Raw genomic sequence first — 42,253 nt, forward strand, 5'->3', positions numbered from 1 at the left:
TGTATTGGGTTTGTTTTCTTGTAAAGGTCTTTTTCTTAGCGCCACACTTTGATTTATTCTGTTTATACTGATCAAAGTATTCTATAATTGAACCGCCTTCCTTTAGGAAGGAAACGACATTATAGACCGGTTGATTTGATCGACCGATTTTCCGAGCAATCTTATAAGGTTTTAATCCAGTATCAAAATAAGTTTCTATCCAGCTAAGTTCTTTCATGGTAAGATGTGTGTAGGCCATTTGTGGTCACTCCTCTAATTTTCGTGGTTGGAACTTAGTGAGAGTGTATCACAAATGGTTTTCTATTTTTCTAGCTTAATTTTACAATTCAAGTAAATAAAAGGAAAGCTACGCGGTTCAGGCCGCGTAGCTTTTTTGTATTCAACAATAAATTCAAAAAAATATTTTCTTTGTCAAATAGAGTGAGGCTTATCAACAAAGAAAAATGAAAAAAAGTTTTCTTTGTCGTATAGGGAGGTTCTCTTCAACAAAGAAACCAAACAATCAAGAATCTTTGTCCATTAGACACACGAAAAAGTGAAAATCTCCTCTTTTTGCGTAGTTAAATAGAGGAGGGATAGCGATGAAAAAATTAAACGAAGTCACCCCGTCACTCAACTTAAGGATCATGCGGGCGTTGAAAAAACGGATGGCGCTCCCGCAAGAAGCACAGCGGTACCACTTCAATTTGGAAAGCGGGCATGAAGGGGAGTGTAACTTTTCTTCTATGATCCGTGATTTATCCAGCGAACTCATAATTGCACATGACTTGTTATTAAAGGCAAACGGAGTGAAGTTCCAACTGGATGTCGTCATGATGACACCGGCAGGGATTCGCTTATATGAAGTGAAAAACTATGAGTGAGAATACGAATGCAGAGAAAATCTTGTTTACCGGATCCGTTCGGGGAATGAAATATTGAATCCGTTTCTACAGTTGGAGAAGCACCAAACTCGTTTCCGTCAATTGATGAGGGAGATGAACATCCAGATGAGTTTTCAAGCCTATGTGGCGTTCGTTCATCCGGAATTCACTCTGTATGGCGCGGCACCCCGACCGGATTTGCTTCTGCCGACCGTGCTGCCGAATCATTTGAGAGAATTGGACAAGATGCACGAGCGGCTGACCAACTATCAGGAAAAGGTGATGAAACGGTTGTTTGAAACAACGCTGCCGGAGACCCCACATGAAAACATCCCCAAATACACGTTTGAAAGTTTGGAAAAAGGAATCTTCTGTGCGCAGTGAGGGGCAATCGTGACAAAGAAAAACCAACAAACGTGCCGATGCACGCGGTGTGGGTGGGAAGAGGTCACCATCAAAGGAATCCAACGCCAGATTGAGGACTACGAAGTTCTCTTCCCAGAAGGTCTCAAAACCGTTTCAATCATCCGCGAATGGTGCGGACACGAACCATCTGATCGCCAACTTGCGTACGCATTGGAGAAAAATAATAGGAAGATTGGCACCAAACGTTGGACACGGTACGAAAAACGAGTTCTAATCGACAAAGAAGAAGAGAAAGAGAATTTCTTTGTGGAATAGAACCTCCCTCATTCACAAAGAACTCAAACGATCAGACACCTTTGTCGAATAGACGCTCGCTCATCGACAAAGAATCACAAATAAATAAATCTTTGTCAAAGAAACGCGAAAAAAGCGGCACCTCCAGGTCGAGGCGCCGCTTTCGTATTCAACTTATTCTGTTTCATATCCATTCGGGTTGTTCTTCTGCCAGTTCCAGGAATCCCGGCACATGTCTTCGATGCCGAGTTCCGCTTTCCAACCGAGTTCGCGTTCCGCTTTGGAGGCATCCGCGTAGCTTGTGCCGATGTCCCCTGCACGTCGGTCCGCAATTTCATACGGAACTGCCTGTCCGCTTGCTTTTTCGAACGCTTTGACCACGTCCAACACACTGTACCCGTGACCGGTTCCTAAGTTGTAGGCTTCGATGCCGGTGGAGTCCAACACTTTCTCCAACGCTTTGATGTGTCCTTTGGCTAAGTCAACCACATGAATGTAGTCGCGGACACCCGTTCCGTCCGGTGTATCGTAGTCGTCGCCGAACACACTCAATTTCTCGCGCTTGCCGACTGCAACCTGCGTGATATACGGCATCAAGTTGTTCGGAATGTCGTTCGGGTCTTCGCCGATACGTCCACTTGGATGCGCGCCGATTGGGTTGAAGTAACGCAAGAGTGCGGTGCTCCATTCCGGATCGGCCACTTGCTGGTCCTGCAAAATTTTCTCGATAAACAATTTGGTCGTTCCATACGGGTTGGTCGTGCTCAACGGCATGTCTTCGGTGAACGGCGCTTCGTTGTTCATGCCGTAAACCGTCGCCGAAGAACTGAAGACCATTTTCTTCACGTTGTATTCCTGCATCAATTCCATCAACATAAGTGTACCGGTGATGTTGTTGTGGTAGTACTTCAACGGTTGTTCCACCGATTCTCCGACCGCTTTGAATCCGGCAAAGTGAATCACCGCATCGATGTCAGAACCACGGAAGACGACTTCCAACGCTTCTTTGTCCAACAGGTTCACCTGATAAAACGCAAACTCTTTTCCTGTGATCGAACGGATGCGTTCCAATACTTCGGGTTTGCTGTTGGAGAAATCATCCACCACGATGACTTCATACCCTTCGTTCAACAATTCAATAACTGTGTGGCTGCCGATATATCCGGCACCACCTGTGACTAGAATCGCCATATGTTCATCCTCCATTTATATAAATATGCAGTGCTTACAATCACATTCATTTTAACCCAAAAGCAAGGAGATAAAAAGGGAATGTGCCTTATTCAAAAGTCTCTTGTAAACTAAACCGTTTTCGAAAAGTTGGTGAACGTTTTCAAAATTTGATTGAATAAAGTAATTGGATTTCGGAGAATGAAAAGGAATGTAAAAAAATGTAATATTAAGGTAAAGGGTGAGTGCGTGAAACGAGAACAACGAATCAAAGTAGCTTTGTTTCTGTCGAGCTTGTTAACCGGTTTCTACATCGTGGCCAAACTCGATTTCAGGAGCACGATGGCGATAGAAGATGCTGCGGTACAGTCTGAGGAGTACAAGGAAATTATTGGAGAAAGAAACGTTTGACTTGAAATTGAAAACTCATTCAACGTATGCGACCGATTATGAAGTCGCGCTGTTGGAAGAAGATATGACGCCTCAAAAGTTATCAGAAGGTAAGACGTTTCAGTTGCTTGTTTACAATGACGAGCAATACAAGGAATACCAAATCGGCTTCACAACCCTTCCGATAGTTAAGATTGAATTGGAGGATCCGCCAGGTGATGAGAACAACCCAATCGGCATAGAAGACGCTTGGGCCAAGTTCGAACTCTATGACAACCGGGAGGGAGTCGCTAAAAAGGAACGGCTTGTCAAAAGTTATACATACGTTCGGCTGAGAGGAGCATCCAGTCTGAGGTATCCACAGAAACAAATGCGGTTGAACTTACGTGATCTTTCCATCAGTGGAGAAGAAAGCAACCAACATTTGTCATTGTTAGGAATGCGTGAAGACGACGATTGGATACTGTATGCGCCGTACAGCGACCCGGAAAAAATCCGCGACACATTCTCCACCAATCTATGGTACGAAACTTCCGCACAAAACAATTCCCTGGACGTAGACAACGGAACAGAAGGAAAGTTTGTGGAAGTCTTTATCGGAGATCGCTATTGGGGGGCCTATACATTAATGTTCCCCATAGACGAGAAGCAGTTGGATTTGGATAAGGACAAAGGGAATTCGTTGGAAAGTGATTTTTATTACCGAATCTTTTCAAACGTAGCACCTCAAGAAGAGACGTTCAAACAATCCGGTAACAGCTTGATTGCAGGAAGCGTGGAACTGCGTTATCCAGATGAGCCATTGAATGACTACAGGCAATGGGAGCCCTTGATGCAACATCTAGACGCGATGGCAGCGGGAGAAGAACCGCTTCGTGACTACATGCAGACAAAGGCGGAATTACCCAATCAAATTGATTATTTCCTCTTCTACACCCTCACGCAAGCGCATGACAATGACACAAAGAACCGTAATTATATGGCGTATTGGGAAGAAGGTCAGCACTTGATGTTAGAATCTCCTTGGGATCTCGATTTGACTTGGGGAAATAGATGGACTCAAGAACATGCATTGAATGTACAAGTACGGGGACACGCAGGCGAAAACTTAGTGCTTCGTCCGTCGCTTATTACACGTGCACTAGAACTGGGAATGACAGATATCTCTGAAGAAGTTATCCAAAGGTATAAAGAACTCAGAGAAACGGTTTGGTCGGAAGAACATTTGTTACATCGACTCGAACAATACGAACATGACATCTATGGCTCCGGAGCGGCTGCCCGCAACCATGCGCGTTGGCCGGGAGCGGCGTATGCGGAAGATGCGTCCGCATTGAAACAATACGTTGAAAATCGATTGGTTCATATGGATCGCTTCATTTATGAAACAGTCCAAGGAGGGGCGCTGCATGACAGAAACAGATAAAAAATACCGGAACGAGATGAAATATTTCTGTACGGATTTTGATTTGGACATCGTTCAAAGTCGCCTTACTCCTTTGGTCCAGCTTGATCCATACACAGATGAAGAGTATGGCAATTACGTAGTAAGGAGTTTGTATTTTGACGATTATGATGACAACTGCTTGAACCACAATGAAATCAGTATCGGCCGGCGGAAGAAATACCGGATTCGGTATTACGGAAGTCAACCCGATTTCCTTTTGTTGGAAAAGAAAGAAAAAGAAAACAGTATGACCCACAAAACAAGCTGTACTATCAACCGAAATCAATACGACCAATTGTACTCGGGGGATGTGGCAGCTCTTTACTGGGAAGCGGAAGATCCGCTCTTGAAAGAATTTTGTTTGCAAATCATGATGAAGCGGTTCGCACCTAAGGTCATCATTCATTATGAACGTACAGCGTTCATTGATTTTCCAGGAAATGTCCGGGTTACGATGGATCGACAGATTTCTTGTTCGAAAGAGTTGAATCGATTTTTAGATGGAGACTACACGAGAATCCCCGTTTTGCACGCAGGGCAACACTTATTGGAAGTGAAATACGACGAGCTCTTACCTGATTACATCAAGCAGGTAGTTCAATTGGATTCGTTGGAACAGGCAACATTTTCTAAGTATTACATGGGAAGAGTTACTTCCCAAAAGCATGGAGGCATATAATGAATACATTATCAGGAATTTTAGATGGCATTAATAACGGGCTCAACAACACAGAAATCTCAACGACCCGAACAATCACGATGTTGACGGTAGTTGCAATTCTATCGTTTTATGAATTCTTCGTTTATCGTTACGTCTCAAAAAGAAGTTTTTACTCAAAGCATTTCAATATTTCATTGGCGCTCATTCCATTTTTTATCTCGACCATTATTATGGCGCTTCAAACGAGTTTGGTTGTCAGCTTAGGAACAATCGGAGCATTGGCCATTATCCGTTTCCGGACCGCGATCAAAGACCCGCTGGATATGGTTTACCTGTTTTGGTCCGTCCATACAGGAATCATAGCAGGAACAGGTCTTTATGAAGTAGCGATCTTATCTTCCATTTTCGTCACTGTCTTCTTGATTCTGTTGGATTTGATGCCTCTTGGAAAAGCGCCGTACTTATTGGTCTTGAATATCACAGAACCAAAGAAAGAAAAAGAAATCATAGCTGATATTAATCAGTTCGCTAAAAACGTGGAAATCAAATCCCGTAACTTTTCAAGAAACGGGTTGGACATGATTTTGGAAATTCGGACTAAGCAAGAAGCGGAATTGATGGAAGCCTTGACGAATCACAAAGAAATCAACGCCGCGTCCCTTGTGGCACACGATGGCGAAAAAGAATTTTAACCACCAGTCAACCAAGGCTTGTTAAGCCTTGGTTTTTGTTGTGTCTGTCTTATGAAGAGACGTCGAATTTTATGAGAAATTGCCGGCTTCAAGCCCAACCACTTTATCGCTGTGATATAATGGCTAAGATTAAGCGAAGAAGGGAATTATTGTATGGAAATTGTGTCCATTATCATGCCTGTTTACAATGTGGAAAGACACTTGCCGAGAGCCATTGAGAGTGCTCTGCAACAGACGTCGTCCGAATGGGAGCTCATTCTCGTCAATGACGGATCGACGGATGAATCTGGAAACATTTGTGAGGCATACAAAGAAAAAGATGAGCGGATTCATGTGATCCACCAAGAAAACCAAGGATCCGGTCCTGCCCGCAATGCGGGGCTCGTAAAAGCGCGCGGAGAATATATTTACTTTGCCGATCCAGATGATTACTTTGATGCGGATTTGATTGAAGACAATCTGGCCATCATGAAAAAAGACCAAGCGGACTTGGTGGTGTTTGGTTATGTGAATGAACTGATGGATCAGTCGGGAAAGGTTCACCAAGACCATTACTTGCCGAACATGCCAAGGTTGAAGACACAAGAAGAGTTCCGTGCACACTTTCAAAACTTTTATCTCTTTTCGCCCTACGCTTTATGGAACAAGGTGTACCGGAAAGCGTATCTTATTGAGCAGCAAATTCGTTTCACCAATCAACGGCTGGGGCAAGATGCGTTATTTAACTTGAGTGTTTATAAAGAGATGGGACGTGTCTTCTTTAACCGCAAAGTATACTACCATTACATGACCCATGAGGGTTCGGCAGTGAACCGGTACCGTGCGGATCGCATGGAAATGGAATATGAAATCGCAAAAACGTTTGAACACCTTTTGGTAAGTTGGAACAAAGCAGAGCAATTTAAGGATTTGATCACAGAGGAATATTTTCATGTGATCTATTTGGAAACAGCCAATCTTGCTCATCGAGATTGTCCGCTTACTCGATCAGAAAAAATAGAAAGACTTCAAAGCATATGGAATGAAGTCGGTATAACTAAAGGCGTGAGCAGCAAAAAAGAAGCTCATCCATTCCGATTTTTGTTGATGCAAGCCTTCAAGCGGAAAAAATTTAACGCAGCGCTGATGTTGATGAAAAGTCGCAATGGGATTGCTGACAATTATACTTTTCTGTTCAAAAAAATTCGTCAGTCAGTTCGAAAGAAATGAACCAACAGATTAATCAAGGAGCGGCTATGAAATGATAGAGCAATTTAAAAAGGGGATCTTCTACACGGCAATCGGAAAATATTCTATCGTGGCCGTGCAGCTTTTGGTGCAGGCGATCCTTTCGAGAATATTAACCCCCAGTGAATTTGGTATTGTGTCAGCAGTTAATATCTTTTTAGTATTCTTTCAATTATTAGCTGATTTTGGCATAGGACCTGCAATCATCCAAAACAAAGAACTGACCCAAAAAGAAGTGAATTCGATCTTTTCCTTCAGCATATATATCGCTTTAGGATTAAGTGTTTTGTTTGTCTTTTTGGGTTATCCGATGAGCTTATTCTATGGGAACACAGTTTTTATCCCTATAAGTATGATACTTGCCATAGCAGTGTTTTTTTATGGGATTCTTGTTGTCCCCCAATCTTTATTATTGAGAGAAAAAAATTTCCGGCTTGTCAACATGACAACCGTGATGGGAGCTGTGATATCGGGAATCGTCTCGATCACTCTCGGCTTTTTAGGATTCAGTTACTATTCAATTATTCTAGGGAACACAGTAAAAGCGGCCACGTTGTTTTTAGTGTTTTACTTAAAAACAGACACCAAGTTCCGTTTCCAATTTGAATGGGCACCGCTCAAAAAAATCTATACTTTTTCCCGCAACCAATTTTTGTTCAACTTCATCAATTATTTTTCTAGAAACTTGGACAGCTTGTTGATTGGCCGGTATTTTTCAGCAAGCTCTTTGGCTTATTACGATAAGGCATACCAAGTGTCTCTGTACCCCAACCAAGTCTTGACAAGCTTGGTGACGTCAGTGATTCACCCGATTCTATCGGATTATGAAGACGAAAAAGAACGAATCAAGCAAGTATACTTACGTATTTCCAATATGCTGGCCACGCTCGGCATGCCACTTTCAATATTTCTGTTTTTTACGGCTGAAGAAGTGATCATGTTTCTGTTCGGCGGACAGTGGGGGAGCAGTGTTCCTGTGTTTCAAATACTCGCGCTTTCTGTGTGGATCCAAATGATTTTGTCCAGTACTGGGGGAATCTTCCAATCCGGAAATCGGACAGATTTACTTTTATTATCAGGAATTCTTTCTACTGTCTTGAACGTGGCTGGAATTGTGACTGGGGTGCTGTTAGGAAGAATCGAAACGGTGGCTTGCTTTTTGGTCATCGCGTTCAGCATGAATTTTGTTCAAGCGAACATATTACTCATGAAAATCATGTTTAAAGACTCGCTGTTGACCTTTTTGAAAGTGTTGAAAAAACCTTTCTTGCTGACTTTGATGCAAGCGGGTGTGTTTCTTGTACTGCCTCAGCTGCCTTTCAGCATTTTCATCCGTTTGTTTATTAAAGGAATAGTCTTTGTTATCGTTTGGATTGCGGGGTTGCTTTTAACCGGAGAGGTGAAGCGCATCAAAATGGAAATACAACGAGTAAAAAGATAGAGAGTGCTGCAGGAAGGAGTATCCAATGGCAAACCCGTTAGTAAGTATTATTGTGCCGGCATATAATGTGGAAAACTATATAGAAGAATGTGTGGATTCGCTGCTTGCTCAAACATATTCTCCCATTGAAGTCATCGTTTTGGATGATGGATCGACGGACCAGACTGTCAAACTTCTTCGTTCTTACGAGGACACTATTTTATTGTTTGAAAATAAGGAGAACAAAGGACAAGGTGCACGACGAAACCAAGGGATGAAGATCGCAAAAGGGAAATACCTTTATTTCATGGATTCTGATGATTGGCTGGAAAAAGATGCAATAGAAAAACTGGTGAAGCAAATGTCAAAAACCGATGCAGACTTGGTTCGGTTCAATGGTACTGTTTTTTATGAAAACTCTTTTGAAACAATACAGCAAGAAGGACGTTATGACTTTTCGCATCAATTGGTCCACCAAAAAGTATACGCAGGCGATGAACTGCTGCATAAAAATCGCAAAAGTTTTTCTGCTTCTCCGTGTCTGTATTTGATTAAAAAAGAAGTGATCGATACACATGGTTTATTCTTCTTGGAAGGGGTCCTGCATGAAGACGAGTATTTCACTGCGCGGCTCTTTTCTGTTGTGGAGAAAATGACTTATCTGAATGAGGCTTTTTATCACAGAAGATACAGAGATGGTTCTACCATGACAAAGCAAAGTGAAGAACATCAAAAAAGATCTTTTGACTCCTATCTGGTGGTTTTCTGTACGCTGGAGAACGACATTCAGAATCTGAACTTAACGACAAAACAAAAGAGGTTCCTAAAAAGGCAGCTTCTGTCTATTTATAGCGGGTTGATCCGAAATGAATTGTCCCCGGAACAAGAAAAGAAAATAAGCGGCCTCAGTTCAATCTCTATGAAAGACAAACTTTTTTTAAGACTGGCATCCATGAAGCAGTCGATAGAGAGGGCAAACCGATGAAAATGAAATCCAAACGTTATTTTACAGGAGATCATGAAAAGGCTGTGTTCTCTATCGTTAACGGTTCTTTTTATGATAGAATGTTGCTTGAGGCAAAAACGAGTACGATAGAAAAAGTGAAATCATGTTCACATAAGAACGGAGAAGAAGCAAGATGAAAAAAAAGAAAGTCGCAGTTGTTTTTGGCACTCGGCCAGAAGCGATTAAAATGGCTCCAGTGGTTCGTGAGTTGAAGAAACAAGCAGACTTCTTTCAAACAATTGTCATCGTGACTGCTCAGCATCGAGAAATGCTGGACCAGGTGTTGGACGTTTTTAATATTAAGCCTGACTACGACTTAAATGTGATGAAGCAAAACCAAACGTTGGCTGACATCACAACGGATGTATTAAGAGGAATCGATAAGATTTACTTAGAAGAGCGGCCGGATATGGTCTTGGTTCATGGTGACACAACCACCAGTTTTGCAGCCGCCTTGGCTGCTTATTACCATAAAATTTCCATTGGGCACGTGGAAGCAGGACTGCGCACTTACGATCCATATTTCCCATTTCCGGAAGAAGCGAATAGGCAGCTGATTGATACGATCACGGATTTGTATTTCGCTCCGACTGAAGCAGCTAAACAAAATTTGCTGAATGAAGGAAAAAGCAGAAGCCGGATAATGGTAACCGGCAATACCGTCATCGATGCAATCCACTATACAAGTAACACTAAATCGAATCACAACATATTGGACCTGATGAAAGCGAAAGCTGATCAAAAATGGATCCTTTTAACGATGCATCGGAGAGAAAATCATGGGCAACCAATGAAAAATGTGTTTGAGGCTGTAATACATATAGCCGATGAACATCCTGAAATCGAAATTTTGATGCCAGTGCATTTGAATCCTAAAATCCAATTGTTGGCAAATGAGATGCTGGGACAACACGAAAGAATCCATTTGGTTGAACCGTTGGGAGTCGATGTGTTTCACCAAATAGTCGATCAATCTTGGGTAATACTGACCGATTCAGGAGGGCTGCAGGAAGAAGCACCTGCATTGGATGTGCCTGTGTTGGTTCTTCGTGACAAAACGGAGCGGCCGGAAGGGCTTGAAGCCGGGACATTGAAAGTGATCGGCACAGAAAAAAACAGTGTCATAAAAGAAGTGGAAGAGCTGCTGTACAATCTGAAAGCATATGAAAAAATGGCCAAAGCACTCAATCCTTATGGTGACGGAAAAGCCAGTCAGAAAATTATAAAAGAAATCCAAACGTATTTTGAAAGAAGCGAAAAACTAGATGAAATTGTATAGTACAAGGAGTAGTACAGTATGGGAACAACTCTGATGGCAAATTGGGATGCACAATTCACTAAAAAACAGCCTCTGCTGAATCATATTCTCCTTTTTTTAATCAGCTTTTCTTTCATGCTTAGTGATTGGGTCTATGGGGCGTTTACGTTTACAGAACTGGCACTTGGGATGATAATGGGAATCCTGTTGGTTTTTGGAAAGTACAAAATACCAATTGCTCAGTGGAAATGTGTGGCGGTTCCGATAGGGATGATCAGCGCACACTCCTTGTATCACTTTCTTGTCAATCAGGAGTTCGATTCAAGAACAGCGCTTATCGCGATTATAAAGTTGAGTTTTTATGTTTTGGTTGTTGCTGGCATCTATAATTTTATTAAAGTACAGCGCTTGGAAAGTACGTTTATTCGATGGAACAACGCAGCGGCATTAGTTGTTTGCGTATTGGGAGTGTACATTGCCTTTGCCGTTTACGCAGATATGCACTTGGGCTTAACCCTTCCTTATGAGCAGTTGTTACAGTTCACAAGATTGGATGGGCATTTGTATCGGAGAGACATCCCCATTGTCAGAATGAAGAGTATCTTCGAGGAACCGGCCCATCTAGGTTATTATCTGAACGCCGTATTGATGGTGAATGTACTGAATAAAACTCAGTACAAACCTAACTACGCCGTCGTGGCTGTTTTGATTGTTTCTATCTTATTCACTTTATCCTACAGTGCGGTATTTATTATGCTGGCTACTGTTCTGTTATGGGCAATTAAGTCTCTTAAGATCTCAAAAGAAAAGGTAAAGTGGAACAAAAAAACAATACTCATCATATTGGGTGTTTTATTAGTTCTTTTTCTGTCCTGGGATTTTATTTACATCACATTGATTCAACGAACACTTGAACTGATTTCTGGGACTGAGTCTTCTGGATATGAGCGGCTGGTAATCAGCTGGAGGTATATCAACAAAGAAAATTATTTAATGGGTTTGGGATTCATGCAGACACCGGGAATGCTTTGGAATATTTACGCCTATGTTTTTACGGAATTAGGTCTGATTTATTTTATATGTTATATACTGGGAATTGCTTATCTTATAGTGGTGAACCCTCCATTGGGAATTGTCTTTGGGCTGATGAATTTTGCTAAAGGCGGGTATTTGTCATCGGGCTTCTGGTTTTTGATTTTACTCGTATTGATTTATGCGGCAGACACATACAAAAATCCATTGGACTGTATAAGAAAGGAAAGACAATCGTGAAGACTAAAGAAGGTTTCGACAAAACGAAAAAAATACTGATTGGAATTGTTGAAATATTTATTTACCATATTTCAATTTTACTGTCCTTTTATATGAGATATGGACAAGAGATTCCGTCATTTAACTACGTGGCTTATGAGAACGCGTTTATCTATATCATCACAGCATTTGTTGTGCTGAATGTTCTATTTGGAGTATATGTTCTTTACAACAAGTCAATAATGGATATATTGATTTTGACCGTCATCATTCAAGTGGTGCTGTCAATCATGATTATGGCGATGACGTTTTTCGGAAGGTGGTTCACTTTTCCTAGATCCATTATTGCAATAAGTTTTGTGGTCAGTTCATTCGCTTTGTTCCTATGGCGGATTGCAGTGTTCAAACTGTATGAAAGAATCGCAGGAACAAAAAGAGTGATGGTTGTCGGTAAAGAAGAAAACTTGGCTGAGAGCATTTACAATTTTGAGAATGCGAAAAACAAAAGACATAAAGTGACTTGTGCGGTTACTGGAAATTACTACACACACATAAAAAATAACTTGTCTGACGTGGATATTGTGTACCTTACGAGCGACATGGATTATGCGGAGAGAATAAAGATTTACGAATTGATTGTTCGGAACAATAAGAAAATATTTGTTGACACTAGTTTCGAACATTTGTTGATGGTCAATCCCAATATTATGAACATTGAAGACGAGAGCGTAATCGAGTTGTCTAACTTCCGTATCTCTCCTGAGTTCGATGTCATTAAACGAAGCATCGACATTATCGTGTCGCTTGCAATGATTGTGCTGACTTCTCCTCTCATGTTGATCGCAGCAGTGTTGGTTAAAGCTACCTCTGCCGGACCGGTCATTTATAAGCAAGTGAGAGTGACAAAAGACCAAAAGGAATTCAACATTTATAAATTCCGTACAATGTCTGCGACAGCTGAAAAAGAGTCGGGACCTGTATTAGCTTCCGCAAACGATATGCGGGTGACATTCGTAGGAAAATATTTACGTTCACTAAGAATTGACGAACTTCCCCAATTGTTCAACGTATTGAATGGAACGATGTCATTAGTCGGCCCAAGACCTGAGCGTCCTTTCTTCGTTGAACAATTTAAAAAAGAGAATCCGTATTATGATTTGAGACACAATGTAAGAGCAGGGATTACAGGCTATGCTCAAGTATACGGGAAGTACACGACGAACTTTAACCGGAAATTGAATTTTGATTTGGTGTATATAAAGAAATACAGTTTGCTTTTGGATGTGAAGATTCTTTTGCAGACGATAAAAGTATTGTTTGACAAAGTATCTTCTCAAGGCGTTGAAGAAGAAGAGCTGCTGAATAAAAAAATGCCAGAACACATTAAAGTATATGATTAGGCAGGGGATATTGATATGAAAGATGAATTGACGATCAGAGATTTTTACTATTTTCTAAAGGATAATTTAAAAATTATTCTTGGCTCCATGATCTTATTGGCATTGGCAATTGGAGGGTATGTAATTTACGCTCACATGACTGCAGACACTTCAGAAGAACAAACTGCTTCTCCAATAGAGATGAGAAGTCCTGCGCTTAGTGAAGAACGTTTTGCAGAAATGGCAGAGTGGCCGCTGGAAGTTTATTCAGAACCTCAAATCAGAGCAATGCAAGAGTATCTATTGCCTCGAGCATACAAACTGACCATTTACGCAGAACATGAAAACTATGAGCCAATAGCAAACACCACCTTCATGAGAGAAGTATTCAGAAACGATACTGTCTTGGAATATGTCGAAGCAGAGCTTGGAGAAAAACTTACTCCAGCAATAGAATTTTCCATACACATTGAGAATTTGGCAGACTCAGGTGTGTATGAACTTCACTTCCAAAGAGGGACTAGGGAAGAAAGTTTGGAACTGGGACGCATCGTTATGAACGCAATTGAAGAAGACGTAATTCCGGTGTTGGAAAACAAAACAGTCTACTTTGTTGAAGACGAGCCGGAAGTTCTGATGCCTGATTACTCTGATCAATATTCTACTGATGCTGACTCTGGAACTGCTCCAGCAGGCGTCATTGTTCGAGATGTTGTGCTCTACGCAGCGATAGCGGCTGCAGTTGGCGGAATCGTAGGCATACTTTTGGCCTTGCTTATCAATGCACTCGACAAAAAGATCACTCCGTTATACGACTACATCCGTAAAGAGACGGATAAAGTGGTACGATTGAATCATCTAAGAGAGGTCGACAGAGAGAAGCAAATAGAAAAAGGCTTAAAAAATATCAACATGCCAAAAGAAGAACATAAAGTTGTTTTGTATGATGAAGTCACAGAAAACGAATGGAAAGATTTAATCAACAAATTCGACAAAAATGTGTCTATTTATACAGATTTTGCCCAAATTGACCCGAAAATGGTTAATATAAATGAAGTTATATTATTATCAAGGGTTAATAAAACAACAAAAAACTGGTATAATAATCAACGGATTCAATTAAATGGGTATGATGTTCCTGTTAAAATCATTCAGTTTTAATTGAATTCTAGTTTAAACATACAAAAGGTATAGCATATGCTATACCTTTTGTATGTAAATTTATAGATTTTTTAGGAGGAAAAGATGAAAAGAAAGAAGTTAGTCAGTGTATTGATGAGCAGTGCCCTTTTATTTACCACTGGAGCACCAACTGTACTTGCTGCGCCGCTTGATGAAAATGTTTTGTTGGCCTCGGAAGAAGAAACAAGTCTCTTTTTGGCTGAGTTAATCAGTAAAGCAGATGGAGACAACAACATAGACGGTATTGGTGACATCAAACTTACATTTCATGGCGAGACTGTTCACATATCCGGCACAGTTGACAATGCCTATACTGTTTCTCTGGAAATGTCATTTGAGGAAAGCTTAGTTTTTGAATCTGGAAGCCAGCTGGATGTCCAATTAAGCTTGGAAGACTTAACAAACGAAGGTACAGTCTTGAAAGTGACGCATACCGAAACTGAAGAAAATACCCTTGAGGCGGACCTTTCCGACCTTTTTGACTCATACATAGCAAGCATTGAAGAAGATGCTGAACCTAAAGAAGAAAGCGGCCAAGAAACTGAAGAAGTGACTGATGAACTGGACAGTACAGTTATCGACACTGAGGCTGAAGAAAAGCTGGATAATTCTGAAAAAGAAGCTGTCAGTGACAGTGCTGTCGAACAAGAAGACAATACTGTAAGCGATCAAGAAGAGTCCGAAGAAGAGACTATCGAAGAAGAACTTGCAGAAGAAATTGTTGAAGAAGAGATTGAGGAAGAAGCTACCGAAGAAGAGAATGTAGAAAAAGACACAGAGGCGGCAGAGGAAGAAGAGCTCGCAGAAGAGCCGATTGAAGAAGAGTATCATGAGATAAAAGAATACGAAAGCCCATCAAGTGAACACTCATTTCCAAGAGAATCCGGTGTGGACGAGATTTTACACGGCGACGAGCAGAGCGAAACAGAAGAAGCCCCAGCTCCCCGTATGAGAATGTTTTCTACATTCGGTGCTCGTAGACTTACAGCAGCCAGTGATGGTACATACACAGTTAAACGCGGCGACACCTTCAGTCTCATTGCGTCTTCATTTAACTTGAGTGTACGTCAGTTACAAGAATGGAATTCCCATGTTACAAATATCAACGTAGTCCCTGTAGGAACACGGTTGGCTGTAACGAGACGGGGAGTCGAAGAGATGCTGTCGCCGAGTGACAAAGCACGCCTCTATAAAGGTGGGGCTACATCTCAGTTCTCAACACCTCAAGAGTTTATTGATGAAATCGCTCCTCGAGCTATTCAGGTTGCTAATCAAGAAGGACGTGAAGGATTGTGGCCTTCACTTATGATTGCTCAGGCTGCTCACGAAAGTAATTACGGCCGCAGTTCCTTAGGAAGTGCTCCGTATCACAATTTGAGCGGAATCAAAGGATCGCACAACGGAAAATCTGTATTGATGTGGACGTGGGAAGTATACGGCGGACAACGAGTCAACGTATTGGCTAACTTCAGACACTATCCGTCTTATGATGCCTCGCTTCAAGACTACGCAAACTTGTTGCGGAATGGATTGTCTTGGAATAGACGCTACTATGCTGGTACGTGGAGAAGCAATACAAATTCCGTTTGGGATGTTTTAAATAACAACGGGTTAAAAGGCTATGCTACCGATCCTAATTACTACGCTGCCATCAGAAGAATCATCAACCAGTATGATTTGACTCAATATGACACCGGAAATCATTACTATGTTCGTACAGGAACATTTTTAGGGAAAGAGTTCACTACGATACAAATGAATCGATTGAAAGCTGAAAACGGTCAGTATTCTTATCGGATTGAACGAGATGAAAACAAAGCGCCTTATTCGTACAGAAGAATTCAGTCAACTAAAGACTTTTTAGGTGAAGCAGGGGCGCAGCGTGTCATTGACCAATTGCGCAGAGAAAAAGGATGGAGCGCTTCAATGGTTCCATCTGGTAACAGCACTCAACGTCATCGCGTACGGTCTGGGTTCTTTAACACATTGAGAGAAGCAGAAAGAGCTCTTAAACAATTCGAGAACTTGAGCGGATATTCTGCTACGATTGTACACGGTTCAGACGGCAAGTATAGAATTCGAACAGGATTCTTTAATGGAAGAAGCAGTGCACAGTCAGGCGTAGATTATATGAAAGAGTTGGGCTGGTCTGCTTTCATTCTCGAATCAACTGATTCGACTCCGCATTATTACGTCCGTACAGGAACGTTTAATACTCCTAACCATGTCAACAGAGCAACAGACTACTTCAACCAAAATGGCTGGGGAAGCAAGCCAGTACTTGATTCGAAAAATAACTATTACTACAGAATATATATAGAAGGTTTCCACAACCATAGCCGGGCATCTTCTTATGTATCACATCTGAAAAATAAATACAATTGGGGATCAACTGCCTTTCTTGTAGAAGACTAGTAAATGCCTTGAAGGCCCTCCACTCCAGACCCATCTGGAGTGGAGGGCCTTTTGTGTCTCTATTATGGTTCATCTGAACGTGAATTCTTAAAAGTTTGTTAATAGAACTGCATTGTTGGTTATTTTGCTATATAATTGAATAGATTTGGTTTGATAAAATAGATAGAATGTTCGGAGGAAGCAAGATGAAAAAAGTGCTTATTTTTTCTAATCATCCTGCCTATACTTTTAACTTAAGAAAAGAAGTTATAGATGGATTTGTAAGAGAGGGGTATCATATCACTCTTGTGGTGCCTTACGGAGAAGAAATAAAATATTTTGAAAAAATGGGTGTTAAATTAGTCGACATCACTCTTGTGGGAAGGACGACCAACCCATTGACAGATTTGAAATTACTGCGAGATAATATTCGTATAATAAAGAATGAAAAACCGGATGTCATCTTGACGTATACAACAAAACAAAACATTTATGGCGGATTGGCTGCCCGTATGACTTCTGTACCCTACATACCTATGATGACAGGTTTGGGCGGAGCGATGGAAAATCCTGGTATCTTGCAAAAAATAACCAGCACACTCTACCGAGCGGGAACCAAGAAAGCAACGACTGTCTTTGTCCAAAATACGGCTATACTCGAAAAAATGAAACAGTTCGATATGGTGAATTCTCCAATCAGAATGACCCCTGGTTCGGGAGTCAGCCTGGAAAGGCATGCTTTTGCAGACTATCCCGAAAAAGAAACTCCGCTTCAATTTGTCTTTATCGGAAGAATAATGAAAGATAAAGGCATATTCGATCTGATCGAAGCCATTAAGCGAGTCAAGAAAACATTCCCGGATGTAGTATTCAAAATAATCGGGGAAGGGCATTTAGAAGAAGACACTGAACGGGTAAGAGCAGCTGAAGCAGAAGGCCTGGTCGAGTACTTAGGTCCTCAAGCTGATGTCAGACCGTATATCAGGGAATCGCATGCGACAATCCTCCCGTCTTATTATGAAGGGATGGCGAATGTGCTGCTTGAATCTGCCTCGGCTGGAAGACCAGTATTAGCTTCAAACGTTCCGGGCTGCAGAGAAACCTTTGATGAAGGCATATCAGGAATTGGATTTGAGGCGAAGAATGTAGACTCATTGACCGAAGCGATAGAAAGATTCATACAGCTGCCCTATGAAAAAAAGAGAGAAATGGGATTGGCTGGAAGGAAAAAGATGGAAAGAGAATTCAGTCGTGAGTTGATATTACAGATGTATATAGAAGAAATTGAAAAGATAGGAAATAAAAACGACTGATCGCTTCCACTTCTAAACCGAGAAAAGTAAGGAGAAATTATGGTGGAGAACAAACCAATACGCATCTTACATGTGCTGGGATACTTTAATTACGGCGGCGCAGAAGCGTTAGTAATGAACCTTTTTCGTCATATCGATCGTTCTGAAATCATGTTTGATTTTGTGGTCCATTCAGAAGAAAAAGGAGCCTTCGAAAAAGAGGCAGAATCCATGGGTGCCCGTATCTTTCGAGTGCCTCAATATACTGGGAAGAACCACTTTAAATACCGTGATGCGTGGAAAACGTTATTTAAAGAGCACCCAGAGTATGCTATCATACATGGGCATGTGAGAAGCACCGCCAGTATCTACTTGAAAATAGCTAAAGAGTATGGTTTGCGGACCATATCACACAGTCACAGCATTTCTTCGGGAAGCGGACTGTCAGCAGCTGTCAAAAATCTGATGCAAAAACGAATCCGACATACAGCGGATTATTTTTTAGCCTGCTCGCATACAGCAGGGGAATGGTTGTTTGGCGATCAAGTTGTCACACAGCCGAATTTCCATATCATGAACAATGCCATTGATGCCAAACAATTCATTTTTGACCCCGAAAAGAGAGAGCATGTACGGCAGAGCTTGAATTTGACGGATGAATTTGTTGTTGGGCATGTAGGGCGTCTCCATGAATCAAAAAACCATTTCCGTCTGCTCGACATATTTAATCAATTGCAGCGAGAGCATCCTGACAGCCGATTGGTGCTGGTCGGTGATGGAGAATTGGAAGAATCTATCGAGCAAAGAGTTGCTGAATTGGGATTGACCAACAAAGTTATCATGCTGGGAGCACGAAGCGACACATATGATTTGCTCCAAGCAATGGATGTCTTTCTATTTCCTTCTTTATATGAAGGATTGGGAATTTCAGTAGTCGAAGCCCAAGCAAGCGGCCTGCCGTGTGTAGTCTCCACCACGGTTCCGGATGAAGCTGTCATTACTGATTTGGTGACGTCGGTGTCTTTAAATGAGGAAAATGCTGTTTGGGTTGAAGCCATACGCACAACCTCAAGAGACAATAGACAAGAAACTGTTTCTTTGAAGGATATTGAAGATTCAGGTTATGACATAAAAAAAGTCAGTCAATGGTATGCGGAATTCATTAACAGCATACTGAAAAAATGATTGAGAAAAGGACTAAGTGATAGAAAATGAATTATATAGTCATTGTGTTTTTGCGAATTATCTTAAAAATCTTCTATGTGTTTCCAATCAAAAGGAACAAAATTTTGTACATGGCCTATTCAGGCAGAGATTATACATGTAACCCCAAGTACATCCACAAATATCTCTTGAATCAGGATAACGGGTACCAACATGTTTGGGTATTGAAAAATCCGGACAATCCAAAGTTGAAAGCGACTGAAAATACGGAGACGATACCTAACAAAGGTCTCTCTTTTTTGTACCATTTTTTGACGTCCAAGGTCATCATTTCGAATGCCTCCATACCAACATATGTTCCTTTGAGAAAGAAACAGAAGTACATCGAAACCTGGCATGGGGGCGGTGCGTATAAACAAACCGGACTTTCTTACAACCAAAGCAAGGAACAAATCAAAAAATTGGAAATCATTTCTGAAGAAGTGGATCTTTTCATTTCCAGCAGCAATGCTTTTACAGAAACAAAGTCCAAAAACCACTTAGTTGACAAAGAGAAATTTTTCGAAATTGGGATGCCGAGAAACGATATTCTATTTGAAGGATCAGACGAAATTAAGCGGAAAGTAAAAGACTTTTATGGCTTGGACAATGAAACAAAAATTGTGTTGTATGCTCCAACCTATCGCACAAAAGAAGACGACTCTTCATACGAATGGCTGGACATGGACAATTTGGTCCAGTCGTTGGAAAAAAGATTCGGGGGACAATGGGTGGTATTCACTCGAATGCACTACTACTTGAACGAAAAAATACAATACGAAGGTGCCATCAATGTTTCTGCTTATGACGATATGCAAGAATTGATGCTGGCAGCTGATGTTTTGATCACTGACTACTCTTCGGTGATGTGGGACTTTTCTATCACCAAAAAGCCGGCCTTTGTATTTGCACCTGACTTGGAAGAGTATGACAAAGCTCGTTCTTTCTTTACGCCGCCTGAAAAATGGCCGTTCCAGATTGCCAGAACAAATCAAGATCTTGCTGAGAAAATCGCTCAGTTCGATCAAAAAGAGCACGAGACGAAAATCAAAAAGCATCACCAGCTCCAAGGAAGTTTCGAAAAAGGAACCGCACTTGAAAAAGTGTACGACAAAATAACGGCCTTCGTTCAAGAATAGGCCGTTATAAAATTCAGTTAAAGAGAAGGTTTTGTAAAATGACTAAAGTAAGTGTAGTTATGCCTGTCTATAATGGGGAAAAATTCTTAAAGCAAGCCGTCGATTCAATCAGAAACCAAACGATGGAAGACATTGAAATCATCTTGGTCAATGATCAGTCCACAGATGCCAGCGGTCGGATATGTGATGAACTGAAAGAGGAAGACAGTCGGATACACGTCATCCACTTGGAAGAAAACAAAGGAATTTGTGGTGCCCGCAACGCAGGGCTTCGAGCAGCAAAAGGCGAATACGTAGCTTTCTGTGACAACGATGATTTCTTTTTGCCGAACTTGATTGCTGACAACTATTCTTTGGCAAAAGAATACGATGCCGATATGGTAAAATTTGGAAGAAAATTGATTGATGTTGATTCAAACGGTAACGTCTTAAGAGAGAAGGAGACCCCTCTCAAAGAACTCGCTTTTTATGACACAGCTTCAAAGATGACCCATTACTTTTCCATCAAATCAAAAGGTTTGTTGATGAACGTTTGGAACGGCATGTACCGTCTTTCTTCCATTAAAGAGAAAGATATTTGGTTTAATGAATTCATGAGATTCGGCAGTGAAGATGCTGACTTTTCATACCGCTTTTTCCTTTCGGCAGAAAAGATAGTGGTGAATCCTTATTCTTATTACGTTCATTACCGCAGAAATGATTTCTCGACTTCAAGAAAGTTCAGCATGAACAAATTGGAATCGATGGTTTTGGCGTCTGAATCGGAAGCTCGTATTTTTGAATTGATGCCGGATACTGCCGAAATAAAAGCTCGAAAGATAATCGAAATCAATAAGCTGATCATGAATATGTATACTCAGCAAGTGTTCCATGAGGAAAACCCTATGACCTTAAAAGAGAGAATACAGTACCTGAGCAAAATAAAAAGCCACGAGCATTTAAATTACGAACTTGATTCAGAAATAAAAAAAGAACTGAAAAAAATCAAGAAAAAACACCTCCCTTTTTCCAAAGCTTATGCGAATGGGTGGAATCAAGCAGCATATGGTTTGTTGAAAATTCAGTATTTAATGAACAATGAAAAATGGTAAACTAAACACTGCTTGGCTTTTTAAATAGTTTTTTTGTAAATAAAGCAGAGAGGCTGGAGAAGTATGTCAAAAATAATTGGATACACAACAGGCGTATTTGATCTTTTTCATATTGGGCATTTGAACATATTGAGAAAGGCAAAACAAGAATGCGACTACCTCATTGTAGGTGTCACGACTGATGAAGAAGTGGAACGAGTCAAAAAGAAACGGCCAATCATCCCATTTGAAGAAAGAATTGAAATTGTGAAGGCCATTCGCTTTGTCGATGAAGCCGTTCCGGAAACAGATACAGATAAGCTGAAAGCAGCAGATACCATTCCTTTCAATCGCATCTTTAAAGGAGATGACTGGAAAGGAACTCCAAAATGGAATAAGTATGAGGAAGAATTCGCCAAAAAAGATATTGAAGTGATGTATTTTTCTTACACAAAAGGGACGTCTTCCACTCACTTAAGAAATGTTCTGGACGCCATACTCAATGCTTGATGATTAGTGTATGTAAAGGAGGGGTGTTATGACGTTAGTGTTGTATCTGGTGGTCCTGGTGAACAATTGGTACTTTGCATTAAAAAAAAGATCGAGTCAAATTTGGACAGTCATAACATTGGCTTTCTTGTTCTTTGTCATGTCCGGAGCAGGACCGTTCTACTCGTTCCATGCCGATTACGACAATTATTACAGGAACTACTATACGGTGTTGGATCGTGGCATACTCGACAACAATCAAGTCGGGTATTCTTTTATTATGATTATCGGGAATATTTTAGGGCTTCCATTTGAGGTTTTCCGCATATTGGTCATTGCAGGATGCTTATGGCTGCTGTACCGTTATGTGATTAAGAGATACCAAGTGAACGCCAATTATATACTGAGCCTATACATGATGTACGCTGTCATTATGGACTCTGAACAATTTCGTAATTGGGTTGCGTTAACCATATTGCTAAGCGGGATTCGTTTTTTGGAAACTCCCAAGTTAGCGGATCGATTGAAATTTGTCGCGGTGTGGATTGCGTCGATAACTTTCCATTATTCTTTTGTTCTGTATGCGCCGTTGCTTTTGGTTAACGGCAAGAAGGATAACAAGTGGATCAAACGCCTTGTCATTCTTTCCTTAACAATCAGCGTGATCATTATTCTGAATGGAAACCAAATTCCATTTCAAGACTATATCATAGCAGTCGCGGATACCCGGGTGGTCGAACAGTATTTGACAACTCAAACGAATTTTGGTTTTCTGATTCCGGCAATCACACATGGTTCAAGTGTGGTTTTAGCTTACTGGTCTCGAAAAATCATTTACGCAAAACACTTTGGGATGCCTGTCGATGTATTGCCGGGAGAACCGGGTTATCAAGAGGCAAAAATGAGGAAGAGAGAATTAACGATAGCCAATGTGATTTTCTGGATAAATGTCAGCATGCTGATGGTGTTCCCGTTGTATATTGTTAACGTTCAATTCTACAGACTCATGAGAAGTTTGTTGTTGATCACTTATGTCATTTGTGCAAAGGCGTCTACATACATCATTAGACGAACGCCCAATATCTTGTTTAACTTGATGGTTGCCGGGACAGCACTTGTCTGGTTATTCTTGGACTTGATCCATAGAATTGCGCCGGAACGGCTGCTCATACCATTCTTTTTAGAAAATATTTTATAGAGAAGAAGGATTTCGATGAATGTCAAAGCGTTAAGCTTTTTTAAAAATTTCTCGTATACATTTGTATCCAATTTGATTACGCTGGTAGTCTCTACACTGGTCACTCTTATTGTTCCAAAACTGATTGGGGTGGAAGATTACGGATATTGGCAGCTGTATATGTTTTATTCAACTTATGTAGGCTTTTTTCACTTTGGATGGAATGATGGTATTTATCTGAGATACGGTGGAGAAGAGTACGAATCGTTGGATAAACCAAAATTCTTCTCACAATTCATCCAGCTTTTGACTTTGCAAGTGTCTTTGGCAGCACTGTTCATGGTTGGAGCAAGCTTCATTGCTGACGGTCCAGACCGAACATTCATTTTTCAAATGATTGCAATCGATATGGTCATCTTGAATGTCCGGTACATGTTTTTGTTCATTCTGCAAGCGACGAACCGAATCAATAAATATGCTGTCATCATGGTACTCGACAGGGTTCTTTTTGTAGGCACGGTGTTGTTTTTGCTTTTGATTGGCAGTCGAGATTACCATCTTATGATTGCAGCTGATTTAATCTCTAAATTTGTGTCCTTGCTTTACGGTATGTATGCATGTAAAGAGTTTGTCTTCTTGAAGCTGTCTGAGTTCACACTCGACTTAAAAGAAACCTGGCACAACATCAATGTCGGCGTAAAGTTGATGATTGCAAACTTAGCGAGTAAAGCCATTATCGGAATTGTCCGCTTCGGGATTGAACGGCGGTGGGATGTCGAAACGTTTGGTAAGGTCTCTTTGACGCTGAGTATTTCCCACTTCATGATGGTCTTTATTACAGGTATCGGAGTGGTAGTCTATCCTATACTCAGAAGAACTAATCCGGAAAAGCTGCCTTCCATTTATAAACTGATGCGAAACTTTTTGATGATCACATCATTTTCCTTCCTGATTTTTTATTACCCGGCGCGGGTCATTTTATCTGCATGGCTGCCGGAATATGCGGAAGCATTGTTGTATATGGCTCTCTTGTTTCCTTTAGTCATTTACGAGGGCAGATTAACGTTGTTGATCAACACGTATATGAAAACATTGAGACATGAGAAAGTACTGCTGCGCATCAATACCATCTCGGTGACCATCAGCACAATCGCCACAGTGTTCACTACCGTTATCCTGCACAATCTAAACTTGGCAGTACTGACGATATTACTGGGGCAGATGACACGAGCTATCTTGGCCGAGTACTTCTTATCAGATAGATTAAATATCTCGCTGACTAAAGATATCATCCTAGAAACAGTGTTGACCGTGGTCTTCATCGCTTCAGGCTGGTACATTGATTCATGGTGGACAGTGGTAATTTATGGAATTAGTTACTTAATCTATTTAATGATCAAGATGCCTGATGTAAAAGAAACTTATGCCGGAATGAAAGGACTAGTGGGCAACAAATAAGACTGGAAAAAGCGGAAAGGGATTGAATCTTTCCGCTTTTTTAGTGCGCTGGTTCCGGTTCGTTTTTTATGGAAGAGAAATAAAGTTGTCAAATGGTTTATGGTATACTAAAATCAATAAAGATAATATAGAACAAGAGAGGACTTTATATATGAAAGGAATTATCCTGGCTGGCGGGAGCGGAACAAGGCTGTACCCGCTCACTCGAGCTGTATCCAAACAATTGATGCCTATTTATGATAAACCGATGATTTATTATCCGTTGTCTGTTTTGATGTTGGCAGGAATAAAAGAGATTTTGATCATCTCTACTCCGGAAGACACGCCCCGATTCGAGGAATTATTAGGTGACGGGGCTGATCTCGGCTTATCCTTGGAATACACGGTACAAGAAAACCCTGAAGGGCTGGCTCAAGCGTTCCTAATCGGAGAGGACTTTATCGGGGACGACTCTGTCTGTTTGATCCTGGGAGACAACATCTATTACGGAGGCGGCTTGTCGAAGATGCTTCAGCGAGCAGCTTCCAAAGAAAAAGGCGCGACTGTTTTCGGGTATCATGTGAATGATCCAGAGCGTTTTGGCGTGGTCGAGTTCGATGATAACCAACAGGCGGTTTCAATCGAAGAAAAACCTGAGAACCCAAAAAGCTCGTTTGCGGTGACAGGTTTATATTTCTATGACAATAAAGTCGTGGACATAGCCAAAACCATTAAGCCTTCTGAAAGAGGAGAGCTGGAAATCACAGACATTAACCAAGCTTACTTGGATATGGGCGAATTGGATGTGGAATTGCTGGGACGAGGATACGCATGGCTTGACACAGGAACTCATGAGTCTTTGTTGGAAGCTGGTCAGTTCATCGAAACAGTCGAAAAAAGACAAAACATGAAAATTGCCTGTCTGGAAGAAATCGCTTGGCGCATGGGGTATATCACCACAGAGCAGCTTGTTGAACTGGCTCAGCCGTTGAAGAAAAATGCTTATGGGCAGTATATGCTTCGCCTGGCGAAAGAAGAAGGAGGCAAACGATGAAAGTTTATGACACGTCACTGCAAGATGTAAAGTTGATTGAAACAGACGTCTTTGGAGACCATCGTGGTTTCTTTACAGAAAGTTACACACAACAAAAATTCATGGATGCTGGTATTACCCATGAGTTCATTCAAGACAATCATTCTCTTTCCATAGAACCGGGAGTGTTGAGAGGTCTTCACTTCCAAACACCTCCGAAAGCTCAGACGAAATTGGTCCGGGCCACGACCGGTGTCATTTATGATGTACTGGTTGACTTGCGTGCAGGGTCGCCGACTTACAAACAGTGGGAAGGCTATATCCTAAGCGAATACAATCATCGACAGTTGTTGGTGCCAAAAGGATTTGCTCATGGTTTCGTGACGTTGAGTCCAAATTGCAATGTCCAATACAAAGTAGATGAAGGCTACTCGAAAGAACACGATGGCGGTATCGCGTTTGACGATCCGGAACTTGGAATAAAATGGCCTATTTCATTGGACAAAGCAATATTGTCGGAAAAGGACAAACATCATCCTGTTTTGGCAGAGTTTGATAATCCTTTTACTTGGGAGGAAAAATAAGTTGAATATATTGGTAACAGGCGGAGCAGGCTTCATTGGGAGCAACTTCGTACATTATATGCTGGAAAACTATCCATCAGATAAAATTGTGAATCTGGATTTGCTCACATATGCGGGAAACATCGAGAACTTGGCGGATCTTAAAAACAACCCTAATCATGTCTTTGTCCAGGGAAACATCACAAACAGTGAATTGGTACGCCATTTGGTACAAACACATGAGATCACACATTTTGTGAACTTTGCTGCCGAATCACACGTTGACCGCAGCATACTTAATCCGGAAGTTTTCGTGGAAACCAACATTCAAGGCACCTTGTCTCTATTGAATGTGGCGAAAGAAATGGGAATCGAGAAGTTTCTGCAAGTGTCTACAGATGAGGTGTACGGTTCACTCGGAAAAGAGGGATACTTCACTGAAGAAACCCCGCTGGCTCCGAACAGTCCTTACTCTGCAAGTAAGACAGGAGCCGACTTGTTGGTTCGTTCTTACTACGAAACATACGGAATGAACGTGAACATCACACGGTGCTCCAACAACTATGGTCCTTATCATTTCCCAGAGAAACTGATTCCGTTGGTGATCACAAACGCCATGGACGGGAAAAAATTGCCAATCTATGGAGACGGCGAAAACGTCAGAGACTGGCTGCATGTGAAAGATCACTGTCAGGCGATTGATTTGGTGCTCCGCACTGGCGAAAAAGGCGAAGTGTACAACGTGGGAGGCCACAACGAGTATACGAACAACCAGATTGTCCGTTTGATTGTTGACCGCCTGGGAGTATCGGAAGACTTGATTACGTATGTGGATGACCGGCTGGGACATGACCGCCGCTACGCCATCGACCCGACTAAAATAGAGACAGAACTGGGCTGGAAGCCTCACTATACGTTTGAGCAAGGCATAACAGAAACCATTGAATGGTACAAAGAAAATGAAGAATGGTGGAGACCGCTTCAACAGCGCGCCAAGCTAGAGAAATAAAAACAGAGGCTTGTTCTTAAAAAAACAAGCCTCTTTCTTATGTAAGGGGATGAGTGCAGATGAAAGCATTAGTGACAGGAGCGAACGGTCAATTAGGGAAAGAAGTGCAGAAGCTGCTTCAGGAAAATGGAATTGACTTTATTGCAGCTGGGCGTCAGGAACTGGACATCACAAACGAAGAAGAGAGCAATTCGTACATCCAAAACATTCAGCCGTCTGTTGTTTACCACTGTGCAGCGTATACGAATGTTGAACAAGCGGAAGACGAAGGAAAAGAAGAAAACTGGCTGGTCAACGTCGAAGGAACAAAAAATGTTGCTAAAGCGGCGGAGGCAGTTGGGGCAAAAATGGTGTACATCAGTACGGACTATGTTTTTGACGGAAAAGATGACCGTGAATACACAACAGACCATGAAACCAACCCAATCAACGAGTATGGAAAAGCGAAACTGGCAGGCGAAAAAGCGGTACAAGAGATTTGTTCAGCTTACTATATCATTCGAACGTCATGGGTCTTCGGGGAGTTTGGTTCCAACTTTGTCTACACGATGAAGCGTCTGGCAAGAAAACTGGACAAGTTGACCGTGGTGAATGATCAGACCGGCCGGCCGACATGGACACGCACGTTAGCCGAATTCATGCTGTATGCTGTGAAAAATGATGTTCCGACTGGCATCTATCACTTATCAAACGATGACAGCTGTACTTGGTACGAATTCGCAACTGAAATCCTTAAAGAAGACAATGTGGAAATTGAGCCAGTGGATTCTTCAGCGTTTGTACAGAAAGCAGAACGGCCTAAACACTCCAAGATGGACTTGAGTTCTGTGAAAAATACGGATTTCCATATTCTTCCTTGGAAAGAAGCACTAGGGAAGTTTTTAAATTCTGTAGACATCGAGAAGCAGCTGCAGTAAGGCGAACCTGACAGGAACTATTTCTTTTTGCGCACAAATACGTTATGATTACACTGATATTTACATGAGACACATATAGAAAGAGGAAGCAAAATGAGTTTGTATGAAAAGATAAAAAACAAACAAGAGAAAATTTCATTAGTCGGACTGGGTTATGTCGGCATGCCGATTGCTGTGGCTTTCGCTAGAAAAGCTGAAGTCATTGGGTTTGACACGAACAAGGAAAAAATCGATCTTTACAAAAAAGGAATCGATCCGACAAAAGAAGTTGGAGACGAAGCAATCAAAGAAACAACGGTTGATTTCACGTCAGACGAAACCCGGCTCCAAGAAGCTAAATTTCATATCGTGGCTGTTCCTACTCCTGTAAGAGCCGATCACACTCCTGATTTGACCCCTCTGGAATCCGCCAGCCGGACAGTCGGAAGAAACTTGACAAAAGGCTCCATTGTGGTTTTCGAATCCACTGTATACCCTGGAGTGACGGAAGAAGTATGTGTACCCATCTTGGAAGAAGCATCTGGATTAAAATATGGAGTCGACTTCAAAGTGGGGTATTCTCCAGAACGAATCAATCCGGGCGACAAAGTTCATCGCTTGGAAACAATCGTAAAAGTCGTTTCCGGTATGGACGCAGAAACCTTGGATGAAGTAGCCAAAGTATATGAATTGGTTGTGGACGCAGGTGTTCACCGGGCAGAGTCCATAAAAGTAGCAGAAGCAGCCAAAGTCATCGAAAACTCCCAAAGAGACATCAACATTGCGTTCATGAACGAGTTGTCCATCATCTTCAACAAATTGGATATCGACACAAAAGCAGTATTGGAAGCAGCAGGAACAAAATGGAACTTCTTGAATTTTTCACCTGGACTGGTGGGAGGTCACTGTATCGGTGTGGATCCTTACTATTTGACATACAAAGCAGAACAGATGGGATACCACTCTCAAATCATTTTGTCTGGCCGAAAAATCAATGATGACATGGGCAAATATGTAGTCGAAAATGTGGTCAAAAATTTGATTAAAGCAGACGTGCCTGTAAAAGAAGCTAACGTAGCGATTTTAGGTTTCACTTTCAAAGAAAATATGCCTGACACAAGAAATACACGTGTCATTGATATCGTCCACGAGTTGGAAGAATACGGAATCAAGCCAATGATTGTTGATCCACAAGCAGATGCGAAAGAAGCAGAGAGAGAATACGGCATTCATTTCCACTCCCTTGAAGACATCAGTGAGATGGACGCTGTCGTTATCGCCGTAGGACATGAAGAGTTCAGTCACTTCACACAAGACGATTTCGACAAGATGTTCAAAGGCCAAAAAAATGAGAACAAAGTATTGATAGACTTGAAGGGCATATTGAACCGAAAAGAATACGAAGCAGCTGGATACAGATACTGGAGATTGTAAAAGAAAGGTCGTAAGCAATGGGATACAATGATGTAGTGTTTGAAAAAGACAGTGTTTTTCTTGTCACAGGCGGGGCGGGGTTCATCGGATCCAACTTGTGCCAGGTGTTATTAGAGAAAGGCTATGAAGTAAGGTGTTTGGATGACTTATCAAACGGTAAAGAGTCCAACGTCGAGATGTTCCAAGATCATCCAAATTATACCTTTATAAAGGGGGATATACGCGACCTGGACGTATGTTTGGATGCATGTGATGGAGTAGATTATGTGCTTCATCAAGCAGCTTGGGGAAGCGTACCAAGAAGTATCGAGATGCCGCTTTTGTATGAGGATATCAACATAAGAGGGACATTGAACATGTTGGAAGCCGCACGGCAAAAAGATGTTAAAAAGTTTGTCTATGCTTCCAGTTCTTCAGTGTATGGAGACGAACCGAACCTGCCGAAACAAGAAGGAAGGGAAGGGAATCTTTTATCCCCGTATGCTTTAACAAAGCGGGTGGACGAAGAGTATGCCAAACTGTATACAAAACTGTACGGATTGGATACGTACGGTCTTCGTTACTTTAATGTCTTTGGCAGAAGACAAGATCCAGACGGAGCATATGCAGCAGTTCTCCCTAAATTCATCAAGCAGCTCCTTAACGACGAGCGTCCGACCATCAACGGAGACGGAAAACAAAGCCGTGACTTCACATACATCGAAAATGTGGTTGAAGCGAATTTGAAAGCATGCTTGGCACCTTCTGAATCAGCAGGAGAAGCGTTCAACATTGCATACGGCGGAAGAGAGTACTTGATTGATGTATACCGCTCTCTTTGCAAAGTTTTAGGTAAAGACATTGAACCCATCTTTGGGCCAGAAAGAAAAGGCGACATCAAACACAGCAATGCTGATATCACCAAAGCGAAACAACTGTTAGGCTATGACCCTAGTTGGAGTTTCGCAGAAGGCATTGACGCAGCAATAGAATGGTACAAAGAAAACTTATAAGAAGATAAGGAGATGTTGTTATGGGGCAGGAGAAGCGAGGGAATGTTTTTTTAATCACTGGAGCGGCCGGTTTCATCGGCTATTACTTATCCAAGCAGTTATTGGAAGCAGGAAAAACTGTTATTGGCATTGACAATTTGAACGACTACTATGAAGTCAAATTGAAAGAAACCCGTTTAACTGATTTAGAAAAATACAACCAATTCGCTTTCTTCAAGATGGATATTGCGGACAAAGAAGTGATGATGGCTTTGTTTGAGGAGCATAAGCCTTCTATCGTTATCAACCTTGCTGCTCAAGCAGGCGTCCGCTATTCCATAGAGAACCCAGATGCCTACATCAGCAGCAACATCACCGGGTTTTTCAATATCTTAGAAGCGTGCCGTTTCTATCCGGTAGAGCATTTGATTTATGCTTCTTCCAGTTCGGTATACGGAAGCAACAAAAAAGTTCCGTTCGAAGAAACAGACTTTGTGGATAACCCGGTTTCTCTGTATGCAGCAACAAAGAAATCCAATGAACTGATGGCCCACACATATAGCCATCTGTACAATATTCCTTCCACAGGATTGCGTTTCTTCACGGTTTATGGACCGATGGGAAGACCGGATATGGCATACTTTGGGTTTGCGAACAAGTTCTTCAACAATGAACCGATTCATATTTACAATGATAGAGACTTTGAGAATGACCTGTACCGAGACTTCACTTTCGTAGACGATATTGTGCAAGGAATTCTAAAGTTGATTCCTGAAGCTCCTAAAAAAACAGCCGGCCAAGCTGCTCATCGTGTATTTAATATCGGAAACAACCAACCGGTGAAATTGATGGCATTCATCACAGCTTTGGAAAAAGCATTGAGCAATTCGTTAGGAAGAGACATTGAGTTCGAAAAAGTCTACGAACCGATGAAACCCGGCGATGTTCCTGCAACATATGCATCTACAGACCAACTGCAACATGTCACAGGATTTAAACCGCAGACCACTATTCAAGATGGTTTGCAAAAGTTCGCTGATTGGTATGTGACGTATTACAATAAAAAATAGCTTTCAAAAGGTCTCTTTCTTAGAGGCCTTCTAATATTTGAATAAAACCTTCACATTTACTCCATTGCATTCTGAAGAATTACTGGTAAAATTATCAAGTATGAATGTATATTGGAAAGAACGAACAGAAGAAAGGTGAAGACATGCCATCTCGATCAGATAGATACAACAAGAAGAAAAGAAAATCAAAAACGCGCCGTATTATAACCGTAATAGCAGTCATTTTATTATTCATTGTGGCTGGACTCGGTGTCCTGGCATTCAAAGTATATAACGATGTAACCTCCACGACGGAGAATATGTATGCGGAAGTTGAAAAAGAAGAAGTACGTCCGGAAGCCGTCAATGTGGACAGTGGGCAGGAACCATTTTCCGTTCTCTTGTTAGGAGTCGACACAGGGGATTTAGGGCGCACGGAACAAGGCCGGTCAGATACGATGATGGTCATGACTGTCAATCCAAACACCAATGAGTCCACAATTGTCAGTATCCCGCGTGACACGTATACAGAAATCATCGGCCGTGGCACAATGGACAAAATCAACCACGCATATGCATTCGGCGGAGCAAGCATGTCCATCAACACAGTGCAGAACTTGTTCGATATCCCAATTGACTACTACGTAGAAGTCAATATGAAAGGCTTAAAAGATATTATTGATGCGGTTGGTGGAGTGGAAGTCACACCGACATTAACCTTCTCCTATGAAGGTTATAGTTTCACAGAAGGAGTACCGGTGACCTTAGACGGTGATGCAGCATTGTCATACTCACGTATGCGTTACGACGATCCGAACGGTGACTATGGCCGTCAACAACGCCAGCGTCAAGTGATTGAAGCGGTTATCAAGAAAGTAGCCTCTTTCTCATCTATCATGAACTATCAAGGTGTATTAGGAACATTGGAAAACAACATGGCCACGAACTTGTCCTTCCCAGAAATGGTTGATATCTTCAATCATTACCGCGGAGCAGCAAGCAACATCAACCAAGTTCAGCTAACCGGAACCGGCCAGAAGATGAACGGAATTTACTACGACATCATCCCGGATGAAGAACTGCAACGCGTATCAGATATCTTGAAAGAACAACTGGAAATTTAATTTATGGGCCGTCTCAGCGATGAGGCGGTCTTTTTGTGTGGAGTGAGGTTGGTAAATAGGGGGCACTCCACGCAAACTTTGCGCAATGAGTGTAGTGGAAGGTTTAGATACTCATGACTCCACGCATACAGGAAAATTTGCGTGAAGCGAACACGAAAACCAATATCCACTCCACGAATAAAATGATATTCCCCACTTTTTGCGTATCTTATTAGTGAGCACAACTAAGAAAGGAGCACTTTTATGATCGTAAAACGACTGAAGAAGCCGGTGGCGCTCAGAATCTATGACGCCTTGAACGCCCGCATGACACTGACGGCTGCCCAACAACGAGAGCGCCAGAGTTATCAACGCGGTTACGAAGGCGAGGTTCAACTGGGGAATCACTTCGAAAAAATGCCGTTCGATTGCCTGGTTCTGCAAGACCTACAGTTGAAAGAAAGCGGGGTGCAGGTCCAAATCGATGTGCTGCTTCTCACCGGAAACACGATTCATCTCTACGAAGTCAAAAACTATTCCGGTAGCTATGACTTCCAAGACGACGCCTTGCATACGCAAGCCGACTTTGTAGTAGACCCGTTGGCGCAGACTCGTAAAAGCAAGCCGCTGATCTACAACTTGGTCCGCAAATGGGGTTATCGATTCCAAGTGGAAGAGTGCGCCATCTTCATCAATCCCAACTTCTATATCTACCAGCTTCCGCGTGACAAACCGTTCGTGTTTCACCACCAACTGCCGCATCACTTCGGGCAAACAGGCCAAGGTGTTTGGATCGATGAATCCCACAAGCGGTTGGCGCAGAAGCTTCTGAACTGCCACCTCCATGACTACCGCCCGCACGAGTTGCCGCGCTACGAATACGCACAGCTCAAAAAAGGCATCTACTGCTCTCAATGCTATTCGTTTGCCCACACGAACACACGGCAGACCCGGATTTGCACATGTAGGTACAAAGAAACTATACGGGAAGCAATCCAGCGCACGGCAGAGGAGTTCCGGCTGTTGTTTCCTGAAAGAAAAATGACTACGAGCGTCATTTATGACTGGTGTGGCCGTGAATACTACAAACAACGGATTCAAGAAGTGATGCAGGAGCATTTTACGGTTTATGGAAAATGGGGCGGCACCTATTATACGTGAAGTGACTCTCTAAAACGAGGACTGCTCCACGCAAGTGACCACACATTGAATGCAGTGGATCCAAGAAAAAGGGCTCACTCCACGAATAAACGCCCATTTGCGTGGAGTGACATTTCAAGCCAGCCTTCAATCTATGCAAGCTCGTCCAGTAAGGAAACGTATTCCCTTTTCCACGTATTTGCGTTATGATAGAAACGATTGAAAAAGATTACAATTACAAGAAAGAGGGCGTCAAACAGTGAACATCACAGTAGTCGGTATGGGGTACGTTGGCTTGTCCAACGCCATTTTGCTTGCACAACACAACGACGTGCGGGCCCTGGAAATCATTCAAGAAAAAGTAGACCTAATCAACAACAAGAAATCGCCAATCGTCGACACAGAAATCGAAGACTATCTGGCGAACCGTGAGCTGAACTTGCTTGCGACGTCGAACCCGGAAGAAGCGTACGCGCACAAACCGGAGTACGTCGTCATCGCGGCACCAACGAACTACGATGACAAAACAAACTACTTCGACACGTCCGCTGTGGAAGCGGTCATCGAAGACGTGTTGACATACACACCGGAATCCATCATGATCATCAAATCCACCATCCCGGTTGGATACACAAAAGAAGTGCGTGAAAAATACGGTGTGGACAACATCATCTTCTCGCCGGAATTCCTGCGTGAAGGCCAGGCGCTATACGACAACTTGCACCCGAGCCGGGTCATCGTTGGGGAAGAATCTGAGCGGGCGCAAACATTTGCGGACCTCCTCGTAGAAGGGGCCGTCAAAGAAGACATTCCGGTCTTGTTGATGGACTCCACCGAAGCGGAAGCGGTGAAATTGTTTGCGAATACTTATTTGGCTCTGCGCGTAGCGTACTTCAACGAATTGGACACTTATGCAGAAGTCAGAGGCTTGGACGCGTTGTCTATCATTGAAGGGGTGGGACTCGATCCGCGTATCGGCACCCACTACAACAACCCGTCCTTCGGGTACGGCGGTTACTGCCTGCCGAAAGATACGAAACAGCTCTTGGCGAACTACGAAGACGTGCCGAACAACATCATTCAAGCGATTGTGGATGCGAACAGCACACGGAAAGACTTCATCGCCGAGCAAATCTTGTCCCGCAACCCGGAGCGCGTGGGCATCTACCGTTTGACGATGAAAGCCGGATCCGACAACTTCCGTCAGTCGTCCATCCAAGGCATCATGAAACGTCTCAAAGCAAAAGGCATCGAAGTCGTGGTGTATGAACCGGTCTTGGAAGAAGACACCTTCTACAAATCCCGTGTCATCCGCGACCTGGACGAGTTCAAACAACTCTCCGACGTCATCGTGGCAAACCGCTTCACGGAAGAGCTGGAAGACGTGGAAAACAAAGTCTACACGCGTGACTTGTACCACCAAAATTAACATCCTATAATGAAAGAAAAGGCGCTTCGAACGGGAGGCGTCTTTTTATTAAGGAGGCATTCACACATGTCAAAAATCAAAAAAGCGATCATCCCGGCAGCGGGGCTGGGAACGGGTTTCCTGCCGGCCACCAAAGCGACGGCCAAAGAGATGCTGCCGATTGTCGATACCCCGATTCTCCAGTACGTGGTGGAAGAAGCCATCGAGTCCGGCATTGAAGAACTCCTCATCGTCACCGGCCGCAGCAAACGATCCATCGAAGACCACTTCGACTCCAACTTCGAATTGGAAAAGAACTTGAAAGAAAAAGGTAAGCTGGAGATGCTCGAGATGGTGAAAGAAACCACCGACATCCAAATCCACTATGTCCGCCAGTCATACCCGAAAGGACTGGGCGACGCCGTCCTGCAAGGGAAAGACTTTGTCGGAGACGAGCCGTTTGTCGTGATGCTCGGGGACAACATCATGCAAAACCATGTGCCGCTGACCAAACAGTTGATTGGCCGCCATGAACGTGTCCAAGCCAGCGTCATCGGGGTGATGGCACTCCCTGAAGACGAGCTCAGCCTGTACGGAGTTGTGGAACCGGGGGAAGAACTCGAACCGGGCTTGTTCCCGATTAACCACTTTGTGGAAAAGCCGAGCAAAGAAGAAGCGCCAAGTAACCTGGCATCCATCGGACGGTACATCTTGACACCGGAAATCTTCCCGCTGCTGGAAACGCAGGAGCCAGGAGCAAACGGGGAAATCCAGTTGACAGATGCCATGGAACGGTTAAATCAAACCCAACGTGTCTTCGCCCATGTCTATAAAGGTGAACGGTTTGACGTCGGCGAGAAAATCGGGTACTTGAAAGCCAACCTGGTCTTCGGTCTCCGCCATCCACAAATCAAAGAAGATACGCAACAGTACCTCAAAGAATTGGCAAATGAGCTGCGAAAAAGATAGACCGCTTTTCTGTACAATTTTGTACGCCGGAAACAGTTTAAAATTAAATAACACGTTGGATAAAAACAAAATGGGACCTCATAAAAGCAGAGGTCCTATTTTCAGGAATTGGAAAAGGTTTACATTTGTATTAATTTTCTCATTACGGTATTTTAACAAATTGTTCATAACCTAGGGGGAAACGATATGATATAGTGATAAAGAGATAAAATACATAACACAAATTATGAAAACTCGTGTATAATGAACACATTATTTACTAATACACCGGCTGAAAAGCTATGCAGGAGGAAATCATGGAAGAAGAAATCAGTTTAATTGAGTTATTCGAAATCATTAAAAAGCGGGCAGGGATGATTGTCAGTCTGGGTCTTATCGGACTCATTGTTTCCGCCATTTTTACATTTTTCATTGCCACACCGCAGTACAGCGCCACCACGCAGATTCTGGTCAACCACACGCAGTCTGAAAACGTCATTCAACAAAGCGACATCAACGCCAACTTGCAATTGATCAATACATATAAAGACATCATCAAAGGTCCGGTGATTTTGGATGATGTCCGCGAAACACTGGACATGGATGTCACACACAACCAATTGGCCGAAATGATTGAAATCGGGAACCAAGACAACTCTCAAGTGTTCTCCATTCGTGTCACGACAGACAACCCGTTCCATTCGGCAAGCATTGCGAACACAACTGCAGAAATTTTCCAAGAAGAAATCGACGACATCATGAATGTCGACAACGTCACCATCATTTCCGCAGCGGTTGCCAATCCAAATGCCGTGTCTCCAAACACCACGTTGAACCTGGCGATTGGGTTACTGTTGGGAGGCATGATCGGAGTCGGTTTGGCATTCGTATTGGAATTCTTTGACAACACCGTAAAAGACAAAAAATTCATCACCGACGAACTCGGTTGGACTTACTTAGGCGGCGTGTTCGAAATGGACGATGAAGAATTGGAGCCTTCCCAAGCTATCCTTGTAAGAGATGCAAATGACCAAGAGGTTGTCGCTAATACCAGAAGAAGTCGAGTGTAAAGGGAGTAGTTGAAAATGTTTGGTAAAAAAAAGAAGAAAAATGAAAGTTCTACACGAGCCGGGTTGGTCGTTGTAAACAAACCAAAATCAGTCATCTCTGAACAGTACCGTACGATTCGTACGAACGTCCAGTTCTCCATGGTGGACCAAGAATTCAAAAGCATCGTCATCACCTCCGATGCTCCGGGAGCTGGAAAGTCATTGACGTCTGCCAACTTGGCTGCGACATTCGCTTCCGAAGACAAACGCGTCCTATTGGTGGATGCGGACATGCGGAAACCAACCGTACACAACACGTTCCGTGTGCGGAACACAGACGGTTTGACCACCATTTTGACGGACCGTCACACACAGCTTCAGGACAAAATCTACAAAACTTCTGTAGACAACTTGTACATCTTGACCAGCGGACCGATTCCTCCGAACCCAGCTGAGATGCTCAGTTCTGAGAGAATGGACCGTTTGCAAGAAGAAATGGAAAGCCTGTTCGACTTAGTCATTTTCGATACACCTCCATTGACTGCGGTAACCGATGCGCAAATCATGGCCGGTAAAACCGACGGCGTCATCTTCATCGTCCGCAATAAAGTGGCGATCAAAGAACAGATTCTCGAATCCAAACAACTGTTGGAAATGGTCGGTGCCAACGTCATCGGAGCGGTCATGAACCGGATCGACAAAAAAGAAGATTCGTACTATTACTATTACGGAAACGGAGAGTAGACTCATATGATCGATTTGCATTGCCATATCTTGCCGGGACTGGATGACGGCGCGCAAACGATGGAGGTCTCACTCGACATGGCGCGGGCGGCGGTCAAAGAAGGCATCACGCATATTTTGGCCACCCCGCACCATAAAGCTTACTCGTGGGAAAACGACAAACAGACGGTTCTTCAAAAAACAGCGGAACTGCAGAAAGAGTTGGACGCACGGGAAATCCCGTTGACCATTTTCCCGGGACAGGAAGTGCGGATGTTTGGTGAACTGCCGGAAGACATCGAACAGGGCACCATCCAATTCATCGACGAGCAGAACCAGTATCTGCTCGTCGAATTTCCCTCGTCCTCTATTCCTCATTACACGGAACGCTTGTTTTACGAACTGCAGGCCATGAACGTCACGCCCATCATCGTCCACCCCGAGCGCAACCGAGTCATCCAAGAAAATCCAGAAAAGTTGAAAGAGTTTATTGAAAAAGGGGCACTTTCCCAGTTGACCGCGGCCAGTTATACCGGCGGATTCGGGAAGACCATCAAGAAGTTAAGCTATCAGTTGATTGAAGCTAACTTGGTGCATTTCATTGCATCCGATGCCCACAATGTCACGAACCGCTTGTTCCATATGCAGGAAGCGCACGATTTGCTTGCGAAAGAGTTTGGATCTGAACGGGTGCGCCAGTTTGAACAAATAACGAAAGACTTGGTGAATGGGGAAGTCATTGTTCTGCCGACTCCACAGTCAGTGAAAAAGAAAAAGTTTTTTGGGTTGTTTTAGTGAAAAGTAAACCAACAAAAAATCAGCAATAATTAATTGTGATGGATTTATAATTTATTGGAGGTTTTAAACAAAGATAATAATGGAAATTAAAGGAGGAGTTGTACGTGGAGTCTGGGAAAGAAAGTGTAAGTAAAGAGTTAATTACATATTCAAACGAAAAAATCACATATGAAGTTGCTACTAGAATACTCGATATTGTTTTATCATTGTTAGGAATTGTTTTTTTGATACCGTTACTTCTCGTTATTTCTATATGGATAAAATTGGATGACCCAAAAGGAAACGTTATTTTTTCTCAAACTCGAGTAGGGAAAAACGGAGAACCGTTTAAGATGTACAAGTTTCGTTCTATGTATTCAGATGCTGAACAAAGGCTGGCGAATCTGCTTCATTTAAATGAAGCAGAAGGAGCTATGTTTAAGATGAAAGAAGATCCTCGGGTAACAAAAATAGGTAAATTTATTAGAAAAACTAGCATCGATGAACTCCCCCAATTGTTCAATGTAATTAAAGGGGAGATGAGTCTAGTTGGTCCGCGGCCAGCGTTGCCTAGAGAAGTACAAGAGTATTCTGAGTATGATAGACAGAGATTACAAGTTACGCCAGGAATTACTGGACTTTGGCAAGTAAGTGGAAGAAGCGCACTAACGTTTGAAGAAATGCTTGAACTCGATTTACAATTTATAAGAAATCGAAAGATATCTGGTTATATTAAAATACTTTTTCGAACTATGATTGTAGTTTTAAAGTTGGAAAACGCCTATTAGTAGTAGATATGTCTATAAATGGATAATAAAGAATATTTTACAGCAAATATTAAAACCATTGATACAATTTACCTCATAAAAAGTGTGTGGATTAATAAATCATGTAGACTTTTTTATTCAAATTTTTACAAAAATTGGAGTTTACCCTTTGTTTAAACTCTACCTTTTTAGGAGAATATATATTATGGAAAACGGGAAAAAAATTTGTTTTATAGCTTCTTCAGGCGGGCATTACGAACAACTATTGATGTTAAAGCCATTGATGAAAAAGTACAGCAGTATTATTGTGACTGAAAAAACCGAATACAACACTAAGTTTCTTGATACCACGTATTATATTCCTCAAATGAACCGGAGAGAAAAGTATTGGAACATTAAGATGATAAAAGTTTTTTTCATTTCTTTATACATTTTGCTAAAGGAAAAACCCGATATTGTAATTTCAACGGGTGTACTTGCAACAGTGCCTTTGTGCATATTAGCAAAGATAGGAAGGAAGAAACTTATCTATATTGAATCATTTGCAAAAATTAATTCTCCAACCATTACTGGAAAGTTATTATATAAATTTGCTGATCGATTCTATATTCAGTGGGAGACATTACAAAAATTTTATCCCAAAGCTATTTATGTAGGGTCGATATATTAAAAGGAGTAAATAATATGATTTTTGTTACAGTTGGTTCTCAAAAATTTCAATTTGATCGTTTGTTAAAAAAAATAGATGATTTAATTGAATCTAAAGAGATTGATGAAGAGTTATTTGCACAAATAGGCGCTAGTGAATACATACCAAAAAATTATTCATATGAAAGATATTTGACTCGTGAGTCGTTTCTTTTTCATACTAAGGAATGTGATTTGTTTATAACACATGGTGGTACTGGGGCTATCATAGGAGCCTTGAAAGCAAAAAAAAAAGTGATAGCAGTTCCAAGATTAGCAAAGTATGGTGAACATGTAGATAACCATCAAATTCAGTTGGTGGATCAATTTGTAGCTTTATCTTATATAAATTCATGCTACGACATTAAAGAACTAGGGGAAGTAATAAAAAGTACAAAAAATATAAATTTTAAGACATATGTTTCTAATACGAGTAATATTATAAAATCTATTAATCAATTCATAGAAAGTAGTACAGGTGTATAAATATGGTGAATGTACTGATGTGTGGAAACCATCCAGATAGTAAAGGCGGTATGACAACCGTTATAGATCAAATATTGAAACATAATTGGAATAGTAGAGGTATAAAAATCAAATTTATCCCTACTTATTATCCAGGAAACAATGTAATAAAGATTTTTTATTTTTTCTTAGCATTAATCAAGATTATATTTCTCACAATAACTAATAAGCCCGATATAATCTATATGCATATGTCATATAAAGGAAGTTTCTGGAGAAAATACATTATTCACAGATGGTCCAAGCTCTTAGGAATTAAAACTATTATTCATTTACATGGTTCTGAATTCGAGAAGTGGTATAATACTACTTCTGAAAGTAGTAGTAAAAGAATAGTAAGAATATTGAAAGAATGTGACAAGTTTATTGTCCTTGGAAATGAATGGGCTAATATCATTAGCAAGATTGAACCCGATGTAGATTTGTTTTTACTGCAGAATGCGGTTAAAGAACAAGAAGTAAAAGTTGAGTGGAATACAGAAGAATGTACTTATGTTTTTCTGGGTGTGCTGATTGAAAGAAAAGGTGTCTTAGACTTGGTTAAAGCAGTGAAACTGTTAAAAGATAATAATAAATGGGAAAAAAGACATTTACTTATTGCTGGGACAGGAGAACAGGAATATGAATTGAAAAAATATATTGAAGAATATGGTATGACTAAAGATGTTACTTTTACAGGATGGATTGATAGTAAAACTAAAGCACAAGTTTTATCTGGTAGTCAAATAATGGTTTTGCCTTCTTATAATGAAGGACTTCCGGTTTCTATCTTAGAAGGAATGAGCTATGGAATGCCAATTATCTCTACAAATGTTGGAGATATTGAATTAGCAGTTAAAGACGGAATTAACGGATATGTTGTGACGCCAGGTAATATTGAACTGCTTGCTGAAAAAATAGATATAGTCGGAAATTTAGATGTATTTTCAGAAATGGCATGTCAATCTAAAGAAATTGTTAATAGGAAGTTTTCTGAAAAGGAGTTTTTTATTAAACTTGAAGAATGCATGTTGAAGTTATAGTTTTTTATTTACTTGAATTGTAAAATTAAGCTAGAAAAATAGAAAACCATTTGTGATACACTCTCACTAAGTTCCAACCACGAAAATTAGAGGAGTGACCACAAATGGCCTACACACATCTTACCATGAAAGAACTTAGCTGGATAGAAACTTATTTTGATACTGGATTAAAACCTTATAAGATTGCTCGGAAAATCGGTCGATCAAATCAACCGGTCTATAATGTCGTTTCCTTCCTAAAGGAAGGCGGTTCAATTATAGAATACTTTGATCAGTATAAACAGAATAAATCAAAGTGTGGCGCTAAGAAAAAGACCTTTACAAGAAAACAAACCCAATACA

General features: G+C 41.7%; 41 protein-coding genes and 2 pseudogenes. 41 read left to right on the top strand and 2 right to left on the bottom strand.

Going from position 1 to position 42,253, the window contains the following annotated elements; all coding sequences use genetic code 11:
- A pseudogene (locus G470_RS0102955) lies at positions 1-238 on the bottom strand (IS30 family transposase); the annotation flags it as partial.
- A 343-nt stretch (positions 239-581) separates the two neighbouring features.
- Between G470_RS0102955 and G470_RS13755 the strand changes: the two are divergent.
- Genes G470_RS13755 through G470_RS0102975 form a run of 3 tightly spaced genes read left to right on the top strand, consistent with a single transcriptional unit; the run spans position 582 to position 1,544 of the window.
- Positions 582-863, top strand: coding sequence for a nuclease-related domain-containing protein (locus G470_RS13755; protein ID WP_051258388.1), 282 nt, complete (start codon positions 582-584; stop codon positions 861-863).
- A 54-nt stretch (positions 864-917) separates the two neighbouring features.
- Positions 918-1,247 (top strand): hypothetical protein, encoded by a 330-nt coding sequence (locus tag G470_RS0102970; RefSeq protein ID WP_156907922.1) that lies wholly within the window; start codon positions 918-920, stop codon positions 1,245-1,247.
- Positions 1,248-1,256: 9 nt separating this feature from the next.
- Positions 1,257-1,544 (top strand): hypothetical protein, encoded by a 288-nt coding sequence (locus G470_RS0102975; protein ID WP_028273529.1) that lies wholly within the window; start codon positions 1,257-1,259, stop codon positions 1,542-1,544.
- A gap of 153 nt (positions 1,545-1,697) precedes the next feature.
- Here the strand turns inward: G470_RS0102975 and galE are convergent, their stop codons facing one another.
- Positions 1,698-2,714 (bottom strand): UDP-glucose 4-epimerase GalE, encoded by a 1,017-nt coding sequence (gene galE / locus G470_RS0102980; protein ID WP_028273530.1) that lies wholly within the window; start codon positions 2,712-2,714, stop codon positions 1,698-1,700.
- A gap of 228 nt (positions 2,715-2,942) precedes the next feature.
- On the opposite strand from galE, the gene G470_RS14360 reads away from it, so the two are divergent.
- From G470_RS14360 to G470_RS0103175, 38 genes and pseudogenes are all read left to right on the top strand, one after another.
- Complete coding sequence (locus G470_RS14360) at positions 2,943-3,104, top strand: hypothetical protein (RefSeq protein WP_156907924.1); 162 nt, start codon at positions 2,943-2,945, stop codon at positions 3,102-3,104.
- Complete coding sequence (locus tag G470_RS0102990) at positions 3,085-4,509, top strand: CotH kinase family protein (RefSeq protein WP_028273532.1); 1,425 nt, start codon at positions 3,085-3,087, stop codon at positions 4,507-4,509. The genes G470_RS14360 and G470_RS0102990 overlap by 20 nt, the downstream gene beginning before the upstream one ends.
- Entirely contained in the window at positions 4,493-5,209 is a 717-nt protein-coding gene (locus tag G470_RS0102995) for a polyphosphate polymerase domain-containing protein (RefSeq protein WP_028273533.1), read from the top strand. The genes G470_RS0102990 and G470_RS0102995 overlap by 17 nt, the downstream gene beginning before the upstream one ends.
- A complete protein-coding gene (locus G470_RS0103000) occupies positions 5,209-5,883 on the top strand; it encodes a DUF4956 domain-containing protein (protein ID WP_051258389.1) in 675 nt (224 codons plus the stop codon). Before G470_RS0102995 ends, G470_RS0103000 begins: the two co-directional genes overlap by 1 nt.
- 153 nt (positions 5,884-6,036) lie before the next feature.
- Complete coding sequence (locus G470_RS0103005) at positions 6,037-7,092, top strand: glycosyltransferase (protein WP_028273535.1); 1,056 nt, start codon at positions 6,037-6,039, stop codon at positions 7,090-7,092.
- A gap of 31 nt (positions 7,093-7,123) precedes the next feature.
- Positions 7,124-8,551, top strand: a complete 1,428-nt coding sequence (locus G470_RS0103010) for a lipopolysaccharide biosynthesis protein (RefSeq protein ID WP_035444967.1) — start codon at positions 7,124-7,126, stop codon at positions 8,549-8,551.
- A 25-nt stretch (positions 8,552-8,576) separates the two neighbouring features.
- Complete coding sequence (locus G470_RS12545; protein WP_051258390.1) at positions 8,577-9,515, top strand: glycosyltransferase family 2 protein; 939 nt, start codon at positions 8,577-8,579, stop codon at positions 9,513-9,515.
- 154 nt (positions 9,516-9,669) lie between these two features.
- Positions 9,670-10,815 carry a non-hydrolyzing UDP-N-acetylglucosamine 2-epimerase gene (gene wecB / locus G470_RS0103025; RefSeq protein WP_028273537.1) on the top strand — a complete coding sequence of 382 codons (1,146 nt, stop codon included), beginning with the start codon at positions 9,670-9,672 and terminating at the stop codon, positions 10,813-10,815.
- A gap of 18 nt (positions 10,816-10,833) precedes the next feature.
- On the top strand, positions 10,834-12,066 hold the full coding sequence (locus G470_RS0103030; protein WP_028273538.1) for a hypothetical protein: 1,233 nt from the start codon (positions 10,834-10,836) through the stop codon (positions 12,064-12,066).
- Positions 12,063-13,445: a sugar transferase gene (locus G470_RS0103035; RefSeq protein ID WP_028273539.1), complete on the top strand. Its 1,383-nt coding sequence runs from the start codon at positions 12,063-12,065 to the stop codon at positions 13,443-13,445. The genes G470_RS0103030 and G470_RS0103035 overlap by 4 nt, the downstream gene beginning before the upstream one ends.
- Before the next feature lie 15 nt (positions 13,446-13,460).
- The gene (locus tag G470_RS0103040) at positions 13,461-14,585 is read left to right on the top strand and encodes a hypothetical protein (RefSeq protein WP_028273540.1); all 1,125 of its coding nucleotides are present in this window, start codon (positions 13,461-13,463) and stop codon (positions 14,583-14,585) included.
- 84 nt (positions 14,586-14,669) lie between these two features.
- Positions 14,670-17,021: a glucosaminidase domain-containing protein gene (locus G470_RS13760; protein WP_051258391.1), complete on the top strand. Its 2,352-nt coding sequence runs from the start codon at positions 14,670-14,672 to the stop codon at positions 17,019-17,021.
- Between the two features lie 185 nt (positions 17,022-17,206).
- Positions 17,207-18,313, top strand: coding sequence for a glycosyltransferase family 4 protein (locus G470_RS0103050; RefSeq protein ID WP_028273541.1), 1,107 nt, complete (start codon positions 17,207-17,209; stop codon positions 18,311-18,313).
- Between the two features lie 42 nt (positions 18,314-18,355).
- The gene (locus G470_RS0103055) at positions 18,356-19,477 is read left to right on the top strand and encodes a glycosyltransferase family 1 protein (protein ID WP_205617876.1); all 1,122 of its coding nucleotides are present in this window, start codon (positions 18,356-18,358) and stop codon (positions 19,475-19,477) included.
- Between the two features lie 26 nt (positions 19,478-19,503).
- Entirely contained in the window at positions 19,504-20,634 is a 1,131-nt protein-coding gene (locus G470_RS0103060) for a CDP-glycerol glycerophosphotransferase family protein (protein WP_028273543.1), read from the top strand.
- Between the two features lie 38 nt (positions 20,635-20,672).
- Positions 20,673-21,725 (top strand): glycosyltransferase family 2 protein, encoded by a 1,053-nt coding sequence (locus G470_RS13765; protein WP_051258392.1) that lies wholly within the window; start codon positions 20,673-20,675, stop codon positions 21,723-21,725.
- Between the two features lie 63 nt (positions 21,726-21,788).
- Positions 21,789-22,214 carry an FAD synthase family protein gene (locus tag G470_RS0103070; protein WP_028273545.1) on the top strand — a complete coding sequence of 142 codons (426 nt, stop codon included), beginning with the start codon at positions 21,789-21,791 and terminating at the stop codon, positions 22,212-22,214.
- Between the two features lie 28 nt (positions 22,215-22,242).
- Positions 22,243-23,391, top strand: a complete 1,149-nt coding sequence (locus tag G470_RS0103075) for an EpsG family protein (RefSeq protein ID WP_028273546.1) — start codon at positions 22,243-22,245, stop codon at positions 23,389-23,391.
- A gap of 15 nt (positions 23,392-23,406) precedes the next feature.
- Positions 23,407-24,828 (top strand): lipopolysaccharide biosynthesis protein, encoded by a 1,422-nt coding sequence (locus G470_RS0103080; protein WP_028273547.1) that lies wholly within the window; start codon positions 23,407-23,409, stop codon positions 24,826-24,828.
- 151 nt (positions 24,829-24,979) lie between these two features.
- On the top strand, positions 24,980-25,861 hold the full coding sequence (gene rfbA / locus G470_RS0103085) for a glucose-1-phosphate thymidylyltransferase RfbA (RefSeq protein ID WP_028273548.1): 882 nt from the start codon (positions 24,980-24,982) through the stop codon (positions 25,859-25,861).
- On the top strand, positions 25,858-26,424 hold the full coding sequence (gene rfbC / locus G470_RS0103090) for a dTDP-4-dehydrorhamnose 3,5-epimerase (protein ID WP_028273549.1): 567 nt from the start codon (positions 25,858-25,860) through the stop codon (positions 26,422-26,424). Before rfbA ends, rfbC begins: the two co-directional genes overlap by 4 nt.
- 1 nt (position 26,425) lies before the next feature.
- Positions 26,426-27,412, top strand: coding sequence for a dTDP-glucose 4,6-dehydratase (gene rfbB / locus G470_RS0103095; protein ID WP_028273550.1), 987 nt, complete (start codon positions 26,426-26,428; stop codon positions 27,410-27,412).
- A gap of 59 nt (positions 27,413-27,471) precedes the next feature.
- Positions 27,472-28,329, top strand: a complete 858-nt coding sequence (gene rfbD / locus G470_RS0103100) for a dTDP-4-dehydrorhamnose reductase (RefSeq protein WP_028273551.1) — start codon at positions 27,472-27,474, stop codon at positions 28,327-28,329.
- 93 nt (positions 28,330-28,422) lie between these two features.
- Entirely contained in the window at positions 28,423-29,742 is a 1,320-nt protein-coding gene (locus G470_RS0103105; protein WP_028273552.1) for a nucleotide sugar dehydrogenase, read from the top strand.
- 17 nt (positions 29,743-29,759) lie between these two features.
- Positions 29,760-30,734 carry an SDR family oxidoreductase gene (locus tag G470_RS0103110; RefSeq protein ID WP_028273553.1) on the top strand — a complete coding sequence of 325 codons (975 nt, stop codon included), beginning with the start codon at positions 29,760-29,762 and terminating at the stop codon, positions 30,732-30,734.
- Positions 30,735-30,754: 20 nt separating this feature from the next.
- Positions 30,755-31,783 carry an SDR family NAD(P)-dependent oxidoreductase gene (locus G470_RS0103115; RefSeq protein WP_028273554.1) on the top strand — a complete coding sequence of 343 codons (1,029 nt, stop codon included), beginning with the start codon at positions 30,755-30,757 and terminating at the stop codon, positions 31,781-31,783.
- Positions 31,784-31,926: 143 nt separating this feature from the next.
- Positions 31,927-32,886 carry an LCP family glycopolymer transferase gene (locus G470_RS0103120; protein ID WP_028273555.1) on the top strand — a complete coding sequence of 320 codons (960 nt, stop codon included), beginning with the start codon at positions 31,927-31,929 and terminating at the stop codon, positions 32,884-32,886.
- A 243-nt stretch (positions 32,887-33,129) separates the two neighbouring features.
- Positions 33,130-34,026 carry a nuclease-related domain-containing protein gene (locus G470_RS0103125; protein ID WP_051258393.1) on the top strand — a complete coding sequence of 299 codons (897 nt, stop codon included), beginning with the start codon at positions 33,130-33,132 and terminating at the stop codon, positions 34,024-34,026.
- A gap of 238 nt (positions 34,027-34,264) precedes the next feature.
- On the top strand, positions 34,265-35,434 hold the full coding sequence (locus tag G470_RS0103130) for a nucleotide sugar dehydrogenase (protein ID WP_028273557.1): 1,170 nt from the start codon (positions 34,265-34,267) through the stop codon (positions 35,432-35,434).
- Positions 35,435-35,500: 66 nt separating this feature from the next.
- Positions 35,501-36,382: a UTP--glucose-1-phosphate uridylyltransferase GalU gene (gene galU / locus G470_RS0103135; protein ID WP_028273558.1), complete on the top strand. Its 882-nt coding sequence runs from the start codon at positions 35,501-35,503 to the stop codon at positions 36,380-36,382.
- A gap of 296 nt (positions 36,383-36,678) precedes the next feature.
- Positions 36,679-37,431 (top strand): YveK family protein, encoded by a 753-nt coding sequence (locus G470_RS0103140; protein WP_028273559.1) that lies wholly within the window; start codon positions 36,679-36,681, stop codon positions 37,429-37,431.
- A gap of 15 nt (positions 37,432-37,446) precedes the next feature.
- On the top strand, positions 37,447-38,154 hold the full coding sequence (locus G470_RS0103145) for a CpsD/CapB family tyrosine-protein kinase (protein ID WP_028273560.1): 708 nt from the start codon (positions 37,447-37,449) through the stop codon (positions 38,152-38,154).
- Between the two features lie 6 nt (positions 38,155-38,160).
- The gene (locus G470_RS0103150; protein ID WP_028273561.1) at positions 38,161-38,928 is read left to right on the top strand and encodes a tyrosine-protein phosphatase; all 768 of its coding nucleotides are present in this window, start codon (positions 38,161-38,163) and stop codon (positions 38,926-38,928) included.
- Between the two features lie 107 nt (positions 38,929-39,035).
- On the top strand, positions 39,036-39,698 hold the full coding sequence (locus tag G470_RS0103155) for a sugar transferase (protein ID WP_035444969.1): 663 nt from the start codon (positions 39,036-39,038) through the stop codon (positions 39,696-39,698).
- Between the two features lie 184 nt (positions 39,699-39,882).
- A complete protein-coding gene (gene pssD / locus G470_RS0103160) occupies positions 39,883-40,347 on the top strand; it encodes a PssD/Cps14F family polysaccharide biosynthesis glycosyltransferase (protein WP_028273563.1) in 465 nt (154 codons plus the stop codon).
- A gap of 14 nt (positions 40,348-40,361) precedes the next feature.
- Positions 40,362-40,850 carry a PssE/Cps14G family polysaccharide biosynthesis glycosyltransferase gene (pssE, locus tag G470_RS0103165; RefSeq protein ID WP_028273564.1) on the top strand — a complete coding sequence of 163 codons (489 nt, stop codon included), beginning with the start codon at positions 40,362-40,364 and terminating at the stop codon, positions 40,848-40,850.
- A 2-nt stretch (positions 40,851-40,852) separates the two neighbouring features.
- Positions 40,853-41,911 (top strand): glycosyltransferase, encoded by a 1,059-nt coding sequence (locus G470_RS0103170; protein WP_028273565.1) that lies wholly within the window; start codon positions 40,853-40,855, stop codon positions 41,909-41,911.
- A 104-nt stretch (positions 41,912-42,015) separates the two neighbouring features.
- Positions 42,016-42,253, top strand: a pseudogene (locus tag G470_RS0103175) (IS30 family transposase); the annotation flags it as partial.

The sequence above is a fragment of the Atopococcus tabaci DSM 17538 genome, assembly GCF_000429585.1.
Classification (GTDB): Bacteria; Bacillota; Bacilli; order Lactobacillales; family Carnobacteriaceae_A; genus Atopococcus; species Atopococcus tabaci.

Coding starts and splice junctions, on each gene's coding strand:
- G470_RS13755 (WP_051258388.1), top strand. CDS start 582: ATGAAAAAATTAAACGAAGTCACCCCGTCACTCAACTTAAGGATCATG.
- galE (WP_028273530.1), bottom strand. CDS start 2,714: ATGGCGATTCTAGTCACAGGTGGTGCCGGATATATCGGCAGCCACACA.
- G470_RS0102995 (WP_028273533.1), top strand. CDS start 4,493: ATGACAGAAACAGATAAAAAATACCGGAACGAGATGAAATATTTCTGT.
- G470_RS0103000 (WP_051258389.1), top strand. CDS start 5,209: ATGAATACATTATCAGGAATTTTAGATGGCATTAATAACGGGCTCAAC.
- G470_RS0103005 (WP_028273535.1), top strand. CDS start 6,037: ATGGAAATTGTGTCCATTATCATGCCTGTTTACAATGTGGAAAGACAC.
- G470_RS0103010 (WP_035444967.1), top strand. CDS start 7,124: ATGATAGAGCAATTTAAAAAGGGGATCTTCTACACGGCAATCGGAAAA.
- G470_RS12545 (WP_051258390.1), top strand. CDS start 8,577: ATGGCAAACCCGTTAGTAAGTATTATTGTGCCGGCATATAATGTGGAA.
- wecB (WP_028273537.1), top strand. CDS start 9,670: ATGAAAAAAAAGAAAGTCGCAGTTGTTTTTGGCACTCGGCCAGAAGCG.
- G470_RS0103030 (WP_028273538.1), top strand. CDS start 10,834: ATGGGAACAACTCTGATGGCAAATTGGGATGCACAATTCACTAAAAAA.
- G470_RS0103040 (WP_028273540.1), top strand. CDS start 13,461: ATGAAAGATGAATTGACGATCAGAGATTTTTACTATTTTCTAAAGGAT.
- G470_RS13760 (WP_051258391.1), top strand. CDS start 14,670: ATGAAAAGAAAGAAGTTAGTCAGTGTATTGATGAGCAGTGCCCTTTTA.
- G470_RS0103050 (WP_028273541.1), top strand. CDS start 17,207: ATGAAAAAAGTGCTTATTTTTTCTAATCATCCTGCCTATACTTTTAAC.
- G470_RS0103060 (WP_028273543.1), top strand. CDS start 19,504: ATGAATTATATAGTCATTGTGTTTTTGCGAATTATCTTAAAAATCTTC.
- G470_RS13765 (WP_051258392.1), top strand. CDS start 20,673: ATGACTAAAGTAAGTGTAGTTATGCCTGTCTATAATGGGGAAAAATTC.
- G470_RS0103070 (WP_028273545.1), top strand. CDS start 21,789: ATGTCAAAAATAATTGGATACACAACAGGCGTATTTGATCTTTTTCAT.
- G470_RS0103075 (WP_028273546.1), top strand. CDS start 22,243: ATGACGTTAGTGTTGTATCTGGTGGTCCTGGTGAACAATTGGTACTTT.
- G470_RS0103080 (WP_028273547.1), top strand. CDS start 23,407: ATGAATGTCAAAGCGTTAAGCTTTTTTAAAAATTTCTCGTATACATTT.
- rfbA (WP_028273548.1), top strand. CDS start 24,980: ATGAAAGGAATTATCCTGGCTGGCGGGAGCGGAACAAGGCTGTACCCG.
- rfbC (WP_028273549.1), top strand. CDS start 25,858: ATGAAAGTTTATGACACGTCACTGCAAGATGTAAAGTTGATTGAAACA.
- rfbD (WP_028273551.1), top strand. CDS start 27,472: ATGAAAGCATTAGTGACAGGAGCGAACGGTCAATTAGGGAAAGAAGTG.
- G470_RS0103105 (WP_028273552.1), top strand. CDS start 28,423: ATGAGTTTGTATGAAAAGATAAAAAACAAACAAGAGAAAATTTCATTA.
- G470_RS0103110 (WP_028273553.1), top strand. CDS start 29,760: ATGGGATACAATGATGTAGTGTTTGAAAAAGACAGTGTTTTTCTTGTC.
- G470_RS0103115 (WP_028273554.1), top strand. CDS start 30,755: ATGGGGCAGGAGAAGCGAGGGAATGTTTTTTTAATCACTGGAGCGGCC.
- G470_RS0103120 (WP_028273555.1), top strand. CDS start 31,927: ATGCCATCTCGATCAGATAGATACAACAAGAAGAAAAGAAAATCAAAA.
- G470_RS0103125 (WP_051258393.1), top strand. CDS start 33,130: ATGATCGTAAAACGACTGAAGAAGCCGGTGGCGCTCAGAATCTATGAC.
- galU (WP_028273558.1), top strand. CDS start 35,501: ATGTCAAAAATCAAAAAAGCGATCATCCCGGCAGCGGGGCTGGGAACG.
- G470_RS0103140 (WP_028273559.1), top strand. CDS start 36,679: ATGGAAGAAGAAATCAGTTTAATTGAGTTATTCGAAATCATTAAAAAG.
- G470_RS0103145 (WP_028273560.1), top strand. CDS start 37,447: ATGTTTGGTAAAAAAAAGAAGAAAAATGAAAGTTCTACACGAGCCGGG.
- G470_RS0103150 (WP_028273561.1), top strand. CDS start 38,161: ATGATCGATTTGCATTGCCATATCTTGCCGGGACTGGATGACGGCGCG.
- pssD (WP_028273563.1), top strand. CDS start 39,883: ATGGAAAACGGGAAAAAAATTTGTTTTATAGCTTCTTCAGGCGGGCAT.
- pssE (WP_028273564.1), top strand. CDS start 40,362: ATGATTTTTGTTACAGTTGGTTCTCAAAAATTTCAATTTGATCGTTTG.
- G470_RS0103170 (WP_028273565.1), top strand. CDS start 40,853: ATGGTGAATGTACTGATGTGTGGAAACCATCCAGATAGTAAAGGCGGT.